General features: G+C 27.7%; 50 protein-coding genes. 20 read left to right on the top strand and 30 right to left on the bottom strand.

Going from position 1 to position 57,671, the window contains the following annotated elements; genetic code table 4:
- Positions 1-9 precede the first annotated feature (9 nt).
- Genes truB through R7X45_RS00750 form a run of 3 tightly spaced genes read left to right on the top strand, consistent with a single transcriptional unit; the run spans position 10 to position 2,519 of the window.
- On the top strand, positions 10-852 hold the full coding sequence (gene truB, locus R7X45_RS00760; protein WP_318055550.1) for a tRNA pseudouridine(55) synthase TruB: 843 nt from the start codon (positions 10-12) through the stop codon (positions 850-852).
- Positions 853-859: 7 nt separating this feature from the next.
- Positions 860-1,672 (top strand): YcsE-related riboflavin metabolism phosphatase, encoded by an 813-nt coding sequence (locus R7X45_RS00755; RefSeq protein WP_318055549.1) that lies wholly within the window; start codon positions 860-862, stop codon positions 1,670-1,672.
- Position 1,673: 1 nt separating this feature from the next.
- Entirely contained in the window at positions 1,674-2,519 is an 846-nt protein-coding gene (locus R7X45_RS00750; RefSeq protein WP_318055548.1) for an FAD synthase, read from the top strand.
- Here R7X45_RS00750 and R7X45_RS00745 read toward each other — a convergent pair.
- Positions 2,506-3,321 (bottom strand): MurR/RpiR family transcriptional regulator, encoded by an 816-nt coding sequence (locus R7X45_RS00745; RefSeq protein WP_318055547.1) that lies wholly within the window; start codon positions 3,319-3,321, stop codon positions 2,506-2,508. The genes R7X45_RS00750 and R7X45_RS00745 overlap by 14 nt on opposite strands.
- A 287-nt stretch (positions 3,322-3,608) precedes the next feature.
- A complete protein-coding gene (locus R7X45_RS00740; RefSeq protein ID WP_252262765.1) occupies positions 3,609-4,109 on the bottom strand; it encodes a hypothetical protein in 501 nt (166 codons plus the stop codon).
- Positions 4,110-4,563: 454 nt separating this feature from the next.
- Between R7X45_RS00740 and R7X45_RS00735 the strand changes: the two genes are divergently transcribed.
- Positions 4,564-4,962 carry a hypothetical protein gene (locus R7X45_RS00735; protein ID WP_318055546.1) on the top strand — a complete coding sequence of 133 codons (399 nt, stop codon included), beginning with the start codon at positions 4,564-4,566 and terminating at the stop codon, positions 4,960-4,962.
- Between the two features lie 340 nt (positions 4,963-5,302).
- On the opposite strand, the gene R7X45_RS00730 is transcribed toward R7X45_RS00735, so the two are convergent.
- From R7X45_RS00730 to R7X45_RS00720, 3 genes are all read right to left on the bottom strand, one after another.
- Positions 5,303-6,880: an ABC transporter ATP-binding protein gene (locus R7X45_RS00730; protein WP_318055545.1), complete on the bottom strand. Its 1,578-nt coding sequence runs from the start codon at positions 6,878-6,880 to the stop codon at positions 5,303-5,305.
- Complete coding sequence (locus R7X45_RS00725) at positions 6,864-8,471, bottom strand: ABC transporter ATP-binding protein (protein WP_318055544.1); 1,608 nt, start codon at positions 8,469-8,471, stop codon at positions 6,864-6,866. Before R7X45_RS00725 ends, R7X45_RS00730 begins: the two co-directional genes overlap by 17 nt.
- A 418-nt stretch (positions 8,472-8,889) precedes the next feature.
- Positions 8,890-9,087, bottom strand: a complete 198-nt coding sequence (locus R7X45_RS00720) for a hypothetical protein (protein WP_318055543.1) — start codon at positions 9,085-9,087, stop codon at positions 8,890-8,892.
- An 83-nt stretch (positions 9,088-9,170) separates the two neighbouring features.
- Here R7X45_RS00720 and R7X45_RS00715 point away from each other — a divergent pair, with 83 nt between their 5' ends.
- Positions 9,171-10,775 (top strand): CTP synthase, encoded by a 1,605-nt coding sequence (locus R7X45_RS00715; protein WP_334308807.1) that lies wholly within the window; start codon positions 9,171-9,173, stop codon positions 10,773-10,775.
- Position 10,776: 1 nt separating this feature from the next.
- Here R7X45_RS00715 and pgsA read toward each other — a convergent pair whose 3' ends face one another.
- Genes pgsA through rpsP form a run of 6 tightly spaced genes read right to left on the bottom strand, consistent with a single transcriptional unit; the run spans position 10,777 to position 15,326 of the window.
- A complete protein-coding gene (gene pgsA / locus R7X45_RS00710; protein ID WP_318055541.1) occupies positions 10,777-11,361 on the bottom strand; it encodes a CDP-diacylglycerol--glycerol-3-phosphate 3-phosphatidyltransferase in 585 nt (194 codons plus the stop codon).
- Positions 11,346-11,990, bottom strand: coding sequence for an MHJ_0274 family protein (locus R7X45_RS00705; protein ID WP_318055540.1), 645 nt, complete (start codon positions 11,988-11,990; stop codon positions 11,346-11,348). The genes pgsA and R7X45_RS00705 overlap by 16 nt, the downstream gene beginning before the upstream one ends.
- Before the next feature lie 26 nt (positions 11,991-12,016).
- Positions 12,017-13,921: a type I DNA topoisomerase gene (gene topA / locus R7X45_RS00700; RefSeq protein WP_318055539.1), complete on the bottom strand. Its 1,905-nt coding sequence runs from the start codon at positions 13,919-13,921 to the stop codon at positions 12,017-12,019.
- Positions 13,922-13,936: 15 nt separating this feature from the next.
- The gene (gene rplS / locus R7X45_RS00695) at positions 13,937-14,299 is read right to left on the bottom strand and encodes a 50S ribosomal protein L19 (protein WP_010320873.1); all 363 of its coding nucleotides are present in this window, start codon (positions 14,297-14,299) and stop codon (positions 13,937-13,939) included.
- A 58-nt stretch (positions 14,300-14,357) separates the two neighbouring features.
- Entirely contained in the window at positions 14,358-15,041 is a 684-nt protein-coding gene (trmD, locus tag R7X45_RS00690; RefSeq protein WP_318055538.1) for a tRNA (guanosine(37)-N1)-methyltransferase TrmD, read from the bottom strand.
- 21 nt (positions 15,042-15,062) lie between these two features.
- The gene (gene rpsP / locus R7X45_RS00685) at positions 15,063-15,326 is read right to left on the bottom strand and encodes a 30S ribosomal protein S16 (RefSeq protein WP_318055537.1); all 264 of its coding nucleotides are present in this window, start codon (positions 15,324-15,326) and stop codon (positions 15,063-15,065) included.
- Between the two features lie 1,270 nt (positions 15,327-16,596).
- Here rpsP and rpsD point away from each other — a divergent pair.
- The 3 genes from rpsD (at position 16,597) to mutM (ending at position 18,563) form a co-directional block, all read left to right on the top strand.
- A complete protein-coding gene (gene rpsD / locus R7X45_RS00680; protein ID WP_010320876.1) occupies positions 16,597-17,214 on the top strand; it encodes a 30S ribosomal protein S4 in 618 nt (205 codons plus the stop codon).
- 94 nt (positions 17,215-17,308) lie between these two features.
- Positions 17,309-17,743, top strand: coding sequence for a ribose 5-phosphate isomerase B (rpiB, locus tag R7X45_RS00675; protein WP_318055536.1), 435 nt, complete (start codon positions 17,309-17,311; stop codon positions 17,741-17,743).
- 1 nt (position 17,744) lies between these two features.
- Positions 17,745-18,563, top strand: coding sequence for a DNA-formamidopyrimidine glycosylase (gene mutM / locus R7X45_RS00670; protein ID WP_318055535.1), 819 nt, complete (start codon positions 17,745-17,747; stop codon positions 18,561-18,563).
- Positions 18,564-19,183: 620 nt separating this feature from the next.
- Here the strand turns inward: mutM and ligA are convergent.
- From ligA to dnaX, 11 genes are all read right to left on the bottom strand, one after another.
- On the bottom strand, positions 19,184-21,229 hold the full coding sequence (ligA, locus tag R7X45_RS00665) for an NAD-dependent DNA ligase LigA (protein ID WP_318055534.1): 2,046 nt from the start codon (positions 21,227-21,229) through the stop codon (positions 19,184-19,186).
- Between the two features lie 2 nt (positions 21,230-21,231).
- Positions 21,232-22,194 carry an energy-coupling factor transporter transmembrane component T gene (locus tag R7X45_RS00660; RefSeq protein WP_318055533.1) on the bottom strand — a complete coding sequence of 321 codons (963 nt, stop codon included), beginning with the start codon at positions 22,192-22,194 and terminating at the stop codon, positions 21,232-21,234.
- Positions 22,184-23,089 carry an ATP-binding cassette domain-containing protein gene (locus R7X45_RS00655; RefSeq protein WP_318051030.1) on the bottom strand — a complete coding sequence of 302 codons (906 nt, stop codon included), beginning with the start codon at positions 23,087-23,089 and terminating at the stop codon, positions 22,184-22,186. Before R7X45_RS00655 ends, R7X45_RS00660 begins: the two co-directional genes overlap by 11 nt.
- Entirely contained in the window at positions 23,062-23,880 is an 819-nt protein-coding gene (locus R7X45_RS00650; RefSeq protein ID WP_318051029.1) for an energy-coupling factor transporter ATPase, read from the bottom strand. The genes R7X45_RS00655 and R7X45_RS00650 overlap by 28 nt, the downstream gene beginning before the upstream one ends.
- Positions 23,881-23,889: 9 nt before the next feature.
- On the bottom strand, positions 23,890-24,432 hold the full coding sequence (gene hpt, locus R7X45_RS00645) for a hypoxanthine phosphoribosyltransferase (protein ID WP_282861101.1): 543 nt from the start codon (positions 24,430-24,432) through the stop codon (positions 23,890-23,892).
- A 29-nt stretch (positions 24,433-24,461) separates the two neighbouring features.
- Positions 24,462-25,193: a 16S rRNA (cytidine(1402)-2'-O)-methyltransferase gene (gene rsmI, locus R7X45_RS00640; protein WP_318051028.1), complete on the bottom strand. Its 732-nt coding sequence runs from the start codon at positions 25,191-25,193 to the stop codon at positions 24,462-24,464.
- Between the two features lie 4 nt (positions 25,194-25,197).
- Positions 25,198-26,073: a hypothetical protein gene (locus tag R7X45_RS00635; protein ID WP_318055532.1), complete on the bottom strand. Its 876-nt coding sequence runs from the start codon at positions 26,071-26,073 to the stop codon at positions 25,198-25,200.
- Positions 26,033-26,692: a dTMP kinase gene (gene tmk, locus R7X45_RS00630; RefSeq protein WP_318051026.1), complete on the bottom strand. Its 660-nt coding sequence runs from the start codon at positions 26,690-26,692 to the stop codon at positions 26,033-26,035. The genes R7X45_RS00635 and tmk overlap by 41 nt, the downstream gene beginning before the upstream one ends.
- Position 26,693: 1 nt before the next feature.
- Positions 26,694-27,278 (bottom strand): toprim domain-containing protein, encoded by a 585-nt coding sequence (locus tag R7X45_RS00625; RefSeq protein ID WP_318051025.1) that lies wholly within the window; start codon positions 27,276-27,278, stop codon positions 26,694-26,696.
- Between the two features lie 9 nt (positions 27,279-27,287).
- Positions 27,288-27,566: a YbaB/EbfC family nucleoid-associated protein gene (locus tag R7X45_RS00620; protein ID WP_044284004.1), complete on the bottom strand. Its 279-nt coding sequence runs from the start codon at positions 27,564-27,566 to the stop codon at positions 27,288-27,290.
- Between the two features lie 61 nt (positions 27,567-27,627).
- On the bottom strand, positions 27,628-29,859 hold the full coding sequence (gene dnaX, locus R7X45_RS00615; protein ID WP_318051024.1) for a DNA polymerase III subunit gamma/tau: 2,232 nt from the start codon (positions 29,857-29,859) through the stop codon (positions 27,628-27,630).
- Positions 29,860-29,997: 138 nt separating this feature from the next.
- Here dnaX and R7X45_RS00610 point away from each other — a divergent pair, with 138 nt between their 5' ends.
- The 3 genes from R7X45_RS00610 to R7X45_RS00600 are packed head-to-tail and all read left to right on the top strand — an operon-like array spanning position 29,998 to position 32,159.
- Complete coding sequence (locus tag R7X45_RS00610; protein ID WP_303535971.1) at positions 29,998-30,333, top strand: hypothetical protein; 336 nt, start codon at positions 29,998-30,000, stop codon at positions 30,331-30,333.
- A 14-nt stretch (positions 30,334-30,347) separates the two neighbouring features.
- Positions 30,348-31,346, top strand: coding sequence for a lipoate--protein ligase (locus R7X45_RS00605; RefSeq protein ID WP_318051023.1), 999 nt, complete (start codon positions 30,348-30,350; stop codon positions 31,344-31,346).
- A gap of 6 nt (positions 31,347-31,352) precedes the next feature.
- The gene (locus R7X45_RS00600; protein ID WP_318051022.1) at positions 31,353-32,159 is read left to right on the top strand and encodes an alpha/beta hydrolase; all 807 of its coding nucleotides are present in this window, start codon (positions 31,353-31,355) and stop codon (positions 32,157-32,159) included.
- 635 nt (positions 32,160-32,794) lie between these two features.
- Here the strand turns inward: R7X45_RS00600 and R7X45_RS00595 are convergent.
- The 8 genes from R7X45_RS00595 to recO all read right to left on the bottom strand — a co-directional run bounded on the left by R7X45_RS00595 (position 32,795) and on the right by recO (position 39,524).
- Complete coding sequence (locus R7X45_RS00595) at positions 32,795-33,331, bottom strand: DJ-1/PfpI family protein (RefSeq protein WP_318051021.1); 537 nt, start codon at positions 33,329-33,331, stop codon at positions 32,795-32,797.
- 89 nt (positions 33,332-33,420) lie between these two features.
- Positions 33,421-34,662, bottom strand: a complete 1,242-nt coding sequence (gene serS, locus R7X45_RS00590; protein ID WP_318051020.1) for a serine--tRNA ligase — start codon at positions 34,660-34,662, stop codon at positions 33,421-33,423.
- A gap of 31 nt (positions 34,663-34,693) precedes the next feature.
- The gene (gene eno / locus R7X45_RS00585; RefSeq protein WP_129644514.1) at positions 34,694-36,043 is read right to left on the bottom strand and encodes a phosphopyruvate hydratase; all 1,350 of its coding nucleotides are present in this window, start codon (positions 36,041-36,043) and stop codon (positions 34,694-34,696) included.
- A 149-nt stretch (positions 36,044-36,192) separates the two neighbouring features.
- Complete coding sequence (locus tag R7X45_RS00580; RefSeq protein WP_318051019.1) at positions 36,193-36,843, bottom strand: ribulose-phosphate 3-epimerase; 651 nt, start codon at positions 36,841-36,843, stop codon at positions 36,193-36,195.
- Entirely contained in the window at positions 36,824-37,681 is an 858-nt protein-coding gene (rsgA, locus tag R7X45_RS00575; RefSeq protein WP_318051018.1) for a ribosome small subunit-dependent GTPase A, read from the bottom strand. Before rsgA ends, R7X45_RS00580 begins: the two co-directional genes overlap by 20 nt.
- Positions 37,682-38,275, bottom strand: coding sequence for a guanylate kinase (gene gmk / locus R7X45_RS00570; protein WP_334308695.1), 594 nt, complete (start codon positions 38,273-38,275; stop codon positions 37,682-37,684).
- Entirely contained in the window at positions 38,256-38,816 is a 561-nt protein-coding gene (rsmD, locus tag R7X45_RS00565) for a 16S rRNA (guanine(966)-N(2))-methyltransferase RsmD (protein ID WP_044284015.1), read from the bottom strand. The genes gmk and rsmD overlap by 20 nt, the downstream gene beginning before the upstream one ends.
- A gap of 27 nt (positions 38,817-38,843) precedes the next feature.
- Positions 38,844-39,524: a DNA repair protein RecO gene (gene recO / locus R7X45_RS00560; protein ID WP_258824839.1), complete on the bottom strand. Its 681-nt coding sequence runs from the start codon at positions 39,522-39,524 to the stop codon at positions 38,844-38,846.
- A 322-nt stretch (positions 39,525-39,846) separates the two neighbouring features.
- On the opposite strand from recO, the gene R7X45_RS00555 reads away from it, so the two are divergent.
- The 9 genes from R7X45_RS00555 to R7X45_RS00515 all read left to right on the top strand — a co-directional run bounded on the left by R7X45_RS00555 (position 39,847) and on the right by R7X45_RS00515 (position 57,452).
- Positions 39,847-42,444 (top strand): MAG2960 family serine endopeptidase lipoprotein, encoded by a 2,598-nt coding sequence (locus R7X45_RS00555; protein ID WP_318055531.1) that lies wholly within the window; start codon positions 39,847-39,849, stop codon positions 42,442-42,444.
- A gap of 944 nt (positions 42,445-43,388) precedes the next feature.
- Positions 43,389-43,820 carry a peptide-methionine (R)-S-oxide reductase MsrB gene (gene msrB / locus R7X45_RS00550; protein WP_129644526.1) on the top strand — a complete coding sequence of 144 codons (432 nt, stop codon included), beginning with the start codon at positions 43,389-43,391 and terminating at the stop codon, positions 43,818-43,820.
- Positions 43,821-43,887: 67 nt separating this feature from the next.
- The gene (locus tag R7X45_RS00545; RefSeq protein ID WP_318055530.1) at positions 43,888-45,504 is read left to right on the top strand and encodes an LppA-related lipoprotein; all 1,617 of its coding nucleotides are present in this window, start codon (positions 43,888-43,890) and stop codon (positions 45,502-45,504) included.
- A gap of 82 nt (positions 45,505-45,586) precedes the next feature.
- On the top strand, positions 45,587-46,951 hold the full coding sequence (locus R7X45_RS00540; protein WP_334308688.1) for an APC family permease: 1,365 nt from the start codon (positions 45,587-45,589) through the stop codon (positions 46,949-46,951).
- Positions 46,952-47,754: 803 nt separating this feature from the next.
- A complete protein-coding gene (locus R7X45_RS00535; protein ID WP_318050756.1) occupies positions 47,755-48,534 on the top strand; it encodes a DNA-processing protein DprA in 780 nt (259 codons plus the stop codon).
- Positions 48,534-48,845: an Mbov_0395 family pilin-like conjugal transfer protein gene (locus tag R7X45_RS00530; RefSeq protein ID WP_069099352.1), complete on the top strand. Its 312-nt coding sequence runs from the start codon at positions 48,534-48,536 to the stop codon at positions 48,843-48,845. The genes R7X45_RS00535 and R7X45_RS00530 overlap by 1 nt, the downstream gene beginning before the upstream one ends.
- Positions 48,845-51,136, top strand: coding sequence for an Mbov_0396 family ICE element transmembrane protein (locus R7X45_RS00525; protein WP_318050754.1), 2,292 nt, complete (start codon positions 48,845-48,847; stop codon positions 51,134-51,136). The genes R7X45_RS00530 and R7X45_RS00525 overlap by 1 nt, the downstream gene beginning before the upstream one ends.
- A gap of 41 nt (positions 51,137-51,177) precedes the next feature.
- Positions 51,178-53,820, top strand: coding sequence for an Mbov_0397 family ICE element conjugal transfer ATPase (locus tag R7X45_RS00520; RefSeq protein WP_318055529.1), 2,643 nt, complete (start codon positions 51,178-51,180; stop codon positions 53,818-53,820).
- Positions 53,820-57,452 carry an Mbov_0399 family ICE element protein gene (locus R7X45_RS00515; RefSeq protein ID WP_318050751.1) on the top strand — a complete coding sequence of 1,211 codons (3,633 nt, stop codon included), beginning with the start codon at positions 53,820-53,822 and terminating at the stop codon, positions 57,450-57,452. The genes R7X45_RS00520 and R7X45_RS00515 overlap by 1 nt, the downstream gene beginning before the upstream one ends.
- Positions 57,453-57,671 lie beyond the last annotated feature (219 nt).

Genomic DNA, 57,671 nt, shown 5'->3' with positions numbered 1-57,671 from the left:
TTTATAATAATGGTTACATTCCTTTATAAGCCAAAAAATATTAGTTCTGCGACTTTTTTAAGAAAATGAGCAAAAATAAACTCAATCAAAAAAGCAGGTCACTCAGGAACTCTCGATCCTTTTGCATCTGGTTTGTTATTAGTCGCTACTGATGATGATACAAAATTATTGCCTTATTTAGATCAAGAAAACAAAACTTACATTGCCCAAGTCAATTTCGGTTTTTATTCAACAACTTTTGATATAGATGGGGAAATTTTTGCCTGTAAATCCGCAACTTGAGTCACTAAAGCAGCGCTCGAGTCCAAATTGCTAGAATTAGAACAGCTAGAATTACAGGTTCCGCCGATTTTTTCAAGCAAAAAAATTAGCGGGAAGCGTGCTTATGAATATGCGCGAAATGGTAAAGATATAGAATTAGCGCCTATTAAAATAAAAATATCTAAAACCATTTTATTAGAATTTAATGAAGAAAAACAAATCGCAACAATACTCTGAGAAGTTTCAAAAGGTTGTTATATCCGTTCACTGGCTAATGATTTGGGTAAAATGCTGAAAACCGGTGGATATTTGTCTGAATTAGAGCGTGTTAAAATCGGTAATTTTGATTTTTCATTTGTTAATTTACCTTTAAAAATACAGAATTTCCTTGATTTTCCACAAATTTTAGTCAATTTAGATCAACTTATTGAACTTTTTCGTGGTAAGAAAATTAATTATTTTACCAAAGACAGCGAATTTATTCAACTTGTTTTTGATGAACATTTAGTTGGTTTTGGCAAAATAATTAATAATGAACTAATACCAAAAAAAATTTTTGGTAACAAAGTTAAAAACTTAATAAAAATTTAGGCTTATAATGAATAAATTTAAAATTTTTGCAACAGATATTGATGATACAATTGTGCCTCATGGTGGTCAAGAAATTCCTGAAAAAATAAACTTACTTTTTTCAAAATTAAAAGAGAAAAATATTATCACAACTTTTGTAACTGGGCGTGATTTTGTGACAATTGGGCAATTAATTAATGCAAAAAATGTCGATTACTTCATTGGAGCCAACGGTGCTTTCATTTTTGATTTCAAAAAAAAGCAAATGATTTACGAAAATCCTATTAAAATCAGTGATTTTTTAAAAATTGTTGAGTTTTTCGATCAGCACAAAATTCGCTACATAATTATGGACTCTGAGTGAATTTATACCTCAAACTACTTTCCACAACATTCTTCAAAGTTTTTAAGTCCATATTTTGATCGAATGAAGCCATTAAAAATGTGTAATTTTAAGAATAATTTCCACATTTTTACAGTTGTTGATGACCAGGACACAACTTCTGAAATACAGTTAAAATTTGAAGAATTTGCACAAAAAAATAATCTAAATGTTAGCGTCAGCTCAAGGTGATCATGAGGATTTTTCATTGGCGCAAAAAACGTTGACAAAATGGAAACTTTAGAAATTCTTGCAAAAATGCATAATGTTGAAATTCACGAAATTATCGCCTTTGGTGATTCACGAAATGACACTAAAATGTTAAAAAATGTTGGCTTTGGTGTTGCAATGGAAAACTCAACAGTTCCAGAGGTAAAAGAAGCTGCAAAAGATATTGCCCCGCCTGTAGATTCTTTTGGCGTTTACCTTAAGGCAATAGAATTAAACATAATTGATTAAAATGACAAAAGTCTTTTATTATCCAAGCTCAAAATTTGATTTTGCTGATCCTGTTTTTGTTCTGGGTGGATTTGAATCATTTCATTTAGGCCATCTTGAACTTCTTAAAAATGCAACAATTTTAGGGCAAAACGTTATCTTAATGTTGATTAGAGACCCATCAAAACTGCCAAAAAATACAGGAAAAAATTTCACTGATCTTGATGCTCGTATTCAAATGATGGCTAATTCTGGAGTTGATAATATTTTAATTTTTGACTTTGATTCCAAAATGCAAGAACTTGATGGCCAAGAGTTTATTGAAATTTTTTTAAATTATGGGGCTAAATTTTTTGTTGTTGGCAAAAATTTTAGTTTTGGTAAAAACGCTAGTTGAAATTCGAAGAAATTGCAAAATTTCTTCGCCAAAACTAAAATTATTGATCATTTAGCCGAAAATAATAAAAAAATTTCAACAAAAAATTTAAAACTTTTCCTTGAATTTGGTGACTTTGAAAATTTAAATAAGTTTTTGTCTTCAAATTTTTTAGTTAGCATGACCATTAGCCCAGAAGGAAAATTTACTTGAGACTCATCATTAATTTGTCCTGCCTCTGGTATTTATCTTGGTTATTTTGTTAATATAAAAGAAAATATAAAATTTCCGGTCATTATTCATATAGAATTTGATAGCACAACCGGAAGTGTTCATTTTTTTGAACACCCAAATACACATTTAGGTTTTCTTGAGATTATCAAGCAAATTCGCCTTATTTATTCAAAAAAAAACAATGTCTTGAAAGATCAAGACATTGAAAATGCAAAACATTTATTTAAAGAAAAACATACAAAAACTAGTCAAATTTAGTTTTTCTATGCCAAACACGCATAAATTCGGTATATAAATCTGAGCGGTTAACGTTTAGTTCTCTTTGAAGCTTTGTAGTTAATAAGTCTGCCACAAAAAGTTGGGATATTTTTGCACCAATTGAAAAAAGACTATTATTTTGCTCTAAATTATCAACATAAACAACTTCTGAATATTGAGTCGGCTCGAGTGAAATATTAGAAGTAATAAAAATAGTATAAATTTGTTGTTGCTTTAATAGTTTAGCAATCGTAAGTGCACTTTTTGAAGTCATAGAAGTTGAAAAAATAAATAAACAAGTATTCATAGGTGAATCAACTCAGGCAGCAATATCAGTGATTGAATTTGCCCTAAAAGCATTTAAGTGTAAATTTCTTAAATTATTTGTAAATTCAGTTGCGGCAATTACGGATGCGCCAGCACCAAAAACAATAATTTTATCCATTTTTAACATCATATTAGCAATTCGATTAATTTGATCAACATCTAAAATTGCCAAAGTTTTTTCAATACTGTGAGCATAAAGAAGGTTTATGTTCTCAATTTCATCATTTTCATTATATAAATTGTTATCTTTATCGATTTTTAGTCATTCAATTACGAATTTTTTTAGTTCTTTAAAATTGTTAAAACCAAGCTTTTTAGTTAATTGAGTAATTGTTCCAACGCTAATAAATAAAATTGCAGCAAGTTCATTAATTGTCAGTTCCACAAATTTTTGTGGTTTTGTTTCTATGAAACGAATTATTAGTTTTTCAATATGCGTTAATTTAAAATTTTTCGAAATAGTAAGTACACTCATAATAATTTAATTATACTAAAAAAATAAAAAAAATTATATAAATTTTATAAATTTTTATACTATTAAAAAAATTTATAAAATCAAGGGGTAAAACTCCGAAAAAATTATTTTCAAACACAATTATAAAGTAAATTTAGCACATTTTTTTATATTTCATTAAAGTTTGTCTCACATTTTATGATTCAACCTTAATTTTTATAAATTTAATATCAGCAAACCATTTTTCACCAAAATTTTTGAAATAAATTCACTTTTGATATCATCTTCAACCTAAATTCGCAAAACTTTTACTCTTTTGGCGCTGGTTTTCCTTTCCTTTTATAACCAATTGATTTTATTCCTAAAAATTGGTAGTGTTTATGAAACACGTACGTGGATACAAAATTTCCCTCATTTTTGTAAATCTTATATAGGGCGTCGCGACCTATTGCTTTTTGATTTAAAATGAAAGTTTTACGAATTCACTCAAGCAACTTTTCATCATAAATCATTTCCTTTGGTGGTTTTTTCACCCTTATTTTTTCATAAATCGAAGTACGATTAACATTTAAAATACTAGAAATTCTAGTGCTATTTTCGATTTTATCTTTATATTTTTCTTGTTCTTGTTTTCGTTTTTTAAGCTCCTCAACAACAATTGCGTGCTTAATCCCTGATCTTCTAAGAATATTTTCCACTATTTCTTGATAAATTACACGATCATTTTCAGAAAGATCGTTAATTGTATATTTCTTTTTTGGTTTGCGTGGAGATTTGTTTTTCCCACCAGCACTTATTGGACTTTTCATACCATTATTATAATACTTTTTTTGCCAATTTGCTATCAAATTATTACCATATATATGCAAATTTCATTGTTTATGGAGATTTTTACTTTTTGATTTATTTTGTAAATTTGTCTAAATTTTTCTTAAAAAGGTAAAATTCAATTTTTAATCCTTTAGTTTCGGCATTTTAATGTATTTAAATTCCTATTCAACTGCGAATTTGTATTGTTTCATTTTGACAATCTTTTTTTGAATGCGTCTAAAATTAGTATACTAACTTACTTACTTTTTTTTTTTTTTTTTATTGTACAATTTATTACTACAATAAAAAAAATAATATTGCCACTACATTTTTACACTTATAGATTTAAGCTATAAATTAGTAAAAAAATGAACAACTTCATAATTTGGAGGACTTAACTAAATAATGAAAACATTTAAAATAAACGAGCGATTATATCTTAAACCTACAGACATGTATCAAGTTGCTTATGAACAATGGTATGCATTCGAAAAAAAAGTTATCGTATTAAAACCTTACAACCTTACTTATCAACAATTACAAAGTACACCTATTAGAATAGCACTTTGCGAGGTTTATTTTGATGGACTTATTGCCGAATTTAGAATTACCCACCAAACCCAAATTACCGAACTTTCTAAAATACTTCAACGATTAAATTTTTCTGGAAATTTAATTGCTGATATTTCAAAAGTAATACTAAACAATTGAGAAGATCAATTTAAAAATAAAGATCAATTTAAAAATAAAGACCTAGAACTTGTAACATTCCCAAGTACACCAGATCACTTTTACAAATCAGTGTTTAACGACAAACACGAACCTTTTCCAAAAGGTCGTATTGATTTCTAATTCTAACGAGCTAGTTATTGCATTCGCTTTTAAAACCCAGACTATAATAAATAAAATAAGTAGTAAAAAAGCTATTTAATAGATGTTGCATGTAAAGAACATATAAGCAAAGTCAAACTTACAAAATAGAAATAGACCACATCCACCTATTAATAACAAAATATTTTATTTTAATATTACTAATTTTGACCTAGGTACTATTAAAACATTTTTTGACTATCTATTTCATTTGAGAGCTACACAAAATACTTAATATTCCAGAATTTGATGAACAAAAAATTTCTTTTTTTTACTTGATAAGTTAAAAAAAAGAAATTTTTTATTTTATAAATTGTCATTTTTAAAATTTTAGACAAAAATCGAATTTTTCAATTAAATGTTTGTCTAAATTATGCAAAACTAACAAGAGGGTAACATCCTGCTTAAGTAGCCAATTTATAAGATTATTAATATTTGATTTGTCAAGATTTGAAAAGCCTTCATCGATAATTAATATTTTTTTTGTTTCAAAAACATGACTTGCAAAATTAATTAACTGTTTTTGTCCAACTGATAGATCTGTTTTTTCTTGGTAATTAATTAAGTTTTTGTCTTTTAGGTCATTTAAATTAACTAAATTAATTAATTCATTGATTTTTTCAAGATTAGTTTTTGAATAAAAACTAATATTTTCAGCTAAATTGCCCTCAATTAAGGCCGGATTATTATCAATAAAACTTATATTTTGAATAATATTTTTATCAGAAATGGTTTTTAAATTAGTTGAATTGAAAAGAATCTCACCTTTATAATCGCGCTCTATACCCATTAAAATCTTTAAAAACGTCGATTTTCCAGAGCCATTATCGCCTTGAAGCAAATATTTTTTGCCACCGATAATTTCAAAATTAATATTTTCTAGCACTTTTTTATTTTCATAGTCAAAATTCAAGTTTTTGACGCTAATTTTATGAATTTTTTCTGTAAAATCATCAAAATTCATGTTTGTTTTAGGCTTATTTTCGTTTAATTTAGAATCTTTAAATTGCTTTTTCAGTGATAAATATTGAACAACCAGAACAATAAAAGTGTTAAATTCATTGATAAATAACTGATTGGCGCTATTGATAGTTACCAAAGCAATAATTGTTGATGCTGGATTTTCATAATAAATTCCTAAAAAAATGATTGCTAAATCCGTTAAAATTAAAAATGATTTGCGAATTGTTAAGTTTATATTTAAATTAAATTGATCCCACAATCTATATCTTCTTTGCATAAAACTTGCGTTTTTTGATGTTGGTTTTAGGATTTTTTTTAGTAAGTGAATTTTACCGAAAAATAAAAATGCCTCAAATTTATTTAATTTTTCGCTAAATTCACTGTTTAAATTTTCAAGTGAATCTAGTTGTTGTCTAATTTTTTGACTAAAAAATTTTCTAAAAAAAACAGGAAAACTAATTCAAGCCAAAGTCAAACCAAGAACTATTGACCCAATTATTGGATTTATATAAAAAATAGTCGCCAAAATCGCAATAATTGGAAAAATTAAAGAAATAATATAAAATAAAAATGAAAAAAGTGACTCGCCCTTTGTGAAAGCCTCATTAAAAAACAATGAAAAATAGTTGCCAGGCGTATTTTTAACATATTCTTTATATGATAAATTGTTAAATATACTCAATTTTTCTTTAATTAATTTTACCGCACTTACTTGTCCAAAAATTCTTGTAAAAAGTGAATTATAAATAACTGATAAAAGAGAGTTAATTATAATTGCAAACATATCTAACCCTAACCAAATTCACATTTGAACTTGGTTATTGTCTAATAAAGCCTGGTATAAAAATCTTTTTGTAACCACCGAAAGACCAGTAAGACAAAATATAAAAAGTGAATAAAAAATATTAAAAATATGTAATTTAACTATTTTTTTCATGATTATTTTTCTCCAGGTTAATTATTTCATCAAAGCCTAATTTTTGCAAATCACTTATATGGTGACTAACAAAAATAATAGTTAATTCAGGGTTTTTTAACAATTGACCTATTAAAATATTTGAATAATCCTTCTGAATATTATCAAAAGCTTCATCAATTAATCAAAATTTAATAGGAGAATATTGGAGTCGTGCAAAAACAATTTTTTGTTTTTGACCTTCTGAAAGATTATTAGAACTAATTTGGGCTTCAAGGTCAAAGTCAATTTCTAGTGATTTCAGAATTGAATTTAACTTTTGATAATCAGGATTTTCTGCAAATAAAGTAATGTTGTTTTTCAGACTTGTATTAAAAATTAAATTTTGGTTATCAATAAGTCCAATTTGCTCTCTTAGATATTTTTGGTTCAATTCTTTCTGCTCATAGTTATTATTTATTAAGATTTTGCCTTCGTAAGTGTCATAAACTCCGGAAATTATTTTAATTAGGGTGGATTTCCCGGCGCCATTTGGTGCTGAAATCAAGTATTTTTTATTTTTTTCGAAAATAAAATTGAAATTATCGACGATAGTTTGATCTTCAAATTTAAAATTAACATTTTGAAATTTAATACTATTGATAGGTTCTTCAATCATTACTTTTTGTTTTGACAAATTATTATCTTCAACAATTTTGTCAAACAAAAATGATGATTGTTTGTATGAAAATAATGCAAGAACGATACCTCCAATATCAGAATGCAATCGATTTGAATATAAAAGTAGTGATAGAAAAACCGTCAAACTATAAAAATTATAAAATGTTAAAACTGATAGTTCCATAATGATAAATGCTACTGAAATACTAAATAAAACACTTAATCAAAGATTTAGTTTTGTCAATTTTTTATACTCTTTTATTTGTTTTTCGGAAAAATTTTTATAACTTGTGTAAAATAATTGTTTAAATTTTTCTATTTTATTGTGAAAATAAAATGATTTAAATGAATTAAGAAGCCCTAAATTATACTGTGAAAAAATTTCACTATTTGTTGATAGATTCATGACAGGTCCAGATGCAAACTTGTTAATTTTTTGTTGAAACAATAGCAAAACTAAACTTAAAATCATGGTTGATAAAATCAAAATTCAACTTCAGTTTAATGACAAAATTATCATTAATGAGATTGCGCCAAAAATTGATATAAGTGGAGTTATTATGTTTAAAAAGTTACCAATTATTTCCAAAGCAAGTCTAAGATCATAATTAAACCAGGAAATCATAGAATTTCTGTTAAATTTCAAGTCAAAATAAGAGCTGTTTTGAATTTTTTTAATAATAATATCGCTTAATTTATTCCTGATATCCATTTCTAAAATACTGAAAATCCAACCTCTTAGAAATGAAAAAAGGATAAAAATTCCAAGTGGCGCTATCAACATAACCAAAGTTAAACCTAAATTAAGGGTAGGTTTTTCTTCGGAAAAAAATTCAATAACAAATTTATAACTAAAAATGTGAACTAAAAGTCCTGCTTCTTTTATAAATATTATAAAAAATATTAGTATGAATTTTGCTCTTGCTAAGTTGAATAATTTGAAAACGTTCATTTTTTCTCCACAATTATTCTGATTAAGATAGTATAAATTAATCTAGGGAAAGTAATTTAGGCGAATAATTCTGAAATTGTTATTATACAGGCATAAATTTTTAACTTATAATTATTATTTTTTAATTTTTTTGGAGAATATTAACTAAAAAAGCAGAGGTTTTATTAAAAAACTTGTCATTAAATAATGAAATTTTACTTAATATTTTTTTTGTTTTAGAACTTCAACATATCAAGTTTCTAGAAAATTTATCTAACATGTCCAAAAAATGCAGTTTTTTCTAATTTTGGTAATAAAATTAAATCTAGAAATTTCATCACATACACCCACAATATTTTTTTCATAATTTTAACATTTTAATAAAATTTTAAAAAGAAAAAGTAATGAAATTTTCTATGTTTTTTATTGGTTATAAGTATTAAATAAAACTAGCTAAATCAAAAAAACTATGAATTTCTTGCATGTAATTAATATCTTCAGTATCTGATTTTACTTTAGAACCAAATAATTTTTTAACTACTGGAAATTTAAAATTCAATGTAAATAGTTTTAAATTTGATTTGAATAATCCAAAAGAATTTGAATTTAATTCTGAAAATAACAAATCTTCAAGCACAAAATTATGAATATACCGAATTTTTTAGCAATTTGTAGGAAAAAATGAAATTTATGGTACAATTTGTTATCAAAGGAAAAATTATGCCAAAATATATTTTTGTCAGCGGTGGAGTTTTATCCGGGATTGGCAAAGGTGTTTCAGTTGCTTCAGTTGCTAATTTATTAAAAAATTGCGGCTATTCGGTTTATATTTTGAAACTGGATCCATATTTAAATGTTGATCCAGGAGTTTTATCGCCTTATGAACATGGTGAAGTTTTTGTAACCGCCGATGGTGGTGAAACTGACTTAGATTTAGGCCATTACGAGCGATTTGTTGGTCAAAATTTTTCAAAAGATTCAAATCACACAAGTGGTAAAATTTTACTTTCAATTATTAAAAAAGAAAGAAAAGGTTTTTATCAAGGAAAAACTGTCCAAATAATTCCACATGTAATTGATGAAATTATTTCACGAATTAAAAGTGTTGGCAATAAATACCAAAGTGATTTTATTTTAGTCGAAATTGGTGGGACTGTTGGTGATATGGAATCAAACCCATTTTTCTTTGCAGCCTCACAGATGGCCGCTGAGTCAAATTTTAAAAATGTGTTTTTTATTCACACAACATACATTCCTTTTTTGAATGCTTCTAATGAATTTAAAACTAAACCGGCTCAGTTTTCTATAGCCGAATTAAATTCGCGTGGAATTCGTGCAAATGCGATTTTTTTACGACTTGAACATGACCAAATTGATGATCATGTTGCAAAAAAAGTTGCAAAAAGTGCCTTTTTGCCATTAGAAAATGTTATTGTAGTTCCGAATCTTAAAAATATCTACCAACTTCCGTTGTTATTAGAAAAAAGTAACCTATTAAATGCTATTTTTTCCCATTTTGAATTAGAACATAGGCAACCTAAATTAGACAAATGGAGAGATTTTACTAATTTATTATTAAAAAAATGAGATAAAACAATAAAAATAGGTGCACTTGGAAAATACACACAATTTTTAGATGCTTATAAGTCAATTTTAGAAGCGCTAAAAATAACAGCCGCTTACCAAAAGATAAATTTAGAATTAGAATTTATTAATACCGCTGATCTAAACTTTTCAACTAGTCAGTTAGAAAAATTTGATGGTATAATAATTTTACCAGGTTTTGGTTTTCGTGGATTTGAAAATAAAGTAGAATCTGCTATTTTTACTTATCAAAATAATATTCCAACATTTGGAATTTGCCTTGGAATGCAAGCAATGACAGTTGCAATCGCGCGTCTAAATGGGATTAAAAACGCACATTCAGCTGAATTTTTAGCAGAAAAACCTAACCAAACAAGTGTTCTTGATTATAATAAAATTGATGGTTCTAAACTTCAAATCGGCGGAACTCTCAGACTTGGTGAGTATAAGGTTGTTTTTGCCCAAAATTCCAGAATTGCTCAGATTTATGGAACTTCTTTTGCATATGAAAGACACCGTCATCGATTTGAAGTTGTTCAAAAATATGTTGACCAACTTGAGAATTCTGACTTTAGTTTTACTGGTCGAGATTCAGTTTCTAATTTAATTGAAGTTTGCGAATCTAAATCTCATATTTTTTATATTGGTGTCCAATATCATCCTGAATTTGTAACAAGACCTCTAGAATCTCACCCGCTTTTTAATAGCTTCTTTGAAACAATTATTAAAAATAAGTACTAAATTATTGTTTTTTTACTAATTTAAAAACAGGGGCAACATAATAAATACCAGAAATTACTGATATAATTGCTGCAAAAATAGTTGTCAAATTAAATAAATAATAGTGTTTTATAAAAATTTCAGCACTAATTGAGTATCCAAGGAAAATGATAATAATCGCTAAAATTTGTAAAACTGTCTTTAGTTTTCCTAAAAAATTAGCAGCTACATTAATATTTTTTTTCGCAAGAAAAATACGAAAGCCATCGACAATAATGTCGCGCAAAACAAAAACCAAAACAAGATATCACGGAGTTAATTCTAAATAAGATAAGAGAAAAAAGGTCGTTGTTGTCAGTATTTTATCGGTTATTGGGTCAAAAATTTTGCCTAATTCTGACTCAAGTCTAAATTTTCGGGCAAGGTAACCATCAAGAAAATCGGTCAAACTTGAAGCAACAAAAAAGAAAAACGCTATATAAAATAGCAAAAAATAACTATATTTGGAAAAAAGATAAAGTAAAATAAAAATTATTAAGCCGCCAAGAAACCGAAAAAAAGTTAAAAAATTAATAAAATAAAATAAAAAATCTATTTTTTTCTTCATTTTTTTCAAAAAGGTAGCTTAATCGGTTTGGTCGGAATGCGATTTTGATCAAAATATTGCTGACTTAATGTTGAAAGATCGTCAATTTTAACTTTTTTTTGTTTTAAATCAGCAATTAAATGACTGTAATATTTCAAAAAGCGGATTTTTTCGTCATTATATAATCCAAGAATATTTTTGTCAAATTTTTTCAAATAACTAGCAAAATCAGTGAAATAATTAAGTTCCTTAGTATTATGTTTTGCTCATAAATTTGATTTACTTTTGGATAAAATATTTATATTATTGAAAAAAATTTTTTCAGTTTCATATCCTGTTTGAATAATTTGGGACACAACTTGATCATTTTGGAGAACTTCAAGGTGAACGCGCGCCAAATTGTTTACATCTGACATTTTTAGATTAGCGCCAACAACAAAATTTGATACTAAATCAATATTTTTTTCGATTATTACAATAATTCGCGCTAAAAAAATTGCTAAGGTTTTGTTGCTTAAGTCCTTAAGTTCAGCTTTTTCTATCTTTAGTCGTCTTAATTTAAGACGATTTGAAATAAAACCATAGGCTAAAAATCCAATGATTAGTGTTGTGAGCAGTGCAATTACGACTATTAAATTAGTATCAACCATAAATAAAAATTAAAAAATATAGCTATCTATTTTGTTTTTTTCTTAAATTTTGCCTTAAAATTATAGGTATTTTTGCTTTCAGGATCAGGTTTTAGAAAGCGACATTTAGGAAAACCACTACATGCAATAAAACGCTGTGAAGTTTTGCGATTGTAACGGTAAACCAAATCCATACTGCATTCAGGACATTTTTCACCAGTTGTTTCAATTTCCATAACTATTTTTTCAAGCGGTTTTGATGAATCTGTAATTTTCTCTATTTGTGTCCAAAAATTATCAAGAAATTCTTTATAATCTTGTTTCCCTTGAGCAATCAAATCAAGTTCTTCTTCAATTTTAGCGGTAAAATTAGTATTAATAATATCTGGTGAAATTTTTAAAAGATTTTCCAAAACTACTCGCCCAAATTCACTCGGAATTAACGCTTTTGACTCACTTTTAACATATAAGTGATCTTTAAGTTTTTTAACTGAGATTGCAAAAGTTGATGGACGGCCAACTTTGATATCATCTAACTTTTCAATTAAAGTACCATCATTAAATCTTGCCGGCGGTTGGGTTTCGTGCCTGGATTCCTTAATAGTTTTTTCAAAATTTGATTGAACTTCAAATTTTGAGTCAACTAAATTCTCTAATGATTCAAATTCAGGTTTAAATTTTAATTCTGGAAGTTCGGTTGCCTTGAAGTATCCATCAAACACAAATTCTGAAAATGAATAAGTAAAATTGTGTTTTTTTGAAGATGTTTTAAATAATAGACGGGTAATTTTCCGAACAGGAACTTCCATCATTGCTGAAAGTGTTGTATTATAAACTAATTGATAAATTTGGAAATCTAGTTGACTTAAAGGATATTTTTCTTTCGCTTCTTCAGGACTAAGTTCTAAATCTGTTGGTCTAATGGCCTCGTGGGCATCTTGATCACCAGCAAAACCTTTAATTGATTTAGCTATATAATTTTGACCAAAATTTTTTGAAATAAAATCACGACCTTTTTCTAAAAATGTTTCACTAAGACGAGTTGAGTCGGTTCTTGGATAGGAAATTAAACCATGGTCACCAAAACCTTCATAAAGTTTTTGGAGCGATAATGAAACAGAAGAAGACGAATATTGCGACATTTTTTTAAAAACAATCGCTTGTTTTAAAGGTGAAATTTTAGGATCCTTTTTTTGGGAAATCTTAAATTCATCAAGAATTAAAAACGGATTAGCTTTAATTTCATCAGTAATTTCTGCCAGAGATTCTTGGGAAAAAATCCAGTCAGATTTTTTGGACTCATTTTCTGGATTATAGTAATTAACCTCAAAAGAATTGTGTTTTTCATCTTTTAAAAGAACTGAAAGATTAAAATAAACCTCGGGAATAAAAGCTTTAATTTCTTCTTCCCTTTCAACAACTAACTTTAGTCCAATAGATTGGACACGTCCTGCAGCTGGAATTTTAGGTGCATTTTGAATTTTAGTTTTTAACAACGAAGAAAGACGAAAACCAATAATTCGATCAAGCATTCGTCTAGTTTGCTGTGAATTTACCAAATTTTGATTGATACGATCCGGTTTTTCAAGAGCAGAAATAATTGCTGGTTTTGTAATTTCGTTATATTTTATCCGTTCATATTTATCATCAACATCAAGATATTCAACAAGTGAAGCGCCAATTGCCTCACCTTCGCGATCAGCATCGGTTGCTATAATGACTTTTTTAGCTTTTTTTGCTAATTTTTTTAATTCAGTTACAGTTTTTCTCTTAGCTTTATCAATTACATAAGTAGGCGTTCAGGTTTTTAAATTAATTCCAAGCCCAAATTCACCAGTTTTAGCCAAATTTGTAATGTGACCAACACAGGATGTTACTGTATAAGATGAATCTAGATAAGATGAAATCGTATTGATTTTATTTGGAGATTCGACAATTATTAGTTTTTCCACGATTTAAGGGCAATTTTAACTTTTTAATTCTTTTCTTTTGATTTCTTTAAGACGTGCAGATTTTCCAGAACGTTCCTTCATATAATATAATTTTGCACGACGAACTTTGTTTGAACGGACAACTTCAATTTTATCAACAAGTGGAGAATGAAGTAGAAATGTTCTCTCAACACCAACGCCGTGGGAAATTTTACGAACTACAAAGCTTGAAGATAGCCCATTTTTCTTAAATTTAATTACTAAACCTTCAAAAATTTGAATTCTACTTTTGTTACCTTCTTGAATTTTAACGTGAACACGTACATTATCACCTGGCTGAAAAGTTTGGAAATCACGTATTTGGGTTGCTTCAACAATTTCCATTAATCTTGTTTGCATGTCTTCTCCTTAAAATTTTTTTATAGATTTATAAATTATAATAAAAAAATTTATTTAGCTATTTTTTTTCTTTAAATTTTATATACTTTTCTCATAAATCAGGGCGTTTTTTTTGGGTATTAATTTCTCTTTGCTTTTGACGCCAGGATTCAATTTCTTTATGATTGCCTGAAATTAAAACTTCAGGAACTAATAACCCACGAAAATTTGCTGGTCTAGAATATTGAGGATAATCTAATAAAAAATTATTAAAAGTCTCATTATCTAAAGAATTTGGGTTTATTACGTTTGGCTGTAAACGCGAAATAGCATCAATTATTGCCATTGCTGCTATTTCGCCACCAGTTAAAACAAAATCACCTAAAGACAATTCAAAATCAATGAAATTATCAATAATTCTTTGATCAAAACCTTCATAATGACCACATAAAAGAGTTATTTCTGACTCTTTTGCTAGTTTTTTTGCAATATTTTGGTCAAATTTTTTACCTTGAGGGCTCAAGGCTATTTTTATGCCTCCAACCTTTTCAAGAGCATCAACAACTGGCTGAATTTGCAAAAGCAAGCCAGGGCCACCGCCATAAACATAATCATCTACTTTTTGATGCTTATTTTGACTAAAATCGCGAAAATTAATAATATTAACTGTTATATCTCCTCTCTGAATTGCCTTTCCAATGATTGATTCAGAAGTAAAGGTTTCAAAATAGCGGGGAAACAATGTTAAAACATTAATTTTCATCTTTTAAGTTTTGAAAGAACTTTATGCTGAATGTTTTTGTTCTAAAAAAGTTTCAAAAATACCTTTTTTAGAAAAAATAGTTCGCACAGTGTCTGTTGTTTGAGCGCCTATATGTAATCAACGATATGTTTTTTCTAAATTAACCCTTGCAACTTTTTTTTGTGGATCATAAAATCCAAGTGATTCAATAAAACGGCCATCACGAGGCGCACGCGCATCTGCGACAACTATTTTATAAATTGGATTAAATTTAGAGCCCATTCTTTGAAGACGAATTTTTACCATTTTAGTTCCTTTACTAGCTTTTTGGGTTATTTTCATTAAGCAATTAAATAATTATATCATAAAATAATAAAAAACAAATTTTTAAATAATTTTTGAGTGTGGAAAATCTAAAAAGATTAGGAAACATAGTTAATTTTATTGTTTCTTGAAATATATTAAATATTTAGTTAAAATATTGTCTAAGAAAAGCGGTTCTAATTTTTTTTTTAACAGTCAATTATTACCTTATAATATAATGATAAATTTTGTTTTTTTATCGTTATTTACTAAGACAATGAAACTTTTTTCTAACCTTTTCATCATAGGGTTGATGAGACTAGTTTTGCCAAAATCATTGTTGATAAAATTATTTAAATCTAAATTATTTCATAAATTTGCAAATTAAAAATTGAATAAAGATAGTTTACCATAAATTCTAAATTTTTTAAATTATAACATAAAATTTTAACTTAAAAGCAAAATTATGAAATTTTTAAACTGCTTTTTTAGCTTAAAACACTGACAAAAACCATAAAAAATACAACCGCTATTTAAACTCAATGCAAATAGAAAACTCGTTTTTATTTGCATTGAGCCTAAAAAAAATATGAAGTTTTGAAAGAACAATAATTAAAAGCCCTAAATTTGAAGATTTCCAAACGGTTAAATTTAAAGCATTCCATCATATTTAAAAATATAATGGATAATTCGCATTTGCTGATTTTTTTATGACAAAAAACATAATAAGTCCCCCTAATTCAATATGAAAATTTATTAATAATTCTTAATTGAGTTTATTATAACATAATTTTATTTTAAACCAAGCATTTTTTTTTTGTTTTTTGCAAAAGGTTAGTTTTAAAACAATAAAAATTAAGATTTTAGGTCAAAAAACACGGATTTACCGGTATTTTTGCATATTTGTATTCAATAAAAATAAATTTTTCATCGAACTGGGAAACTCAGGAGTTTTGTTAATTATTTTTTTATAGTTAAATATTAACAAAAGGTTGTGATAATTTCAAGACGGTAAATTTTTTATTAAATAAAATTTAGTCGCTGAATCAATTAAAAATTCGGAAAAATATTGCAAAAATTTTAAACTATGCTATAATTATTTTGCATTTTTAAATTAACAGCATTAAATATTGTTAAAAAAAATTCAAAATTTGTCAAGATTTGTGAGTATCCTGCTGTTGGTGAAAACATTAGATTTTGAATTCATTTAATAAATATTTAGTTTTCTCTTTTTAGTCTAAAAATGCAAATTAAATTAGTAAAAGGAGAAAAAATGTCACGCTATACAGGCCCAATTTTTAAAAAATCACGTCGTGTTGGCTTTTCTATTCTTGAAACTGGAAAAGAATTTGCAAAAGGTAAACAACGAAAATACGCACCAGGGCAACATGGTCAAAGACGTTCAAAACTTTCTGACTACGGTGTTCACCTTCGTGAAAAACAAAAAGTCCGTTTTATGTACGGTTTATCAGAAAAACAGTTTAGAAATACATATAAAAAAGCAACTAAAAAAACTGGTATTGCCGGAACTTTATTCTTACAGGCGCTCGAATCTCGACTTGATAATTCCGTATATCGCGCAGGATTTGCCGAAACTCGTCGTCAAGCTCGTCAATTAGTTAGCCACGGTCATTTTTTGGTTAATGGGAAAAAAGTTAATATTCCATCATACCAATTAAGACAAGGTGATACATTTGAATTAACTAAGTTAAAAAATGAAAAAATCCGTAAAAACGAGCAAATTTTAACAGCATTAGAAACAAAAACAGCCGCTCCTTGGCTTGAAGTTGATAAACAAAATTTCAAAGTTGTTTTTTCTCGTCGTCCGGAACGTTCTGAGTTAAATCAAGAAATTAAAGAATCACTAATTGTTGAGTTCTACAGTAAATAATCTAATATTATATAATTGAAAAATCCAAACCTTGATTAGTTTGGATTTTTTTTGTTAAAAAATGGTATAATTTAACAAAAAATAAGGGGGAAAAATGCCAAAAAAATTTGCTATATCTTCAGATCATGCTGGTTTTGAAAGAAAAAAAGAAATAATTCAATACCTTGAATCTTTAGGTCATCAAGTTACTGACTTAGGTCCATATAATGATGAGTCAAGTTCTTATGCAGTTTATGGAAAAAAGTTAGCTAATTTTTTGCTTGAAAATAAAAATCAAATTGGAATTGGAATTTGCGGGACTGGTCTTGGTATGTCTTATGCGCTAAATCGTTTTAAAGGAATTCGCGCTGCAAGAGTAACAAATGAAAATGATGCTTTTCTGGCCAAATTACATAATAATGCAAACGCTTTAGCTCTTTCAGGTAGATTTAATTCCCTTGAAGAATCTAAAAAAATTATTGATAAATTTTTAGAAGCAGAGTACGAAGCTGGCCGTCACCAATCTCGAATTGACGAATTGGACAAATAAAATGCCTGAATTGCCAGAAGTTGTAACCGTTGTAAATGCCTTAAAAAAAGAGATTATCGGTAAAAAAATAGTTAATGTTTTGGCTAAAGATGAGAGTTTTATAAAAGAAATTTCATTTGTTGAATTTCAAAAAATACTGAAAAATTCAACTATAATTGATGTTCAAAATAGGGCTAAACATATTTTATTTTTCTTAGATAACCAAAAAGTTTTACTCTCACATTTACGAATGAACGGGAAATATTTTACTTATAAGTACCCAAAATGAAATAAATTTGACTATATTTCCTTTATTTTTTCAGATAATTCAGTTTTAAATTATAATGATAGTCGAAAATTCGGGACTTTTGTTATTAGAGATTGTTTTAATTTATTCAAAACTAAACCCTTAGTCGATTTAGGACCTGAACCTTTTTATATTAATGTTGAGGATTTTTATCAAAAAATCCAAAAATCAACTCGCTCAATCAAATCGATTTTACTTGATCAGAAAATAATGAGTGGGCTAGGAAATATTTATGCTGATGAGGTTTGTTTTGCGGCTAAAATTTCTCCAGACAAAATTGCTAACCAAATAACCTTAAAACAAGCCAAAATAATCGTTGAAAAGAGCAAAGAAATTCTGCAAAAATCAATTGAATTGGGTGGATCAAGTATAAATTCATATACTTCTTTGAATGCAAAAGAGGGTAAATTTCAAAATTTTTTGAAGGTACATACTAAAAAAAATTTACCTTGCACTAAGTGCAATGAAAAAATTTTAAAAGTTGTTGTTGCTGGCAGAGGAACTTATTTTTGCCCAACTTGCCAAGTTGAATAAAAAACCTATCCCGAGTTTCCCAGTTTGATAAAATAATCTTAAAAAAGTGTCCGGTTTTTTGGGTACTTCTTTAACTTTTTTGGCAAAAGTTAATTGCATATTTTAAAACACTGACAAAAACATAAAAAAATACAACTACTATTTAAACTCAATGCAAATAGAAAACTCGTTTTTATTTAAATTGAGCCTAAAAAAATATATGAAGTTTTGAAAGAACAATAACTAAAAGCCTTAAATTTGTAGATTTCTAAACGGTCAAATTTAAGGCATACCATCATATCTAAAAATATAATGGATAATTCGCATTTACTGATTTTTTTATGGCAAAAACATATCTTATCCTCCCTAATTCAATATCAAAATTTATTAATTCATTCTTAGTGACTCCATTATAACATAATTTTATTTTAGACCAAGAATTTTTTTTTTTTTTTTCAAATGGTTAATTTTAAAATAATAAAAATTAAGAATTTAGGTCAAAAAACCCGGATTTACGGGTATTTTTGCATATTTGTATTCAATAAAAGTTAATTTTTTCCGTCAAACTTGTAAACTCGGAGCAACTTATTTTTGCCCAAGTTGTCAAATTGAATAAAAAACCTATGAAATTATAGGATTTTTTATTCAATTTTACTTTTTATTAGCTCTCAAAATTCTTCTTCTGAGATTCTTTTAACGCCTAATTTAATTGCTTTTTCTATTTTTGATCCGGTCGATTCACCCGTTACCAAATAAGCGGTTTGTTTTGTTATTGATGTGTGAAAATATGCACCTGTTTGTTCGATAATTTTAACAAATTCGTGTCTTGGTTTTGATAATTTTCCTGAAATTGCAAATGATGTTCAACCAATTAAAGACGGTGAAATAGTTGGATTTTTAAAATTAAAATTAACCTTTTCAAGACAGTCAAGTAGTTTTTGATTTTCCTCATTATTAAAATATTCAGTCAATGAATTAATTATAACAGGGCCAAAATCATTTTGATTTTTTAGTATTTCAAAATCTAATTTTCTTAATTCAGAGATATTTTTAGCATATCTTGCAAGAATTTTAGCAGCTTTTATTCCAACATTTTTTATTCCTAAACCAAAAATTAACCTATGAAAATCGATGTTTTTTGCTTTTTCAACCTCATTAAGCAATTTAATTACTGACTTAATTTGTAAAGATGGAACACGCTTATTTTCTGAATTTAATTGGCTAGGTTTAAATTCAGAATAAATTTTTTCAAGGTTATTTTTAAGGTCAAAAATATCACAAATATTAGAAATAATTTTTTTATCTAATAGTGTTTGAATTCTTTTTTCGGCTAAAGTTTCAATATTTAAAGCGGCTTTTGATGAAAAGTGAACAATTTTTTGGAGAATTATGCCAGGACAATTTTTGTTTTGACAAAATTGATCAATTCCTGATTCACTAAAAATTAATTCAGACTGACATTTAGGACAGTTTTTTGCAATTGAAAAATTAGTTTTTTCATGTTTTTCAACACTTCCGATAATTTGCGGGATAATTTCGCCCGCTTTTTTAACAAAAACATCAGACATTAAATTTAATTTTAGATTTTCAATATAAGAATAATTAGGTAAAACTGCCGAGGAAATAAGACTACCGCCAAGATTTACGGGTTCAATTTTGGCATTATATGTGACTTTTCCAGTTCTTCCAATTGTAGGAAAAATTTCTAGTAGTTTGGTTTTTACAACGTCATCTTCAAATTTAAAGGCAATAATACTGTGAGGAAATTTTGATGTATAACCTAGCTGATCATAAAGGAAAAACTCGTTAATTTTGATAACAACGCCGTCAATATTGTAATTTAGTTGCTCTCTTTTTTTTTTAATTTGGCCAATAAAGTCAAAAACATCGTTTAAATTCTTACATTCTTTTTGAAAATCATTAGTTTTAAAACCTAATTTTTTTAAAAAAGTGATTGCCTCTAACTGTCTAAAAATTTTATGTTTTTCTGGTTCAACAAGTGTATAAAAAAACCCGCTTAAAAATGAAAAATCTTCGCTAGCTGAATCTTTTTGGTTCTTTTTATATCGTCTAAGAATTCCACTTGCGGCATTTCGAGGATTTTTGAAGACATTTGTCTCAGTTTGTAAACTTTCAAAGGCAGAATTATCTATGTAAATTTCCCCTCTTATTTCAAGGTCATCAAAATAATCTATTGTTTTAGGGATAAATTCATCCTTAATTTTAAGGACATTAACTAAAACATCCTCACCAAAAACACCATCCCCACGAGTCAGTGCTTGAATAAGTTGGCCATTTTTATAAATTAGTGAAAGTGAAATTCCATCAATTTTTGGCTCGACAAAAAAAGTTACATTTTCTAAAATTACCATTGCTTTTTGGGCTCATTTTTCAAGTTCAGATTTTGTATGAGCCTTGTTGAGCGATAACATCGGAACTGAGTGTTTAATTTTGGCAAATTTTGATGTAATTTTGCTACCAACTTGTTGACTTGGCGATGAATTAAGTTCGTCTAAAGTAAAAAGATAGTAATATTTTTGCTCCAAATTTATTAATTCTCTCAGTTTTTTATCATAAATTAAATCATCAACAAGCGGATTTTGCAGTTGATAGTAATGATGATTTCAAGTTTCAATTTGTTTTCTTAGCTCAAGAATTTCATTGCGTATTTTAGAATTATTTTCCATGATTAAATTTTTTGATTAGTGTAGAGTCATCAAAATGGAAGGCGCGAAATTGGAATAATATTCATTTCCATTAAAACTGTTAAAGTAATAAGGGCAATAAAAATAAGGGCAAAAAGATAATCAAGCTTGTTAAAAACTAGACGGCGATAACGGCTTCTCTTTGCATAAACATCATAACCGCGGACATCCATAGCATTTGAGAGATCTTCAGCCCGTGAAAAAGCAAGCACAAAAAGTGGAATTACTAGAGTTATTAATGATTTGACTTTATCCCTAATTTTTCCGTGTTTAAAATCTACCCCACGTGAAGACTGAGCTTTCATAATTCGGGTCGCCTCAAGTAACAAAGTCGGAATAAAACGAATCGCGATTGAAATAATCATTGCAATTATATGGGTCGGAATAAATAAAAGTTTTAAAGGCAGAATTAAATCTTCAATTGCACGGGTTAGTAAAAATGGCTTTGTTGAATAAGTTAAAATTGTAGTTGAAATTATCATGCCATAAATTCGAACCGCTAAAACTAGAGAGCGAATTATGCTAACAGTTCCAATTGAAAATTTTATACTTCCAAATAAAACGGTCGGCTTTACTAAATATCAAGAAATAAAATGCGTTGTTTCTTCAGGATTTAGACCTAAAACTTTATATTTAGGCGGTTCATTATCAGATGAAATGCCTAAAATTGTATTAATATTTTGGTGATCAATAATAAATCCGTAAATTATTAACATAATTATGAAAATGATTATTGGCATTTTCATTAAAGTAAAAATTTGCTTAACTCTTTTTGTTGTTATATAGAAAAAAACAAGTGAAAGAAAAAGCAAAATTGAAATTGTCGCTAAATGGGTAGTGACAAAAAAAAGCACTGCAAAAAGAATATTAAAGGCTATTTTTAGTCGGGGGTCCATTTTATGAATTATTGTGTTTCTTGGGACATATTTAGCAACACTAATTTGCATTTTTTTCCTTTTTTATTAATAGATTAATTTGACTAATCAGTTCGTCAATTGACTTAACTTTCGAAATTGGATATCCTATTTTTACTAATTTTTCACGGAAATTTAGCAAATTTGTAGGTAACATTTGGTTTTCAATAAGAAATTGATTATTATCTAAAATAGGATATGTTTCACCATCGTATATAATTTTACCATCTTTAAAAAAAATACAACGTTTTGTTCACTCTAAAACACTGTCAAGATCATGAGTTGCTAAAATGATTGTCTTTCCATTTTTATGAAGAGTGTCGAGTATTTCAAGCATTTTTACTGAACCTTGAGGGTCAAGACCTGCCGTTGGTTCGTCAAAAAAAATTATATCTGGATCCATTGCTAAAATTCCGGCAATTGCAACTCTTCGTTTTTGGCCACCTGAAAGTTCAAAAGGTGATTTATCTAAAAAAGTCTCATCAAGACCGACTAGTTTTATCATTTCAGCTGCTTTTTTCTTGGCCTCTTCTTTGCTGACTCCCATTGAAACTGCGCCAAAAATAATGTCTTTTTCAATAGTTTGCTCAAAAAGTTGGTATTCAGCAAATTGAAAAACCACTCCAACTCGACGGCGAATTTGTTTTATAAATTTAAACTTTGATTTTAAAAATCTTGGTCTTTGAACAACTAATTTTTTTTCAGTTTTTGACTCTTGATCAAAATAAAAATACTCAACTTCACCCTTATCAGGGAGCAAAAGAGCGTTCATATGTTGGATAAAAGTCGTTTTTCCTGAGCCGGTTTGACCTATTATTGCGATAAATTCACCTTGATTAATTTCTGCAGATACATTGTCAAGCGCTTTTATTTCAATTGGTAATTTTTGGTCGTAAATTTTTACGATGTTTTTTGCTTTAATTTTCATAATTGTTCCAGCAATTCATTTTCATCATAGGTCGGACTAATAAAATCAAGGTTTTTTGAAATTTTATAAATAAAAGGCGAGTCAATTTTAGCTTTTTCGATTATTTCATCATTATTTAAAATTAATTTTGGATCACCTTTTGCAATAATTTGGCCTTTTGCAAAGACAACAACTTCATCGGCCAAAATCGCTTCGTTCATATTGTGCGTTATTGAAATCAAGGTTTTACTTTTATCTTTACGGAGGTCATCTAAAATTTTAACAACATCACTTTTTCCTTTTGGATCAAGCATTGAAGTTATTTCGTCAAAAATTATTATTTGCGGATTTAGGGCTAAAACTGAAGCAATAGCAACTCTTTGCTTTTGACCACCAGATAAAAATTGTGGTTCGCGCTCGAGATAAGATTGCATTTGTACTTTTTGTGCCAATTCTGCTATGATTTTGGGCATTTTTTTTGGATCTTCGTTAATATTTTCCAAACTAAAAGCAATATCGTCCTCAACTGTTGCCCCAACAAATTGATTATCTGGGTTTTGAAAAATAATACCGATTTTCTTTCTAATTTTAGGTAGGCTTTCTTTATTTAATAAGATTGAATCAACTTCAACTGTACCTTTTTGCGGTTTAGCGATTCCGGAAATAATTTTAGAAAATGTCGACTTTCCTGATCCATTATGGCCTAAAATTGCATAATATTTGCCTTTTTCAAAAGTTAGACTAACATCTTTGAGCGCTAATTGATTCATATCGTTAGTGTAACTAAAGGAAATATTTGTAACTTTTATCATTTTTTTATTTTATTCCTTTTTGTTTGGATCAAAAATTGCAACAAAAGGTCAATTTCGATATTTTTCCTGATAATCAAGTCCATAACCAACAAGAAAAGCATCGGGAACTTCAAAGCCAAAATAATCTGGTTCGATATCAGTTTTTCTTTTTTCTCTTTTATAAAATAAAGTAATTATTTTTAGTGATTTTGGTTTTTTTAATTTTAAATGTTCACTAATTTTTGTCAAGGTTATCCCTGAATCAAAAATATCATCAATTAAAATAACATCTTTATTTTCAATTTTTAGGTCAATATCGGTAATAACTTTCAATTCGCCACCTGATTGTGTACCACCAAAATAGGATTTAGCAATTATGCAATCCACCATTGAATCAACTTCGACTTGCTGAATTAAATCAGTAAGAAAAATTAATGAACCTTTAAGAACAGCAACAAAAACAATTTCTTGTGAATTTTTATAGTTTGAATTTATTCACTTTGCAATCTCATCAATTCTAGTTTTAATTTGTTTATTGTCAAACAAAATTTTTACAATATGCTTGTTAATCATTTTAACCCGTCTTTTTAAAATATTTTAATCTAAAATTTTACACTATTTTTCGAAAAATTTTCATATTTATTTGCTTTTAACTTTGGCTTTTCATCGTTTTTTAGCCTTAAAACCATAGTGAATTCACCTTTGGTAGAATTTTGAAGCTGAGCTAAAATTTTTGAAGGAGAACCAAAAAAATATTTTTGATGAATTTTTGTCATTTCTTTAACAAGAAAAATTTCAACTTTGTCGCCATAAAATTCATTAATTACTTCAAGAATATAAATTAATTTATATGGCGAAACATAAAAAATATAACTATAATTTGGTATAAAATGTTCAATTTGTTTAATTATTTGCTGCTTTTTTGAGTTAAAAAAACCCATAAAAACTAACGGTAAATCAAAACCAGAAAGAACAAAAGCGCCAACAAAAGCACATGCGCCAGGTAAAAAATCAACTTCGACATCGTTTTCATGGGCTCATTTTACCAAAATTTGACCCGGATCACTAACTGAAGGGGTACCTGCATCTGACATTAGAATAATGTTTTGGTTAGTTAAAAATATGTCAGACATTTTGGCGATAGTTGATTTTTCATTAAATTTGTGATAGGAAATTAACTTTTTATCTTTAACTTCCAAAAAATTTAGTATTTTTTTGGAAGTTCGGGTGTCCTCGCACAAAATTAAATCAGCTGATTTTATTGCTTGAATTGCTCGCAAAGTTATATCTTGTAAATTTCCAATTGGAGTTGCTATAACTGTGATTTTTGCCATAATTTTAAGTTAAAATGTTATTTAGTCGAACTAAAAAGCCCAATTTTTGAATATTAAAGTTTGCATTTGTTTCAAGTGAGGAAAGAAATTTTTTAAATGTCTGATTAATCTTTACCATTTTTTCAGAATTCAAATCGAAAAAATTCCCTTTTTTAGCGTCTTTTTTGCTAAGACCAGAATTACTTAAAAAAAATTGTTTGAAATGAGCGATTATTATCTGAAGAAAAATAAATGAGTTTTCTTTTGTTAAAACTTGATTTAAAAACAGTAAAAAATCAAATTTTGATTTAGTTAAATTATTTAGTAATGACTTTAATTTATCTAAATCCAAATCACTAATGGCTTTAATAGCCAAAGTTGCTTGATCAAAATTGGTGAAAATATTTGCATATATAGCATTATAAGGCGATTTTTTTCATGTATCTAGCTTTTTTTTGAGTTCGTTTTTTCTATTTAAATCATTGAAAAAAAATATTTGACAACGAGAAACAATGGTCGGAATAATTAAGTCTGAAGAAAAAGAAGTTAGTAAAAAATATGTATTCAAAGGAGGGTCTTCTAAAATTTTTAGAAATGAGTTTAGCACAGAAATATGGGCATTTTCAATGTTTTTTATTAGGAAAATTTTTGAATTATCGCCATAAAGAGAAGAAAAATACAACTTGTTTACCTCTTCTAAAAATTCTGTTTTTGAAAGGCGATTATCTGCAAAATCATGTTGAAAAATTTGTGGTTTTTGACTAAATATCTCTAAAAATTCAGCTATTTTCTCATCTAGAAAATCTGAATAACTCGAAACAAGTAAAATTGCATGTGGAATTGTCTTAGTTTTTGACAAATTATCGAAAAAATGGCGCCAATTTGTCGTAATTTGCTTCATAATAGCTCTCAAAAAAATTAATTATATCTGTTAAAACATGATCATAGTCGCCATTACCGTCAATTTTAATGAAATTTTTTCTTGTTTTTAATAAATATTCATATCCTTTAATAACTTGTTTATAAAAATCCTCGCCGCGATTTTCAAGTCGATCTCGCTTTTCGTTTCGATAAATTTCCATTCGTTCGCGAGATTTTGAAATTTTAACATCAAGGAAAATTGTAAAATCTGGAAAAGTGTTTTCAGAAATTAAACTATTTAAATTAAAAACTAAATCTGGGCTTAAATTATTTCCAAACCCTTGATATGCAATCGAAGAATCAATGTAGCGATCACAAAGAACAATTTTTCCAGATTTTAAAGCTGGCCAAATTACTTGTTCAAGATGAATCCTTCTTGAGGTTGAAAATAAAAGCATCTCAACATATGGGCTAATTTGATTTTTTTTATTAAGCAAAAACTCACGGATTTGCTGTGCTTCTTGTGAATCATTGCCACTATATGGTTCAAAAGTTGTAAGAATTTCTTTTTCTGGAAATTTAATTCTTAAATACTTTGCAAACAAATTCATAACGGTTGATTTTCCGCTTGCATCAATCCCTTCAAAACTTATAAACATATTATTTTTCCATTTCTTGACGATTTTCCAGCGCTTGATTTAAGGTTACATTGTCAATATAATCAATTGCTGCCCCAAAAGGGATGCCAGTAGCTAGCCTAGTAATTTTTGTTGAGGATAAAAACTTGTGTTTTGCAAGATAATTTGCAAAAATTCAACCTTCCATTGTTGAAGAAAGAGCAATAATAATTTCGCTTTTTTCATTAGCAAGGTCTGCAAGTTTTTTTATTTGCAAGTCATGATTTTCGAGCTTTTTGATATCATATTTGCCAAAAACAAAATACTTGCCATCATATTTTCCTAGTTTTTCAAATTTTGTGACCATTTCAGAATTTTCAACCACTAATATTTTAAAAGAACGCTGAAAATCAAGGCATATTTGGCAAACTGAATTAGCATTTAGATATCCGCATCTTTCACAATACTGAAGATTTCTTTTTAAATTATAAATTTGCTCGACAAATGTCTCAATTTGACTAAGGGGAGTATCGATTAGAGAAAATAAAATATTTGTGGCTTGTTTTTTTGTGATTCCGGGAACTTTTCTTAATTGGTCAACTAGTTTTTCAAAATTTTCATCTACCATGATTTAAAATTAATGTGATTGAGTTGGAGCAATTTTTTCATTTTCTTCTCTAATTTTCAACAAAGCTTGATTTAATGTGATAGAAATTAAATCTTCTAATGTTTCAATATCGTCTTTGTCGACTAAAAATGGAGCAATTTTTAACTTTTTTAACTCAAAACCTCCTGAAATAGTCAGCGAAATTCCTTGATTTTCAAAGTCAAAATCTGTTTTTTCTAACAAATCTTTTTTTACTTTGTGATCTTTTTGCATTTTTTGAGCTTCTTTTAATAGTTTTTGAAGATTCATTTTTTTTCCTTTCTCTTATTTAAATAAATTATATAAACTATTTTAAAAAGTTTAAAAATTTTTATTCATCAAAGAATAATTTTTGTAAATCTGTCTTAGAAATAGTGCGTTTTTTTGGTTTTTCAAAAGGTTTTAGCACAAATTTTTCACCACGGGATCTCATTTCACTTGCCATTTTTTTTGTTTCTTCAACAAGATTATTACTCATGGCAAAGCCGTAGATATCCTGACCAAAAACGGTTTTTAATAATCGGTTGACATCATTGCCTTCTTTTTCCACTTTTTCAATTAGTAATTCTTCATACTCTAGATTTTTAGTGATAAAACACACAAAATTAGATGTTAATGTAAGAATTTCTGCATGCTTTAATACTCCGACAGTATCTATGAATTCAAAATTATACTGAAAATCTAACAAATTTTGGCTCCATTTTTTGCGCAAATCGAAATAAATTTCGCGGTTTGTGTCATAAAATTTTTTTCCCAAAAGTATAAGATTAAATACCTCATCAACGGACAAATAATCATTTGGCAGATTATTTTTTAAAAATTTATTTACGTATGAATTTCTATCAACTGAAAAATTATTGTCATTTTCTTCATTTTTACTAAAATATGATGTTTGAATATTTGTTTTTGGGCCTGAATCAATGGAGTTAACATTTTTTTTGGCAATATCATCAGTATTTTTATCATTAAAATTTAAAAATGAGTTTGAAAAATCGATGTTTTCAGACGAATTCAAATTTGAATTTTCAGTTTTATTTGAAAAATTACTTTGATAACTAGAGCCCTCGGGGTCTAACAAAGGATTAAAAGCATTGTCCCTGTTTTTAAAATTATCGCCTATTTTATTGCTTTTTTGAGTTTTTAAGATTTTTGTCTCTAAATTATTTTTGATTTTACGGTCAAAACTTCTTGCAAAATCAAAATCATCGCTACCATGCAAATCTAAATTGCCATCATCATCGTCTTCAAGAATCGGATCGTCATAATCAAATAAATTTTGGGTATTTGTTTTTTGACTCAAATTATAATTTGAGTCAAAATTTTTATCACGGACAGTAACAAACTCTAATTTTTTTGGCGGTTTTTGCTCTTTTTTGATATTTTCTTCGCTTTCTTCAGTGTCGATTTTTAGCTCTTCTTTTGGTTTTTCAGCAAATTTTTCTGTATTTTTTAAGACAGTTTGGCTTTTTTCTTGCAAGTTTTCCTTTTTAAAGGCAAGAATTTTCATGACTAAAATTTCAAGCGCTAAACTTTGAAACTTATCATGATTAATGTCTTTTAGAGTTGAAAAACCAATATCTAAAAATTTAAAAGCAAAATCATGGCTAATTTTTAACTTTTCCAAATCAGAAGTTGAATAAATTTCAATTAAGTCTTCTTCTTGAGTTTTTTCTCAAATAATTCACTCTTTGACTAAATTTATTAAGGCCTCAATTAAAATTTGAAAATTTTTGCTTTGCAATAAAAGTTTATCTAATAAATCAAAGGCTTTTTGGGACTGTGCTAAAAAAAGAACGTTTATAAATTCAACAAGTTTTTCACTTGAAACTAGTCCAAAAAGTTCTTCAACACTTTTTTTACTCAGAAAGTTGTTGCCAAAAATTACCGCCTGCTCAAGAATTGAAATCGCATCCCGCAAACTGTTGTGACTTAATAAACACACGGATTTTAGAGCTTCTTCTTCATATTCTACGCCTTCATAGTCTAAAATTTGTGAAAGTCGTTGTGAAATTTGCTCTTTATTTAGGCCAAGAAAATTATACCTCTGGACTCTTGAGAGAATTGTCAAAGGGATTTTATGAACTTCGGTAGTTGCTAAAATGAAAATAATATGACTTGGCGGTTCTTCTAGAGTTTTTAAAAATGCATTAAAAGCTGAAGTTGAAAGCATATGAACCTCATCTAAAATATAAATTTTATAGGGACTAACCTGAGGTAGATTAATAGAATTTTCAACAATTTCACGGATTTCTTTAACGCCATTGTGTGAAGCAGCGTCCATTTCAACTATATCAATAGAATTATTTATATTTTTAAGGCAATTTTGACACGGGTCGATAGAATTTTGCTCTTTGTGAGTGCAATTTATTGCATTTGCAAATATTTTTGCAAGTGAAGTTTTTCCAGTACCTCTAGGTCCTGAAAAAAGATAAGCGTGAAAAAACTTTTTTGACTTAACAATATTTTTTAAACTTTCAACTAAATATTGTTGGCCAACAACATCGGAAAATTTAGTAGGTCGATATTTTCGGTATCAAGCTACATATTCATTTTTATTTTTCATATTTCTCCAAGATTTTCAAAAAAAATCCTTTATAATTTTTAAATTTAATTTTTAAAAATAAAAGTATACTTAAATAGTTTATAATTATAAATTATAATAAAATAAAAAACACACTTTATATAATTTAAGGATTTTTAGATGTCAGTTTCATTTAACAAGGAACAAAACTCAGCTCAAAAGAAATGTCCTATAAACGAAAGATTTGTATTTAATTTTCGAATTTTAAGCTATTCCTTTCGAAAATTAGAAATTTCAGTTGAAGCTCCTAATAAAACAATCGATTACAATTCAGAATATTTTTTTTGGTTTGTTGAAAATTTAATCTACTTTTTATCAAAAAACAAGTATGCGCTTCGTTGAGACTATGAAAAAATAACACTTTTTAATTTAGAAAATTTACAATTAGCAGAAAATCTTGATGATTTTAAATCAAAATTTAAATTAATTACAACTTTTGATTTAGAACATAACTAAAATATGGAGGAAATATGAAGATTTATACTACTAAAAAAACAAGCCCATTTTACACGTTAGTTTGTGAGGAACTAATTCTAAAAGATGACCAAAATCAGGGCGATATTTTATATTTTTACCAGCATAATAATGCAATAATTATCGGTAAAAATCAAAATATTTACGAGGAAATTAAGCTTGAAGAAGTTGAAAAACAAAGAATTGAAATTTACCGTCGACTTTCTGGAGGTGGCGCTGTTTATCATGATTTAGGAAACATTAATTTCTCATTTATAACTAAAAAACAGAATCACAGTTATCAAAAATTCTTGACACCGATTATAGAATTTTTTAAAACTTTTGGTTTAGATGCTGAATTCAAAGGTAGAAATGATCTAATAGTTAATGGCGCAAAAGTTTCAGGAAATGCTCAAATAATTTACAAAGATAGAATTGTTCATCATGGAACAATTCTATTTAATGCTAATTTGGCAAAATTAGGTCAAGTTTTAAAGCCAAATCGATTAAAAATTGAGTCTAAAGGAATAAAATCTATCCGTCAACGAGTAACAAATATTTTGCATGAAATTGAAGAACAAATGGAAGATTCTGAGTTTATTTCAAGACTAATTACATTTTTTGAAAATAAATATCAAACAAAAGCCCAAGATGTTGAAACTTATTTTCAAGATCGAATGATATCTGAAAAAGATTTTCAAGAAACTCAAACCTTAAGACAATCTAGAGAATGAGTTTTTGGTTCAAATCCTTATTTTAGCTATGAAAATATCGCCCGAACTAGTGGTGGAACTTTAAAAGTGCTTGCAAATATTGAGAAAAATCACATTGTTAAAATAAAGTTTGAAGGTGATTTTTTATCTCAAAGATCAGTTGAAGATATTCAAGAAATTTTAGAAAATAAAGAATTTACTAGATCAATTATAGAATCACAACTTCTTCAAATCACAAATCTTGATGAATATTTTGGTGCAATTCCTCTTAATGAAATTTTGGATACAATTTTTGGAAGTTAATTATTAATGATAGTTCATTCTAAAATTACTGTTGAAAATGAGGATATTTTTTATTTTTTAGAAGAAACTGGAAAGCAAAAAATACTATTTTTACATGGTTTTAATTCAAGTCATAATTTCATTTTTCAACTTAAAAATAAACAAAATCGTAACTATGACATTGTTTCATTTGATTTTCCCGGTTGTGGTCAAAGTACTAATAATAATGAAATTAATGTTAAAAATTACCAGAAAATTGCAGCTAGTTTCATTAAAAAGCTCAATTTAGATATCCAAATTGTAATCGGCCACTCACTTGGTGGAGCTATTGCTCTTTATATTTTAAGTGAAAATTTAGTAAAAAAAGCAATTTTAGTTGCTCCACTCAATCCTTTTATTTTAGAGAAAAATTCGCAAAACGAAGCTGAAAAATTATCAAATTGGCTTTTGCCTCAAGACATTATATCTGCAACAGATAGTCTTGAACATTTAGTTTTTATTGATAAATTTAGTTATAAGAAAAATTTAGCAAAAAATGCTATTAATTTTCTTGAAAATGTCACAAAAAAAAGAGAAATTTTTAGAAAGATTGTTTTTGAAGAAATCTTTAACTTGGAATGGCTGAAAACCGAATTATTGCCACTTTACCAACAAAATAATAATTATTTTTTAATTGCTGGTGTTGAAGACAATTTTGTGTCATTAGAAAGTCTTCGCAAAGTTTCTGAAAATTTTAATAAAAATCTTATAAAATTTGAACAAACTGGTCATGCAGTTTTTTTCGAAAGAAGCGATGAAATTAACACTGAAATTGAAAAAATTCTAGAAATTTAAGCTTGAAATCCATCTCTTATTTCTTTCAGCAATTTCTCTTCCCGAGTTTGACAGTTTGATGGTAAAAATTCACTTTTCAGTGAACATAAATACGAAAAATAACGGTAAATCCGTGTTTTTTGACGTTAAAATTTTAATTTTTTTTAGTTTAAAATTAACCTTTTGCAAAAAAAAAAAAAAAATGCTTGGTCTAAAATAAAATTATGTTATAATAAGACTCACTAAGAATAATTAATAAATTTTGATATTGAATTAAGGGGGGTTAGTTATGTTTTTGCTATAAAAAAATCAGAAAATGCGAATTTTCCATTATGTTTTTAAATATGATGGTATGCCTTAAATTTAACCATTTAGAAATCTTCAAATTTAAGGCTTTTAATTATGGCTCTTTCAAAACTTCACATATTTTTTTAGGCTCGCTGCAAATAAAAACGAGTTTTCTATTTGCATTGAGTTTAAATAGTAGCTGTATTTTTTATGATTTTTGTTGTTTAATCCATAAATTGATTTTTGCCAGTGTTTTAAAATAGGTAATTAACTTTTCCCAAAAAAGTTAAAAAAGCGCCCAGAAACTAAACCAGGACACTTTTTTAAGATTACTCATCAAACTGGAAAACTCGAGAAATTCTAGAAATTTAAGCTTGAAATCCGTCTCTTATTTTTTCAGCAATTTCTTTTGAAGCTATTTTTTCAATAACTTTAAATGCAAATTCAGCTGAAGATGAGGCATTTCTGGCTGAAATATAATTTCTATCAACTGTAACTAAATCGTTTTTTCTTGTTGGTATGTCTGAATTTGTTTCATCAGGGTATGAACTAAATTCATAATTTGGCGCTAAATTACGCTCAAAAATAGCATTTGGTGCATCACAAATTGCAAAAACATCCTTGTTTTGGGCGAAAAAATCACCGATTAATTTGATTGCTGGCTCACAAGCTCGAAGATATTGGGCGGCAACTCCTCCTGGTATAAAAATTGCATCAAATTCAACAGATTTTCAATGATTTTTGGCCTCAATTTGAACAACTCCAAATTGCCCTGTTACTATTTTGTTTTCAGGATTATAAAATTCAATTTTATCGTATAAATCGGCCTTTTTTATTAAGGAAACAAAAGTTGTAAATTCTATATCCTGAAATTTATCAAGCAAAACTACCAATAATTTTTTCATTATTACTCCTTATTTAATTAAATAAAATAAAATTGTACCATAAAAAATCTACGGTACAATTTTATTCATTAAAAATTTATATATAAAAACTAATTAAAATAAGGTTTTAAAACTTCTGGTATTGTTCAACTACCATCAGGGTTTTGATTTTGTTCGAGTAAAATCGCGACAATTCTATCAATTGCAAGGCCAGATCCGTTAATTGTGTGCGCATAAATGTTATTTTTTTCATCACGGTAGCGAATTTTTGCTCTTCTAGCTTGAAAATCACCACAATAACTAATTGATGAAACTTCACGGTATGTCTGTTCTGATGGAAGTCATGCTTCTAAATCGATAGTTTTTTTACTTGAAAATCCAAGATCACCAGTACACAAAAGCACAGCGCGATAAGGAATGTTTAGTAATTTCAAAATTTTAGCAGCATCTTGAACCACATTGTCAAATTCTTTCATTCCATCAACTTCATTTGTTATTTTAACAAGTTCAACTTTGTGAAATTCATGAAGTCGGATCAAACCTCTTGTGTCTTTGCCGCCACTTCCGGCCTCAGAACGATAACATTTACTATAACCAACAAGCGAAATTGGTTTTTCTAAGTTAATAATTTCGTCTTGATAATAATTTGTTAACGGAACTTCGGCTGTCGGAATTAGTCAAAGATCAGAATTTTTTAAAGAATACAAATCTTCTGAAAATTTTGGAAGTTGACCTGTTCCATATAGCGAATTTTCAAGAACTAAAGTATTTGGAACAATTTCCTGATAACCTGAATTTACATGAGTGTCAATCATAAAATTTATCAAAGCTCGAACTAATTTAGCCGCTAAATTTTTATAAATTACAAAGCGATTTCCTGAAATTTTTACAGCTCGTTTGAAATCTAAAATGTCTTTAGATTTCCCAAATTCATAGTGAGGCTTGATTTTAGGATCGATTTTTTTTGGCTGTCCTCAGTGATAAATTACTTGGTTATCAAGTTCAGAATTTCCAAAAGGAACTGAATCATCAGGAAGATTTGGCACTTCAAGAATTTTTTGACTAACTCAGTCATCAAGTTCTTGTCACTCTGTTTCTAAATTTGCCAGTTTATCTTTAATTTGACTTACTTGGTTTTTCAAATCTTCAGAATCTTTATTTTCACGGACAAAAAGGCCTATTTGTTTGCTTGTTTTATTTTTTTGCGCTAATAATTCATCAATTTCTTGACGCAAAAAGTTACGTTTTTGGGCTTTTTCATACAAGTCCGCAATTATAGAAATATCAAAACCACGGTCTGATAATTTTTTTTCAACAAAAGATTTGTTGTTTAAAATCAAACGAATATCCATATTTTAAATTATTTTTTTTTTTTTTTTTAGATTATTTTTTTAAATTGTAAAAAACGTCTCTTCCAGTATATTCACTTTTTGAATATGTGTCTAAAAATTCTTCAATTACTAGAAGACGATTATATTTTGCAATTCTGTCAGTTCTTGAAAGTGATCCTGTTTTGATTTGACCAGATGAAACTGCGATTGCAAGATCAGAAATTGTAGTATCTTCTGATTCACCAGAACGGTGTGAAATAACTGCGGTTAATCCTGATTTTTGCGCAAGTTGAATTGCATCAAGTGTTTCAGTTAGTGTTCCAATTTGATTTAATTTAATTAAAATGGAGTTAATTGCTTTTGTTTTGATAGCTTCTTTTAAAATTTTTACATTTGTAACAGTTAAATCATCACCGACAATTTGGTGTGTTTGTCCAAATCTTTTTGTAAAAGCAATAAATCCGTCTCAGTCTGATTCAGCAAAACCATCTTCGACTGAAATTATTGGATATTTTGCAAAAAGTTGTCCGTAATAATCAAGCAATTCTTCTGATGTAAATTCATATTTTTGGTGATTTTCTTGATCAGCAGAAGCTGCTTTTAATTTTTTAAAGACATATTTTGTCCCATCATAAAACTCACTAGCAGCAGCATCAATTGAAATTGCAATGGCATTTTCACCTTCAACAGCCGGATTAAATCCTGCTTCTTTGATTGCTTCAACTAAAAAATCAAGCGCATGTTCATGAGAACTTAAGTTAGGAGCAAATCCACCTTCATCGCCAACTTGGGTTCCAAATCCTGATTTTTTAAGAAGTTTTGCTAAAGTGTGAAATACTTTATTTGATGCTTGTAAAGCTTTTCTAAATGTTGAAAAACCAAGTGGCATAATCATAAACTCTTGAAAATCAAGTGTATTTGAAGCATGCTCACCACCGTTTATCACATTAAGCATTGGAACTGGCATTAAAGTTGGGTTTGGTCCACCTAAATAACGGAAAAGTGGAAGTCTCAACTCACTTGCGGCTGCTTTTGCAACTGCTAAAGAAACACCTAAAATAGCATTTGCACCAAGTCTTTCTTTGTTTGGAGTTCCGTCTAAATCGATCATTTTTTGATCAATAAGTCTTTGATTTTTAACGCAAAGACCGATAATTTCAGGAGCAATAATATTATTTACATTATTAACTGCGGTCATTACACCTTTTTGACCGAATCAATTATAAGCATATTCTGTATTTGAATCACGTAATTCAAGCGCTTCTCTTGATCCAGTTGAAGCTCCTGATGGAACAATTGCAGAGCCAAAACCGCCCGCTTGGGTGTGAACCTCAACTTGAATTGTTGGGTTTCCCCGTGAATCAAGAATTTCTCTTGCAAAAATTCTTGTAATTTTTGACATAAAACACCTCGAATTTGTATATATAGTTTAAATTTATTGAATGTATTATTTGTAAGTAAAGATCGAAAATAATAACATGCTAAAAATTATATCACAAACTATGAATTTAACAAATTCTTAAATAGTAATTTTTGCTTGTCATTTTAGTGTTAATTTAATAACTTTTGGATTTTAGTTTTATTTGGTTTTTGAGCAAGAAAAGTTCCTACAACAATCACATCAGCCCCTGATTCAAAGACTTTTTTTGCATTGTAATCTTTAATTCCACCGTCAACTTGGATTAAAATGTTGTAATTTGACTCACGAATTATTTTTGCTAGGTTACTAATTTTTTGATATGTTTCTTGGATAAAATCCTGACCGCCTTTTCCAGGCTCAACTGACATTACCAAAATCAGATCAATTTTGGGTAGAAAGTCTAAAATTTCTTCAATATTTGTAGACGGTTTTATTGCAAGACCTATTTTAATTTTTTCAGAATATTTTAGAATTATCCTTTGAATTTCGTCATAATTTTTACTTTCAAAGTGAATTGTGACAAAATCAACATAGCCAATTAGTTCTTCAATTTGACTTTCAGGATCAACTGACATTAAATGAGCATCAGAAATAAACTTTTTTGATTTAGTTACAATTTTTTTAATTTCTGAAACAGAAATTGCTGTATTTTCAACAAATTTACCGTCCATAAAATCAAAATGAAATCATTTTATTCCAAGATTCAAAAAAGTTCTAACTAATTTTAGACGGTTATTTTTGCTAACATTCAAAAGTGATGGACTAATAATCTTTTTTTTCATATTTTTCTAAAAGATAGAGATAATTTTTATACCTAGTTTCTGAAATTATGCCGTTTTTTACAGCATTTTTTACTGCACAGTTTTCTATTTGCTCATGAAAATGAAAGCATGTTCTAAATTTACATTTAGGCAAAAACTGGCGAAAAATTTCAAATGAACTTTTAATTTGATCTTTGGGAATTTCATCGTAATTAAAACTAGAAAATCCAGGCGTATCTACTATCTGAAAGTCTCCTTTTCTTATAATTTGGACAACTCGCGTAGTGTGTTTTCCGCGATTTAATGACAAAGAAATTTCCTGAACCTGGAATTGTGTGCCAAACAAATTATTAATAAAACTTGTTTTTCCAACTCCACTTTGTCCGATGACAAAATTCAGTTTATTTTTAAGTTTTTCTTGCAAATCGCTAGGAATTTTTTTTTTATTGTTATTAATAAAGAAAATAGAATATCCCATTTTTTGATAATCAAGCAACAAATTTTTATAATCTGGTTCAAGATCAACTTTGGTAACTATCAAAATTGGACTAATATTTTTAAATTCAATCATTAACAAAAAAGTGTCAAGTAATAAAGGCGAAAAATTAGGCTCTTTTAGGGAAACAAAAATAAGTGCTTGGTCAATATTAGCAACTTTTGGGCGTTTTAGTCAGTTTTTTCTTGGAAGAATTTCTTTAATAAATCCACTAGGATCAAATTCAACAAAATCTCCAACTAAAGGAGATATTTGTTTTTGCCTAAGTGATCCAGATCCTCTCAAAAGTGGATAGAGTTTTTGGGTTGATGGTTCAAAAACATCATAAAAACCCGCTATAACTCTAACAATTTGTCCCTTCATCTACAGCTCTTTTATTTCTGTTGTTATAATTTTTTCAATTTCATCGACACATTGTTCTAAATTGTCATTTACAACTTGAAACTTGAATAAATCCTTAATTTTAATTTCAGATTCAGCCTTTTTAAGTCGAAGATCGATTTGATTTGATGTCTCTGTGAGTCGATTTTCAATTCTATTTTTCAGAACTTCAAGCGAGGGAGGTAAAATAAAAATAGTTAAAATTTTATCTAATTGGTTATTTTTCTTATAGTTTTCAATAATATTTTTAGCGCCGTTTGTGTCAATTTCTAATAACGGAATGAAATTTTGCTCTTGAATATATTTAATTTGAGACTCCAAAGTTCCATAATAGTTATCAAGATGACAACTTCACTCAATAAATTCATTATTTTTGATTTTTTGTTTAAAAGTTTCGTGGTCTAAAAAAAAATAACTCACACCGTCAACTTCATTAGCTCGCTTTTGCCTGGTTGTTGCAGAAATTGCAAGTTTTATAGGCAATTTTTTGTTTTTTAATAAAATTGACTCAATTGTCCCTTTGCCAACACCTGAAGGACCGGAAATTACAATTAGTTTATTCATCTTTTGCTTCATTATTAAATCTTAGGAAAAAAACAGTATTTTTAGCATATTTTTTTATTTTTTCAATTGAAAAAAATTTGGGAATTAATTTAGAACCTAAATTAGTTTTGTAAATTATAATTCCAGATTCTTCTAATAAATTATTTTTTGCAATTTTTAAAAAACATTTCTTGGTAATTTCTTCTTCAGCATGTGGCGGATCCAAAAAAATAAAGTCAAACTTTTGCCCACTAAGATCGTTAAGCAAAAATATTGCATTTTTATTAAATATTTCGTATTTTTTTACGTTATATTTTTTGCAAAAATCAACAATATTTTGGTATGCCTGCTGATTTAATTCTGAAGCTACAACTTTTTTTGCCCCACGCGAAGAGGCTTCAAGACCGATTGCACCTGTTCCAGCAAACAAATCTAAAACTTTTGAATTTGGAATTTCAAATTGTAACTGTGAAAAAATTGACTCACGACAACGATCGGACATAGGCCTAACTACTGAAAATTCAGGATTTTTTATTACAGCACGCCTATAATTACCAGAAATTATTCTAATCATAAATATTTATAAAATTATACCAAAAATTTAAAAAATAATATATGAATTTTTTTTTAAAAACATCTTTAAAATTTCAAAAATAGAATAAACATGGTCAAAATTGATTTTTTCTAAATATTCATCAAGCGAAAAATTGGCTCAATACAAAATTTCCAATTCCTTGACATTAAATCTAAAAAAAGGTTTTAAAGTGCGATGATAAACGCATTCCATTCCGCCATAAAAATCAAAATTTACAAGCCTTTTATTGGTTTTGCAAACTTTACAACTAGTTAAATTGCCAATTCAACCGTTAATTTTAATTCAGTTGATAATTACATATACTATTATTGCGTCTACATTTTCTTCGTTTATTTTGGAAAAGGCACTTTGAAAAATATTGAAAAGTTCAGAGTCATAGTTATTTTCATCACTAAATTGATAAATTACTTTTCAAAACTTATAAATATTTTCGTTAGTTAAATCTAAACGAACAAGGCACTCGCCCTTTTTTAGTTTAGATAATTTATTAGGATTTTTGGCCAAAAAAATCTCAAACTCACCAAGGCAGCCGGGATTTAATATATAAATATTTTTGCTAGTTGGCCGACGTACGCCGAGGGCAACCATCTTAAGAATACCAAAATTTGTTACTAATTTAACTATTAAATCAAAGTCCCTAAAGTTAAATCTTTCGACAACTATCCCTTTAACGATTTTTTCAGCCATTTTTCATTAAAACTTATTATATGGTATTTAGCTTTGAAGATCTAAAATTAGTTAATTCTATCAAAATGAAATTTAATTTTTAGTAAAAAATGAATTTCTAAAATATTTTGATTATAAATATAATTATACCACAAATTAATTTTTTTTTTATTGGTTTGTCATTTTTTTTATTAATTTTTTTTGATAATGCTTCAAAGTGGGCAATTACACAAGTGGTTCAACTTAAAATTTAGTCTTTTTATGCTATAATTTGGTTAGCAAAACTTAATAAAAATGTATAAGATTTAAATTTAAGTTTGTAAAAAACAAAACGGTTTGTTTTATGAAAAAGCTTAGTAAACTAATTTTTTCTAATTTGTTTTTTGGTTCATTATCAATAATTTTATTTTCAGCATGCAATGTAAACAGCGATAAATTTGACTCTAAAGAACAAATTAGACCTAAAATTCATGCAAAAATTGAAAACCAACAGCAAACCAGTCTTGATGATGTTGACTGGAAAAACATTAACTTTGAATATGATAGCGAAAAATACAATTTGCAAAAATTGAGTTTAAATAAAAATTTTGACCAAAATTTGCTAAGAGTTAATGTTTTGCTTGTTGATACTAAAAAGCAACTTTCAATACCAAAAGAGTTTGTTTTTACTTCCTTTTTAAAGGTAAAAAACGAAAAACCAGAACAAAATTTAGATGAAGTTCAAAAACCAGTTAAAGAAGAAGAGTCAAAAAAAGTTGAAAAAAGCCCTAATCCTCAACCTAATTTTTCTAAAACTAAAATACAAAAAATTTTAAAACCACCTAGCCCTAATAAACCTGAAATTACCAGAATTATTAAGCCACAAGAAAAACCAAAATCACAAATTATAAATAATTTTAGCCCCAAAATCAATAATGTTCCGACTAATAATTCCCCTATTAATAATGTAAATTTAAGTCAATTTCAAACTGTAAATTACAATACAAAAATTTATAATCCACTTTTTGAAGGAACTCCAAAGTTAAAATACACAAATAAAATTTACAGTGAATCACAAAATCCTGAATATTTTAAAGATGATCATTATTTTGGCAAAGATTTTTTACTAAATCATTCAGTGTTGCAAATTATTCAAAATACACCAAAATATCAAACTGGAGTGCATAATTTATACACTTTTTTGTACAATGGCGAAAATAATCAGCCAATTAATTTTCTTGATCCAAATGACCCAAATAAAAATAAAAGATTCTGAGAATTAGCAAAAAATGTCGGTCATTACGGCGATTTTGGTAGAAACAACGATGAAAAATTAATGTTTTATAACCGTGGTATTTCCTATAATGGAATGGCTGAACAAGTATATCTTCCAAAGTTTTCTGAAGTTGAATCTTCTGGGGCGCTAAGTAATTCTGAAAATTTGACAGAAATTGTAAAGAAAAATCCTTTTGGTTTTTTACCTTCTAATTTAAGTCAGTTATTTTATTACATGAAAATCGATGAAATTGGCAAAATTTTTAAAATTCATAATTTAAAAAAAGTTAGCGCCAATTTCGATGACAAAAAAGGTGAAATTAGTATTTTGTTTGAAAGCGGTGAAGGAAAAAAACAAATTTGAAAATCAAATCAGGTTAATTCTAATTTAAAAAAAGATATTGACTATGAAAAGTTCATTTATGATCGCTCATTTAGTCTTGGAATTTATGGATTTAAATATTATCAAGATCAATTTTTTGGAAATAGATACGGCACTGAAGCTTTTAAAGAATACGGCACCGCCTGAGTTTTAGATAGAATAACAAATAATGACGCTAATTCTGATAGTTATGAACTTTTAGTTGGAACAAACATTCATGTTTGAAATATGGCACAAATTTTTGACAAAAGCATGTATTTTTTTGATGTAGATAGTCAGTCCGAAAAATCAAAAAAGTGAAATGCTGGCTTTGTTAACCAAAAATATGAATTTGTTTCTGAAGAAGATGCAAAAAAAGGCAATAAATTAAAGCCTTTTTTTACCGCAGCTCGTTCAGAACATTTAATTTCAGGCAATAAATACGAAAATACATACGAAAAAATTAAAGAATACCCAGTTTTTGATGCTTATGACAGCTATTTAAGTGCTCCATATTACACTCCGCGCTACAAAGTTGAGGGAATAATGGGCCATGATGTCGATGTTGGTCTTAAATATTTAGACAATTATAATGAAACCACCCGAGTTGGAACAACCAAAAACGGCGGTTCAGACTTTGTTATTTTAAGACTGAAAATTAAAAAAACTGATTTAGAGCATGTTTTACCTGAATTAAAAAAAGCGATTGACTCTGGTAACGAAAAAGACTGACATATTGGTCTAGGTCAAAATGAGAAATTTAGTCCAATAAAAACACAATTTTATGGCGGATATCCAGTTGCTACTAGCGATAATGAAAATGGTGATTGGGAAAAAGGTGTAAATTTTAAATCTAATAAATCAACAGGCGGAATAATCAACACACGATCACGTGTAATTAATGATAGTTTTTTTCATGGTCTTTGAGTTCCTTATAATAATGCTGAAAATAAAGACTGAAATGCTAAACACGAAAAATGAAAAAACTACCAAAAACCGTTTCTTGCCAATTTAAAACACGGAATGCTAAAAAAGGTTTTAAATCAGCATTCAAATTTGTACACAAAAGTAAATTCTGAAAATAAATTAGACGCTCTTGGCCCTGGATCTTCAGGATCGATGGCTATTGATTCAAGTTTTAATTTAATTGGTATAAATTATTCGTATTCGACTGACCCAGAAAACAACACTTTTTCAAATGCAATTTCATTAATGGAGGGTCAGTCTACTTATCTTGATGGATTTAACGGCAATATTCGCGAGGATTTTAAGAAAAAATTACAAAGAGATGGCTTATATACAGTTAAAATTAATCCAAAATCCTAAAAATTATCTTAGCTAATTTTTAGGATTAGCAGTTTTTGCTTTTTTAGATATTTTATTTTGCATTTTTGGCAAAATTCACGGGTAATTTGGCGAATTTGGTCTAGTATTTTGAGCAAAAACACTTAATTTTAAATCTGACCATCATGAAAGAAAAATCTACTTATTAATCAAATAAAGCAAACTAAAAAAAGCTAAAATTTTAACTTAAAAATCAAAATTAGAATTTTTAAACTACTTTTTTAGTTTAAAACACTGACAAAAACCATAAAAAAATACAACTACTGTTTAAACTCAATGTAAATAGAAAACTCGTTTTTATTTACATTGATCCTAAAAAAATATATGAAGTTTTGAAAGAACAATAATTAAAAGCCATAAATTTGTAGATTTCTAAACGGTCAAATTTAAGACATTCCATTATATTTAAAAACATAATGGAAAATTCGCATTTGCTGATTTTTTTATGAAAAAAACATAGTCAAGTCCCCCTTAATTCTAATCTCAAAATTTATTAATTCATTCTTAGTGACTCTATTATAACAGAAATTTTTTTTAGACCAAGCATTTTTTTTTTTTTTTTGCAAAAGTCTAAATTTAAAGTTATAAAAATTAAGATTTTACCCTCAAAAACCCGAATTTACGGGTATTTTTACGTATTTATAGTCACTAAAAAGCGAATTTTAGCCATCAAACTGGGAAACTCGAGGTTAAATGTTGAATTTGGTTTTTGATTAATTTTTAGTATTGTAATAAAATTTTTTGCCGATAAAGTCTTTGCATTTTTGCTAATTTGGATTAAAATGATATTTTTTTAAAAATTTTGATAAAAAAGTGCTATTTTTTATATTTTAAATAAATTCAAATTCATAATATTAAATGAATTTTTTAAAAAATAATTTTAAAAATGGTATAATTTATAAATTAAACTTTATTTTGGAGAAAACATGGAAAATAACAAGAAAAAACTTGATCATTTGAACGAATTACAATACAAAGTTACACAAGAAAATTTTACAGAACCACCTTTTGATAATCTTTATAACGATAATTACGAAGAAGGTGTTTATGTTGATATTATCGACGGAACTCCGCTTTTTTTGTCTTCAACTAAATATAATTCAGGATCCGGTTGACCATCCTTTTGAAAACCTTTAAACGAGGACTCAGTTGTTGAAGTTCTTGATTTTAGCCACTCAATGACTAGAGTTGAAGTTCGCTCAAAAAATGCTGATTCCCATTTAGGGCACGTTTTTAATGATGGACCTAAAGAACAAGGAGGAAGACGTTACTGTATTAATTCAGCTGCCCTTAAATTTATTCCTAAAAATGAATTAAAAAGTAATAATCTAGAGCACCTTTTAAAATACTTTGACTAAATTTTATTTAAAACAAAAATAAGAAAAATTATTACTTTTAATAATTAATATTGTAAAATTTTAAATTATGAAATTACTAAGAAAATCAAAATTAAACTTTTTATTTTTTTCAGTAATTTTTTTATTTTTATCAAGTTGTTCAGTTGAGTCAAATTTACCTGATAAAATAAGTAAAGATATTGATGATTCACAAAAAATTGCTCCACCACCTAAACAAGAACAACCATCTCAACCATCAAATCCAGGTCAAAATCCTTCAACTCCAGGTCAAAATCCATCAAATCCTGGAATTAATACAGAAACCCAAATTGATAAGGGTAAAACTCAGGAAGAAAATAAGCCTCCTGTGATTAGTCAAAAACCTGATTTGCCACCCGCTGTTATAAAAAACCCTGATGTAATTGAAGAAAAACCGGGTGTAATTAAAATAACAGATGATAAAAAAGATCTGGAACAACCGAAAATTCCTTCTTTTACACCGCAAAAACCAAGCGATGAAGAAGAAATAGTTGCTGAACCTTTTGATCCAAAAAAGCAAGAAAAGGAAGTTGATGTCCAATTAGTTCAATTAAAAGGTTATCTTTCAACTTTACCTAGTTCATTTCTCATTACAAATCACATGCAAAGTTCATACCCCCTAACAATAATTAATGATGGTAAAACTGCTAAGAAAAATTTTACTTATGTAAATTTTATTGACCCAATCCAAGATTTGAACGATAAGTATTCGATTAAATTAGATTTTTCTAACGCTGTTGTTTCTTCCGCGAGCGGGTCAAGCCAGAAAAAACCTATAAATAACGTGCTTTTAGTTTTATATCTTAAAGATAATGACTCAATTAAATCGTCAAAAGCAGTCAGTCTTTTTTATGAACAAGAAAAAACATCGCAAATAAATTTAATTGCAAAGAAATTACCTGATGATTTTAAAAACATTTTTCCATCATTTTTAGCTTTTTCCTTGCTAAACTCAAACAATGATGTTATATCCAACCCATTTTTTAATCAAATTGGTCATGTTTTAAATGATCGAAATTTTGGGGTAGGGCTTAAAGATACTTTTGCCGAATTTAGCCCTGAAATTAACGATGATGAAAAAGAAAAATATGGATTTGATGTTGTTAGTGCTCAACCTGATGATGAAAATGGAAAATTAAGACTTAATTTACAAATTTGAAAAATAGACAAAGATACTGAGATAAAAACCTTTTTACCAAATAATAAAAGTCTTGAATTTTCAGGTTTAGCTAAAAATTCAGACAATATTTATCAAATCGAATTAGCGAACAAAAATTTAGAAATTGATGTTTTAAAAAATGATGTTAAAAAAACATTATTAGAAAAAGATTTAAAATCCGACTTTACTAAACATACATTTTTAAAACATTTATTAGATCACTTATATATAAAAGTTAATGCTGAAATTAATAATAAGTTAATTAAATTATCTGAAGTTGTTGAACATAACAAATGACTGATTTTTCCACAAATTCAGTTTGCAAATTTAGTTACTACTGAATTAATAAATGATTTAACGTTAGAAAAAAATGATAAAAAAATAACTTGAACCTTAAATTTAAAAATAGATTTACTAAATAACAATCAAATTTTGACCCCTAATAGCGAATTTCCATCAGGTGAGAAAAAAATTCACAAAATTAGTGGTGTTCTTGAAATTAACTAAAAAAATTTCAAGTAAATTTTTTTAGTTAATTATTTTTTCTAGTGGTACAATTTAATACAATTTTGAAAAATTAAAGGCCAAAATTATGAAAACTAAATCAAAAAACACACTTACAGAACGACAATTTATTTTTTATGGGCTAAATTATGTTGTAGGATTTGGCTTCATAGCCACTATTTCGAGAGTAATTAATCAAGGAATTTGGGGTGTTTTTGTCTTTATTCTGACATCTTTAATTACTTTAGCGGTTATTTTTGCTTTTGCTCGAGCTGGGCAAAAATACCAAAATGAAGTTGGTGGTTCTTATGCATATGCTAAGAAAACCTTTAAAAATGGACTTGTTTTTTTCACAGGTTGAAATCAAGTAGCCCGAATTATGCTTTTTTCGGCAACAAGTCCGCTATTTTTTTCAACTCTACTAACACAATTTGATCCTGATCGCCAATGAGTTTATGTTTCAATCTCATTAGTAGTTTATATAATTTTAATTCTTGCCGGTAGTTTTGGGTTTAAACTCTCAAAACAAATAATTTTAGTTACTGCTATTTTTAAATGGGCAACACTTCTTATTGGTTTTGGTTTAATTATTTATTTAATTATTCAATCAAATACATATGGGCATACTTTTAGCCAAATCGAACCTTTTAGTGTTACATTATTTGCTAGTACAATTTTATCATTTATTTATTCTTATGGTGGTTTTGAATCATTAGCGACAATTTCACAAAGTGTCGAAACAAAACGATTTAAAAAAGTAATAATTCTAATGTTTCTTATAGTAATTTCTTCCTATTTTTTATTTTATATAATTTTTATAGGACTTGGTAAAGAATATCTTTCAAACTTTGGGCTTGAACAAGTCTACAAAACTCTTTGAGGTACCACAGGAGTATCACTTTTTACAATCGGATTATTCTTTAATCGAATGTCAGCAACAATGGGATCAGTCCAACCTTATGCAAGATATATTGCACCACTTGCTGAAGACGGTTTTTTACCTTCCGTTTTTGCCAAAAAAAATAAACACAACGAATACCATCATGCTATTTATCTTTCAGTTTCGCTTGCTATTACTTCAAGTATAATTTTTACAATTATCCCTAGAATTGCCGGTGTTACAGACACCTTTGGTACAATTTTAAAGGCAGGAAATATCTCCTTTTTAATTCAGTATTTTCTCACACTCTTTACAGTTTTGATTTGAAAATGACGAAAAAGCGAACAAATACCAATTTGAGAAATTGTAATTTACATTATAGGTATGATTGTTATTTTATTTACCCTTATTGTTTCACAATTACCATTTATTAGTAGTAGTTCTGAAGAAGTAACTTTTGAGCAGTTTATACCTTTAATAAGTTACGTTGCCGCAATTTTAATTGGGTATATCGTTAAATTTTTAAATTCTTGACTAAAAAAGAGAAAATTGAGAAAAGTAGTTAGTTAATGTTGTTTTAATTCCATCAAAACATAAAAAAAGCTATGAATTCATAGCTTTTTTTATGTTTTAGTTTGTTATAAATTCAAAAATTTTTCTAGAAAAATAAAGACAATCAGTTAAGCCGGATTTAGGTTTACTGACTAAAAAAGCAAAATTATAAAATATTTAAACTACCTTTTTTAGCTAAAACCTGTCAAAAATCAATTTATGGACAAAATAAAAAAAATCATAAAAAATACAACTACTATTTAAACTCAATGTAAATAGAAAACTCGTTTTTACTTACATTGAGCCTAAAAAAAATATGTGAAGTTTTGAAAGAACAATAATTAAAAGCCCTAAATTTGTAGATTTCTAAACGGGTAAATTTAAAGCATTCCATTATATTTAAAAACATAATGGATAATTCGCATTTTCTGATTTTTTTATGGCAAAAACATAAGTAATTCCCCTTAATTCTGATTCCTAAATTTATTAACTGTTCTTAAGTGAAATTTATTATAACATAATTTTATTTTAGACCAAGCATTTTTTTTTTTTTTTTTGCAAAACGTTAATTTTAAAATAATAAAGATTTAGATTTTAGCGTCAAAAAACACCGATTTACGGGTGTTTTTACGTTTTTATATTCACTAAAAGTGAATTTTTGCATCAAACTGAAAAACTCAGGAAAAAAATAAAAAACAATAAATTAAGCCAGATTTAGGTTTATTTACTAAAAAAGGACAATAAAAAGACTTTTTAGCTAAAAAGTTTTTTTTAATGTTTTCTTGGGGGTTTTTTCTTAATTTAGAGCAGAAGGAGGACGTATGAATACAAAATTAATCCATTATGCAATCAAATATAAAGGGGATTATTTTTCAATCCAAAAGGCAATTCAACAAAATGAAGAGGTAACAGATGAACAAATAGAAAAAATTGAACAATTAATTAATTCAGGGGAGGTTAGGGCAATTACAATTACAGATAAAAATTACCCTGAATCCTTACGGATTCTTAAAAACCCGCCATATGTGATATTTTATAGTGGCAATATTGAATTTTTAAATGACCTGCAGCCAAAAGCCTCGCTAATTGGTGAAAATTACATCCCTCAAATTCAAAGTTTTTTTAATCATTCACTTGATCAAATAATAAAAAGACACGTTTTAGTAACAAATGGCTACAAAGGGGTAGAACAAAAAGTAATGGAATTTTTCCGTTTACATGAAATACCAATTATTGGCGTGTCAGTAAATGGCGTTGAAAATCCTTGAATGTTTGAAAATTTTAAAGATTATGATAAATTATTGATAATTTCTGAATACCCTAAGGGGGTTAATATTAATAAAAAACGACTAATCCAACGGAATCGATTAGTTGCTGCCCTTAGTAATTTTTTAGTGGTTTATTCACTTAGACAAAAAGGTGGATCACAAAATCTAGTTAATTATTTTCTCGATCTTGGTAAGGAAATTTATTGCTTTTATGATGATAATTATGAGAATCTAATTGATTTTAAAGGTAATTTTGACTTAATTTATCAAGGAGCAAATTGGATAACTGAAATCAAAGATGTGCATTACAAAATAGGAATAGGTGAAAAATAATGTATTTTTTAAGTTTATTTCAAGACACAAAAGTCGGAGGCGAGTTATCGACTCTTGCAACTACGTTGCAAAATTGAATAAAATATCTGACTCAAATAGGAATGCCTGTTGTTGGCGGAATTTTAGTTGCCGCAATTGTCTTTTTTGCAACAATGCTTTCGATTACGCATGATGTTGAAAAGCGTGACAAGTGGAAAAAAGCACTAATTTGGTCTTCAATTGGATTTGTGATTATTCTAGTTGCCCTTGGATTATCAACAGTAATAATTTCTGTTGCAAGTTCAGCAGCAACTGGCGGAGCTAAAGGGTAATGTTTGGTTGACTTTTTAGTGGTTTAATCAATATTATTACCTACCCATTTTTTGTTTTAGGATGGTATTTACTTGTTTATTTACCTTTTTCAGTTATTGCCTTTTTTAATTATATTTTCGAAAAAATTGGCATAAACATTATTGTCCATGCAATTTTTCATAGGCAAACTTTTTCCTTTGAAAGTCTTCCAATCGGTTTTTGAATTTTTGTAATTGCCTCGATTTCAATGGGTTTTATTATTCTTATTTTGCGATATGTCAAATTTTTAATTATTCGCCGTAATTCTGCAGATACAGAAATTGCGGCAATGTCTAAAGTTAGTGTTGGCTCTTTTATTTTTATTTTCACTTTTCCGGTTATTTTTTTTACTTTACTAATTGCGATTCAGTCAACTTTAACAATAATAAATAATTATATTAGTGGCGATCAAAATTTAATTGATCTAATGTTAAGATCAGCCTCAAACAAAATTCCTGACAGCGAAATTAAAACAATTAGCGAAGAATTTAGTGTTCCATCTTATTCAACTTTTACGGCAATGGAATCCGGTGAGGCAATAATTTTAATTATAACACTTTCGGCATCTTCAATTGTTGTTTCCTATATTTTAGGAATTAGTTTTATTTCACTTTTCACTGCATCAGCCCAACTTTTTATGAATTTTATAACAATGCCACTTTGAGCAGTAAGTAGCATTTGGGACGATGGTCGAAAACTAAAAACTTGAACAAGAACATTTTTTGGGCAATTTGCAGTAATTATTATTTACCAAGTCAGTTTTAATTTGTTCTTAATTTGAGTAGCTTCGACCTATAAAATTGCAGATTCAATTGATTTTGAAGGGGCAAAAGGGATATTTATCTTCCGTTTTTTGCTAAAAATATCTTTTATAATCGGGGGCGGACTGGCAATTTCTACCTTTACTCGCCAAATTGCCGCTAATTATGGACAGGCTGGAGCCGTTGAACACCACCAAAGATTGGCTTCTTCTACTCTAAAAGTTGGAGGAGTTGCTCTTGCTGGAGCCGCCGGGACAATGTTTAAATTAAACCAAAATAATCACAAAAATGCTACTGATTTAACAGGTTTGCCTTCAAAATGAAATCAAAAAAAACCTTTTGATATTATTGATAATTCAATTCTTCCAAATCAAAAGCAAAGCCCTTGAAGAAATGCAATGAATCTAGTGGGAATCGGGGCTGGTGTTGCTTATGCCGCGTATAAGGCTAGACCTTTGATTAAAAAGTGACGAAATTACAGAGCTAATCGGGCTTTAAATGGTGAACAAACAGGATTAAAAAATTTTTTTAGCAAAAAAATTAATAATTTATTCTCGAAATTTAAAAGGGGTGATTCTGGTCAAAATTTAGAGAAAAAGCCAAAAAATACACGGTCAAGTGTTGAAAAAACATCAGAAAACCCATCATCTCAAAATAAAAGCGAGGAAGCAGCGACAATAAATCAAAATGATTCATTATTGACTGAAAAAAGTGCAGCTTCCGAAGATAAACTAGAACAAACCGATTTATTAAGTCAATCTAAAAATGAATCTAGTGATGAAAAACAGCCAAAAATTGAAAAAAATGATGTTGAAATTACACCAAATTCAGATCAACAAGAGAATTCTGAAGATAAATCTGGTGAAAAACAGCAAACTGAAAATTCAGAAATAGTAGAAAAACCTGCAAAAAAGAAAGGTTTTTGGGCTAGATTTTGAGGTGAATGACCCAAAGAAGAAACTAAAAAAACAAGAAGAAAATCTTCTAAAACAAAAGATGAAACCTCTGAAAAAGAGGCTAAAAAAGTTAAAAAAGCAGTAAAAAAGAAAGAAACTAAAGCAGAAAAAGCAAGTGAATCTAAAGAAAAAAAGGTAAAAATTGAAAAATCTGATTCAAAATTAGATGAAAAAACTAGTGAGACAAAAGAAAAGGCAAAAAAAGTAAAAACTAGTGAAAAAAGTAGCGGCGTGTCTGCATCATCAGAAGAAAATGCAAAAACCATTGAAAAAACAGGCCCACAAATTGAACAAAATAATGAAAAAATTGACAATTCAGCACCTAAAAAAACACGAACTAGAAGTAAAAAAACAGAAATTAATGCTGACAATCAAGCCCAAAATAATGCTGAAATAATTTTAAATTCTGAATTAAAAACTGGTGAATCTAACCAAAATTTAAAACCTGTTAAAAATGAATTAAACGAAAATATGACTAAAAAAGATCAACAAATTGAGGCCCAATCAGATAAAACAAACACTAATAGCGCTGAAAAACAAGAAAAAAATAAGTAAAACAATTAATACAAACTTTTTGTATTTTGGATAGGGAAATTATGAAATTACAAAATAAACGAATTAAAAATGTTCAAATCCAAATTTTTCGACACATTACGCTAATTGACATTCCGATAATTATAGTTTTGTTTTTAGTTTCTGCCTCTATTGGTTTTGCGCTGCCTGAAAATTTATTTATTTTGGTAAAAATGTTGATTTCTACGGCATTTTTTTTAGTTTGAACAGTTCCATTAATAAAATACTACAAAAATTGGGGGCTAAAAGGTTATAAAATTATCTGGTATATTGCTCTCTATTTTACAAGACCTAAAGTTTATAGCAAAATTTCCTCTACAAGTGCAAATACACGAAATTTATTACCATATAGCCGTGCTAAACAGGATTTTATTAAAATTTCTGGCGGTTTTATAGCTGGAATTGAAATTTATGGTCAAGATATTTTTAGCATTGGAAGTCAAAAAATCGAACAAATTCTTGAACAATTTACAACAAGTGTTAATGCTGTTAATAGTCGAATTTCGATTGTAAAAATTGCTCATCCTAATGATTTAACAAAAAATAAACTGTTTTTTTTACAAAATCAGGATGAATGTAAAGCTAATTTGAACGAGAATTTTTGCCAGTTTTACAAAAATGATATTGCAAATTTTGACACTTATTTGCATCATCGGTATTTTATTGTTATTTATGAAAAAAATGATGTTAGTTTGCTTCAGCAACTTAATTTGCTCAGATCGAACATTTCATCAACAGGTTTTCGCGCTAAAACTTGCACACTTAGAGATTTGCTTGATTTAAATTTGAAAATAATCAATTTTAGTGATTTTTTAAGTGATCAGGAATACAAAAAAATTCAAGAAGGTGATGATATTAGCAAATATTTGGCACAAGACCGAATTGAATGACATCCAGAACATTTTAAAATTAATGACATTTATTTTTCAGTTCAAACAATTAATGAATATCCTTTTAATCTTCCTCTTGGATGAGCAGCTCAACTTTTTTCAACAAATAGCAGCGTGGTTTGACATTTAAATCGACTAACAAGTGCGGAAAAAGAAACAAGTTTTAATCGAGGTGCCAAAAATTTAGAATCTAATTTGAATGACCAAAAAAATGTTGTCCAAAAATCTAAAACCGCTACAGAACGAGCAGCTCTTGAAGAAATAATTAACATTGCTGGCTCTTCAAATGAAGAAATTTTTTATTCGACATTTATTTTTTTGAATTGAGGGGAGACTAAATCTCAACTTAAAGAAATTGAAAGTAAAAATCGAAATAATTTAAGAAACATTGGTGGGACAATAAATCCACTAAAATACCGTCAATTACAAGGTTTTGCTTCACTTTTTTTCCGTTTTAGCAACTTTTTAAAGGAAGAAATTGAAATGCAAGCAAGTAATGTTGCTTTTGGAATTCCTTTTACATCGCGAAATTTCAATGACGGAAATTATAATATAATTGGGATTAGTAAAACTGATTATACACCTATTTTTTTCGATCTTTTTTTGCAAAATCAAGATCGAAAAAATTCAAACTGTTTCATTTTAGGGACTTCTGGCGCTGGTAAGTCAACATTGACAAAAAAATTATTAACTTATAATAAAGCTGTCGGAAATTCAGTGATTATTTTAGATCCACAAAACGAATATTGGAAAATCGGCGAAGAACTAAAAGCAAATACAATTAATTTTGCCAGTGGATCATCAACAATTTTTAACCCTTTACAAATTCAAAAAGTTTTTAATCCTCAGTCAAAAATGATTGATGAAAGTATTTATAACAACGGCGAAACTATTTCACTTCACCTTCAAAATTTAGAGCGATTTTTTGGCATTTTACTTCCAAATTTAGACCACAAAATGTTAATGTCAATCATTGAATGTGTTAATGAAATTTATAAAAATAAGAACTTTTATACACTTTTTAATGATATTAGTCTTTTAGAACCCCGTGAATTTCCAACTATTGATGACTTAATTGCTAATTACAAATTAATGGATTTTTCCTACATCAGTCAGCATGAAAAAATGATTGTCTCATCAACTTTGGAGTACGAATTTAGTAAATACGGGAAACTTAATAGACTTTTTAACGGGCAAAATTCCAACTTTGATATTCAAAATGGTCTTGTAATTTTTAATGTTTCAACATTGATGCATCTTGAAAAACGTATTTACCAAGCAGCATTTTTTTTAATTCTATCATTTATAGAAGGAAAAATTGCTACAAATTTTTACAAAAATAAAAAAATTACCTTAATTGTCGACGAGGCGCACCGATTTATTGATGAGTCAAACACAATCGCGCTAGATTTTTTGTTTAAAATTGCTAAAACTATTCGTAAATACAACGGTGGATTGATAATAACAACACAAAATCCGGGTGATTTTGCAATTAGCGGCGAAGCTGCCCGAAAAAGTGAAGCTATTATTGAAAACTGCCAGTATGCTTTCTTTTTTAATTTAAAAAGTAACGATATAAATAAAGTAGACAAACTTTTTTCATCTTCAGGCGGACTTACTGATGAAGAAAAAAAATTTATTGCACTGGCCCAAATAGGTGAATTCATTTTTTCTGCAAATTTAAATGATCGATATATTTGTTCAGGATATTTTAATAATGCAGAGAAAAAATTATTTTTTGATAAAGGAGATAAACTAATTAACAAAGGAGATTAATGAGCAAAAAATTACCATTTTTTTTAATTTCTGGCCTTATTCCTGTGCTTTTTTTGTCAGCAGGTTACCAAAACACAGCTTATTTTAAATTAAATAATTATGATAATTATGAAATAAAGTCTGAATTTGCAAATTTTAGTGCTCAATTTGACTTAGAAATTGAAAGACAACCTGATTCATTTAGTTTTGAGTGAATAAAAGATAAAAAAATTGACTCAAAAAGTGAAATAAGAAAACTAAATTCATATTGATTTGATCGAACAATCAAAGAAAAATTTTACAAACCAGGTTCAAAACCTGAAATAAGAGATGAAAATTTAGCACCTGAATATTGCAGTCAACTAGAAAGTTGTCGAAATTGACAATTTTATTTAAGTGAATCCAAATTCAGAGATTGAAAACAAGAAACAGTTTTTAGCATTTATGGCGAATATGATAAGTCAATTTTTGATCGAAATTCATTATCAATTACATCAAAAAAATATAATAAAATTAACATTTCAAACATTTTAAATGAATATGCCAAAAATAAAATTGGCGAACTTGAAAAGAATTTTAATCTTAAAAATATAAAAATAAGTCATTTAATTTACAGCGTGGGATTTGAATTACAAAGAGATAAAATTAAAAAATTTACTGTAAATTTACAATATCGATATTCATACCAAAAAAGAGTTCTAAATAAGGAACTAGAACTTGAAAAATATTTGTCTGATTTAAGGCAAAATTTTAATAATTCAATTATCAAGAATAACCAAATTTCGATAAATATTGAAACAAATCAACAAAAAAATGATGAAATTCAAAGCTTTTCGCTGACCTCATCTCAGAAAGGTTTGAAAGAAATTCAAAAAAAAGTTACAGAATTTTCAAACGAACTTTTTAAAAAAGGAAAAAAATACAATGAAGATCTACATTTTAATGTCATTGGCGACACGCAAATTGAATTTTTTCTAAGATTTAAGCACCCTCAGGACAAAAATTTTTACAATTTCCAGTTAAATAACAAAGTGAATGTGAACTTGTTTTTTGAAAATAATGACAAATTTTGAAAAAGATTGACAATTATTCCGGGTAATATTTATGATCCTAAAACTTATGAGTCAAAAATTGACAAACCAGTGAAAATTTCTGAACCAAAAACCGAAACATACGAGGACGGAATTCGGAAAATATACGGTGGAAAATGGGAATATCATAATAAAATAAAGCTAAATTTCATTACAAATCCAGATGAAAATGAAATTTTATATGTCAACGGAAATCCTATCGATGTTCTGGATCTTAATTTTAATTATGATCTTGAGGATTTAAGGCTTGAGCAAAAAAACCAGCAAAATTCAACTAATAGTTATAAAATTGAAATTAAAAAATTTAAAAAAGACAATAAAATACAGGATAATTCAGAATTAGTTGCCGTTTATGAAATTGAATTTGTAATTAAAGCCGCAAATTCAATTATGGATATAAAGTGATTTGCTTGAGATCCAAAAAATAACAAGGATCAACAAAAATTAATTGAACCTTACTTAAAAGACCAAAATGGTCAAATAATTTATGATCAATTTGGAGTTAAAGTTAAAAATCCTGAATATGACCCGTTAATTGATGTAAAAACTGGAACTAAAAAACAAATTGTTTGAGTATCAACCGGCAAAAATCCTAATTCTATACCTGAAAATAGCAATTTTGCACAACTTCCAAGCGAAATTTCGCGTTTTAATTTAGGTGTTGAGTCAGAATTTGGATTCATCGCAGAAGCAAGTGTCAGTGGAAAAGGCGCTAATATAGTGTTAAATTCAAATCCTGAAAATGATAAAGTTTCATCTTTTAGATATTTAGTTGACTCAGATAATAGTGAAAATTTTGAAATTTTAAACAAAAATGGCCAAAAATCAGAAAAATTTGACATTACTAATAGTACAAATAAATATTTTTCGATCGGTGGAGTTTGACTTTTTTCATCTAAATTTGACAAAGGACTTTCATCATATAAAATTGTTTCTATTGGTGAAAATTCAAGTTCACAACTTTTTAATGATGTTTTTCCAAATAAATCAATTATCCCTTTTTGGGAATCAAAAGCAGGTCAAATTTTAGAACAATACTTGCTTCTAGAAAAAATAACTAGTGAAAATATCAAAAAACTGACCTATGAACAAATTTTATTATATTGAAGAAATTTTATTGACAATGTTGTAAAAACACAGCAGATTAAGAAAATTAATCAAAAATTAGACGAAAACATCGAAATTAAAAACAAAATTGTTTTATTAGTTCAAAAAAATTTAAATTTTGAAAATTTAGATCAAGAAATTAACGAAAACAAGGGTTCAAATTACGATTTTGAGAGCACAACAGGTGGTAAATCACTCGAAATTAACCCAGAAATGATTTCTGAAATATCTAAATTTTTTGTAGATGAAAATGAAAATTCTAGTAATATTGATATAAAAATTGAGAATATTGTTCAGGGTCAAGATAATAAATTTGATTTTGACATTAAAATAGTTAAAAAAGATGATAAAAAAGCAGAAAATTTTGAAGAAGTTTTAGGTATCCTAAGTTTTTCTGACATTGAAATTAAAGATTCAGAGCAAAATAAAAATAAAGCTAAAATTAAATTTAATTTGAAAAATGACAAACATAAAGTAAATCAAAATTTGCAAAATTCATCTCAAATAATTGATTACTTTTCAAATCAAGAAAATTTTGACAAAGTAAATCTGTTTTTAGAAGAAAATGACGAAAATATAATTGCCAATTTTGATCTAAAACCCGAGTTTAAAGAGCTTTTTCATTTACAAACTCCCTTTATTGTTGTGAAAAAAAGCACAAAAAATAGTGATATTTTTCAAGATTCAACAAATATTTTTGATGAACTTTTGTTAGAGAGAATTAATCTTACTGGTATTGAAAATTTACAAAATGCCAAAAATTTTATATTAGAGCAAATCCAGGCGAGTTGAAAAGACCTTAAATACAAGTATAATTTTGACTTTGTGATTGAAAATTTTGATAATGTCGTCGAAAAAGCGATTAAAAATATCGAAGAAAGTGAACAAATACCCCACAAAATTTGAAATTTGACCCTAAAAGTCAAGGAAAATCAAATTAATAAATTTTATGGATCAAAAACTATTAAACTTGTTAATATCATAGGAAGTCTAAATAGCCCTAAAATTAACAATTTAAATCAAATTAAAGCCAAAGAATTTAGTCTTTCTATCTCAAAAAACGGTGAAAATTTGGAAAATGCCATTAAAGATCATGTCTATAATCTCCTTTTACCTGAAGAAATCGATTCAAGAAAATATTTGTATTTACAGAATATTTCACAAATTGTGAATAATTTTCGAACTAATCCAAAATTGGAAAAGGCAACACTTGTTTTAAAACCTGGAACACCTCAACTAAATGGAAAAAAAGAACTAACTATTTTTAATTCAGATTTTTCACCCTTAGGCGATTTAAATTTTGATGGTTTAGAAAAAAATTCTGACACTACTGAGTCAAATATTGAAAAATCCACAGCTTATTGGCTAATTCCGTTAATTATTTTTTCAGTAATAGGATTGCTGTTTTTTGGTTTCTGGATTTACAACAAATTTATTGCAAAGTTTAAAAACTAGAATCCTCAGAAAAATAAATAAATTAAAATCACAAATATTAAATTCTCGAGTTTCCCAGTTTGATGAGATAATCTTAAAAAAATGTCTGGTTTTAGTACTTTTTTGGCAAAAATTAATTACATATTTTAAAACACTGATAAAAATTAATTTATGGAATAAACAGTAAAAATCATAAAAAAAATACAACTACTATTTAAACTCAATGCAAATAGAAAACTC

It is taken from the genome of Mesomycoplasma ovipneumoniae, from assembly GCF_033343935.1.
GTDB classification, from domain to species: Bacteria; Bacillota_I; Bacilli_A; order Mycoplasmatales; family Metamycoplasmataceae; genus Mesomycoplasma; species Mesomycoplasma ovipneumoniae_G.
Note: the sequence above shows the minus strand (reverse complement) of the source record. Positions and strands in the feature narration are given on the sequence as shown.